This is a genomic window from Streptomyces sp. NPDC023157, assembly GCF_055560575.1.
Genome location: NZ_JBVHIL010000002.1, coordinates 115,343 through 168,998 on the forward strand (window position 1 = coordinate 115,343; position 53,656 = coordinate 168,998).

The following is a 53,656-nucleotide window of genomic DNA, read 5'->3' on the forward strand; positions in this document are numbered from 1 at the left end:
AAACCCCCTCCTGCTCCACTGGTTCCTGCCCACCGGCGGGGACGGCCGCGATCCCGGCGGTGTCACCGCCGTCCAGGGCCGTACCGGATCCGCCACCCGGCGGCCCGCGGACATCCCGTACCTGGCCCAGGTGGCCCGCGCCGCCGAGCAGGCCGGGTTCCACTCGCTGCTCACGCCCGTGGGGCTCGGTTGCGTGGATCCCTGGATCCTCACCGCCGCGCTCGCCCAGCACACCACCCGGATCGGGTTCCTGGTGGCGTTCCGCGCCGGATTCGCCAGTGCGACGCTGCTCGCCCAGCAGGCCGACGCCTTCCGCCGGTTCGCGGGAGGCAGGCTCGCGCTCAACGTGGTGACCGGCGGCGATCCCGCCGAACAGCGGGCGTACGGTGACTGGTTGGAGCACGACGCGCGGTACGCCCGGACCGAGGAGGTGATGACGGTCCTGCGCACCCTCCTTGACGGCAAGACGGCCGACCACCACGGGGCCCACCTGCGGATCGAAGGGGCCCGGCTCACCGACCCGGAACTGCGCCACCCCGTACCCCTGTACTTCGGCGGGGCCTCCCCCGCCGCCGAGGAGGTCGCCGCGCGGCAGGCCGACGTACAACTGCTGTGGGGCGAGCCGCCCGCCGCCGTCGCCGCACGCGTCACCCGGCTGCGGGAGCGGGCCCGGGCGGCGGGCCGCACCGTCCGGTTCGGCCTGCGGCTGCACGTCATCAGCCGGGACACCGCCGCCGAGGCCTGGTCCGAGGCGGACCGGATCCTCGCCGGGTTCGACCCGGAGGCCGTACGGGCGAGCCAGGACCGGTTCGCCGGCATGGACTCCACCGGGCAGGCCCGGATGACGGCGCTGCACGGCGGAGTGGTGGACGCCGCCCGCCTCACGGTGGCGCCGAACCTGTGGGCGGGCATCGGCCTGGTCCGCGAGGGCGCCGGGACCGCGCTGGTCGGCTCGCACGACGAGGTGGCCGCCCGGCTCGCCGAGTACCGCGCCCTGGGCATCGACGAGTTCGTCCTCTCCGGCTACCCGCACCTCGAAGAGGCGTACCGGGTCGGCGAGGAAGTGGCCCCGCGGCTGCGCGCCCTGACCGGGGCGGAAGCCCCGTGACCGCTCCCACGACGACGGCGAAGCCGGCGGCGTCCGGCCCGGACCGCCTCCCGCAGCCCGCCCCCGAACCGGCCGGCACCGGGACCGGGGCCGCTTCCCCTCGGCGGGACCGCCTGCGCGAAGCCTTCCGGTGGGGCGGACTGCGGCTGGTCGCCCTCGCCGTGCTCCTCGCCGCCTGGCAGGCGGTGGTCTCGGCCGAGGTGTGGCCGCGGGTCCTGGTTCCCTCGCCCGGCGATGTGTGGCGGCAGTTCGTCCTGGCCTCCACGGTGCACGACGGGGTGCGCGGCTACGGCGGCCATCTGCTGATCGAGCATCTGGGCGTCAGCCTGGGCAGGATCGGCACCGGCTCCGCGTACGCCGCGCTGGCCGGGGTGCCGCTGGGACTGCTGATCGGTACGGTCCGGCCGCTGGCCGTCGTACTGGAGCCCGCGGTGACGTTCCTGCGGACGCTGCCGCCGCTGGCGTACCTCTCGCTGCTCGTCATCTGGTTCGGCATAGACGAGGCCCCCAAGATCTGGCTGCTGGTCATCGCGGCCCTGCCGCCGATCGCCGCGGCCACCGCGGCGGCCGTACGCACCGTGCCCGGCCAACTCGTGGAGGCCGCACGGGCGCTGGGGTCGGGGCCGACGGCGCTGCTGCTGTCCGTACGGCTGCCCTCCGCACTGCCCGAGATCCTGACCGGTGTCCGCATCGCCGTCGGCGTGGCCTACACCTCGGTCGTCGCGGCGGAGACCATCAACGGTGTACCCGGCATCGGCGGCATGATCCGCGACGCGCAGCGCTACAACCAGACCGCGCTGGTGATCGCGGGCATCCTCGCCATCGGCCTGTCGGGGATCGTGCTGGACGCGCTCCTGCGGCTCGTCGAGCGGATCGCCGTGCCGTGGCGCGGCCGCGCCTGATTCCCGGCCCGTTCCTTCTCGTTTCCCTTCCCCCTTCCTTCGTCGTCCGACCCCAGACCGGAGAGCGTCCATGCCCGCACGCCTGTCCCGCCGCACCCTCCTGCTCACCGCGGCCGTCGCCCTGACGGCCTCCGTCACCACCGCCTGCGGAGGTGACGGCGACACGGCAGGCGGATCCTCGGGGCGGACCACCGTACGGATCGCCTACCAGGCGATACCCAACGCCGACCTGGTCGTGAAGAACCAGCGGCTGCTGGAGCAGGCTCTTCCCGAAGTCGACGTGAAGTGGGTGAAGTTCGAGTCCGGTGGCGACGTCAACACGGCCGTCATCGCCGGGTCGGTCGACCTGGGTCTGGCCGGGTCGAGCCCCGTCACCAAGGGGCTCTCCGCGCCGCTGGACATCCCGTACAAGGTGGTGTGGATCCACGACCTGATCGGGGACAACGAGGCGCTGGTCGCCAAGCCCGGGATCGGTTCGGTGAAGGACCTGGTGGGCAAGAAGGTGGCCACTCCCTTCGGGTCGACGGCCCACTATTCACTGCTCGCCGCGCTGACGGCGGCGGGTGTCGAGCCGTCGTCCGTGCAGACCATCGACCTCCAGCCGCAGGACGCGCTCGCCGCGTGGAAGCGCGGGGACATCGACGCCGCCTACGTGTGGGCGCCGACGCTGGGCGAACTGGCGAAGGACGGCAAGGTGCTCGTCACCAGCCGTGAACTGGCCGAGCAGGGCAAGCCGACGGCCGACCTGGGCGTGGTGACGAACGCGTTCGCGGCCAAGCACCCGGAAGTGGTCACCGCCTGGATCAAGGCCCAGGACACGGCTGTCGCACAGGCGCGCACGGCACCGGACCAGGCCGCGAAGTCCATCGGGGCGGAGCTCGGGCTGCCGGCGGAGGAGGCGAAGCGGCAGCTGTCGGAACTGGTGCTGCTCAGCGCGAAGGAGCAGACCGGACCCGACTACCTGGGCAAGCCGGGCGCCCCCGGCAAGCTCGCGGCGAACCTGCACGACGCCGCCGTGTTCCTGAAGGGGCAGAAGGCGGTCGACTCCGTGCCGGACGAGGCGGTCTTCGGGCGGGCGCTCGCGGTGGAGGAGCTCGGCCGTGCCGCGAACTGACGAGCCTGACACGCGGACCGCGGTCGTCGAGCTGGCGGGCGTGTCGGTCCGGTACGGGTCGGCGAAGGCGCCGGTGACGGCGCTCGACGGCGTGGACGTACGGATCCGCGCCGGCGAGTTCGTCGTCCTGGTCGGGCCGTCCGGCTGCGGCAAGACGAGCCTGCTGCGCGTGGTGGCGGGCTTCGAGCGGCCCGCCACGGGCCATGCCCGGGTCCGGGGCGCGCTTCCCCGGCCGGGCGCGGGGGCGGGGGTGGTGTTCCAGCAGCCCCGGCTGTTCCCCTGGCGCACGGTGGGCGGGAACCTCGCCTTCGCGCTGGCCCGGCTGGGCGTGCCGCGCTCCGGCCGGCCCGGCCGGATCGCCGAGCTTCTGGAGCGGGTGGGACTGCCCGGGATGGCGGGCCGGCGGACGTGGGAGCTGTCGGGCGGTCAGCAGCAGCGGGTGGCGCTGGCCAGGGCACTGGCCGCGGAGCCCGAACTCCTGCTCATGGACGAACCGTTCGCCGCGCTCGACGCCCTGACCCGGGAGCGGCTCCAGGAGGAGGTGCGGGCCTTGGCCGGGCGGCTCGGCACGACGGTGCTGTTCGTGACGCACTCGGCGGAGGAGGCGGTGCTGCTGGGCTCCCGGGTGCTGGTCATGGCCGCGGGGCCCGGCCGGGTGGTGGCGGAGCTGCCGGTGGACCTGGACAGGGGGCCCGGCACGGACGTGGCCGCGCTGCGGGCCTCTCCCGAGTTCGCCCGGCTGCGCGGCCGTCTCACCGAGATCATGCGCGGCGGAGCCGTTCCCGGCCCGTGACGGCCGACCGCGACACCGGCCGCGACACCGGCGGAGGTCCGTGCGCCCCCGCCGTGTGTTGCCCGCATGCTGCGGGAACGTGAACTGCGTGAACAAGCTGTGGCCGGCTGCCACGTAAGGATCCGAATCGCGGGGGCAGCGGATAGCGTCGCGGTCAGAGCCGTTCCGGGGAGCAACCGCCACACGGAAGCAAGGGTCGGGCCGCACCATCGGCAGCCGCCCCGTCGGCCGTTCTCACCACACCGGCCGGCCCCTGGGTGCCGCGGCACCCGGTGCGGCCGCCGGCTCCTCGCTCCGCAGCCCCGTTCCCTCCCCCTCCAGTCACGAGGACCCCCTGATGCCGTTCTCCCTGCCCGCCGGCGGGCGCCTTGCCGTGCTCGCCCTCTCCCTCACCGTGGCGCTCGGCAGCGCCCCCGCCGCCGCCGACCCGGCTTCCCCGTTCGGCCCGCAGGCGCCGCAGAACCCGGCCACCGCGGCCAACGGCGCCGCGACCATGCACGGCGACAGTGCCTCGAGCGGTACCACGCCCCACCCGGGTCCCGGGACGTCCGGCGTCGACTACTCCCGCACGGCGCTGGCTTCGGCCTGCCCCACCGTGGTCGTGGGCAGCGACGGCTACGTGATCGCGCTCTGCACCACCATCTTCGGCCAAACCCCGACCGTGCACCTGCTCGACCCCGCCAGCGGGGCCGACCTCGCCTCCCTTGCCCTGCCCAAGGGCAGCCTCTTCGGCGGCGTGTACGCCTACCTCGACAACGGCGACCGGCTGGTCGTCGTCGACGGGAACAACAACCTCGTGCGCGTCGGCCACCGCCGCGCCGGCTCCGGATGGGCCCTCCAGATCGAGGAGTCCACCCCGCTCGGCGACGCCGTCCCCGCCGGGGACAACATCGTCGGTCTGACCCCCGACTGGGAGGGCAGGGTCTGGTTCGCCACCAGCGGCGGTGTGATCGGGACCGTGCACACCGGCACCGGGGCGGTGCGCAGCATCAGCACCGGCGAGGGCGTCCAGAACAGCATCTCCACCGTCCCCGGCCGGACCGCCGTCGCCACCGACCACGCGCTCTACCTCCTGTCGGCCGGGCCGGACGGCACCCCCGTGGTGGACTGGCGGGCGCCGTACGACCGGGGGCCGGCCCGCAAGCCCGGCCAGCTCAGCTGGGGCACCGGCACGACCCCGAGCTTCTTCGGGCCGGGCAACGGCACCGAGTACGTCACCATCGTCGACAACGCCGCCCCGCACGGGAACCTGCTCGTCTACCGGGCGGCCGGCGGACCGGACCCGATCTGCCGGATCCCCGTGCTCACCCAGTACGCCCGCAGCGGCACCGAGGACGCCGTCATCGCCTCCGGCCGCAGCGTCTTCGTCACCAACACCTACGGCTACCCCTACCCGGCCCTGCCCGAGGGCGCTCCGGCGAGCCAGCCCTCCTCCGCGAGCTTCGAGGGCGGTCTCAGCCGGATCGACGTCAACGCCGAGGGAACGGGGTGCTCGGTGGTGTGGAACAGCCCGGTGAAGTCCGCCGCTCTGCCCCGGCTCTCCCTGGCCGACGGGAAGATCTACACCGTCTCGGTGACCGGGCCGACGGGCAGCGCCGGGCTGAACACCTTCGCCCAGTACCACCACTCCGTCATCGATCCGGCCACCGGCGCCCAGCTCACCAGCTCCTTCCTGGGCATCGGGCTGGTCTACAACCCGCTCCAGATGCGGGGGACGGCCGCCCCGGACGGCACCCTCTACCAGGGCACCGAAACCGGAGTGGTCCGCATCTCCAAGCGCTGAGCCCACCGCAGCACGTGACCGGCACCCGGCTCGACGTGGTTCTGGGCCATGCGGGCGCCGACCTAGACCAGCACCGCACGCAACCGGGGGTACACAACGGCATGCCGGAGGGATATACACGGGGTAAGGACAGTGCCCCGCCTTCCAGGCAGCCCCCCGTGCGGAGACCAGATGCCCGAGTTACCGCCCAGCACCGGCTTCGCGAGACCGCGCCCGTCCCGTTTCGCGCTCGTGTTCCAACTTCTTCTCGCGCTCGGGCTGGTGGCGGCGAGCCGCTGGTTCCACAGCCGGGACTTGTTGGGCAGCGAATTGGCTCTTTGGTGGCTGAGCCTGTTGCTCGGGGTTTCGGTGTTCCTCGCCGTGTTCGGACGGGGCGTTACGCGTCGCGACGGTACGGGGAGCGGGAACGCCGCACTCACGCGTACGCGGTCCGGTTCGAATGGATGGGCGTGGCTGATGCTCACGGCGGTACTGGTGCCGGTCGCGGTGGTGGCGGATCGCCCGTGGAACGCACCTTGGTGGCCGGGCCGTCACGAGGCCTCCCGGCTGCCAGACCCCTGCCTCGCCGGAGCGGCTGCCGCCTCCCGTCTGACCCCCCACGCCCGCGGCGACGGCGACCAGCCCCCCCATGCGGGCTACGGCCCGGGAGCTCGCTGCGTGTGGCGGGATACGGAGAACGGCGCGACGCTCTGGGTCGAGTACGGCCTCGCGGAATGGAAGGGGTCCCTGGGAGGGAGCGCGACGGACGCCGCGCGGAAGCAGCAGGCTCTGAACGGCCGCGTTGTCGAAGAAGAAGGATCACGCACCGCACCGGTGGCCGGCCTGGGCGACGAAGCGAGCAGCGTATCGGTACCGGGCCGCGAGGCGGCTGTTCTGGTCCGCGTCGCCAATGTGACCGTGAGCGTGAGGTATCTGCTGCCGCCCACCACCGGCCCGGATCCGGCACGAGACGACGCCGCAGCCCGCTCCGCGGCCGAGCAGGCCGCTCGCGAGGCGGTCGGCCCCATACGTCTCGACTGACCACAGCCGGGGTGGGCCCCGGAGGGGCGCCCGGATCCGGGCGCCGATCTCTAGGCGCGCCTTCGGGCCGGGGGCGGGGTCGATGAGATGCGGGCGTCGTTCCCTCCGGGCAGAGTGGGGAAGGACCTGTTCGTACCGAGGTGGTCCCCTGTGGTCCCGCGTGCTGGAGACGGGACGGAGTGATGCGAGGATTGTCGTGACGTCGGAGTGATCGATGTTCCGCAGAAGGCCGACCGACAACAGCGAGGACCTTCTGGTCCGGCTCGGGTCGCTGACCGCCAGGGCTCGGGAGTTGGCCGAGACGCAGCGTTCCCGTGTGGAGCTCGCCGTGGCCCTGCAGCGCGGCATGCTGCCCTCGGACCTGCCCAGTTTTCCGGGCGCCCGGCTGGCCGTCCGCTATGAGCCAGCCAACCACGGGCTCAACGTGGGCGGTGACTGGTACGACGCCTTCTCCCTGCCCGGCGGGAAGATCGGCATGTCCATCGGTGACGTGCAGGGGCACAACATCGAGGCCGCCGCCTTCATGGGACAGGTCCGCGTGGCGCTGCGCGCGTTGGCCTCCGTCACCGGAGACCCGGGAGAGCTGCTCGGTCGTACCAACGACCTGCTGATCTCTCTGGGCGCCGACCTCTTCGCCACCTGCACCTTCCTGCGGCTCGACCCCGCTGCCGGCACCCTGGAGTGCGCCCGGGCCGGTCACATCCCCCACATCTGGGCCACCTCCGACGGCCGCTCCGGCATCGACGACAGCGAGGGCGGGCCTCCGCTCGGGGTGCTCCGCGACGTCGACTACCCGGCCACGCGCCACCGGCTCACGGCCGACGGTGTCTTCGTCCTCCTGACCGACGGGGTGGTGGAGGGGCCCTCGCTCCACGTCGACGAGGGCCTGGACCGGGTGACGCGGCTCGCCGGGATCACCGCCGTCGCCGGGCTGGACGTCGACGCGCTCGCCACCGCCGTCATGAAGCTGGCGGCCACGGTGGGGCACGAGGACGACGCGGCCGTCCTCGTCGTCGGCCATGACGGCGGTCCGGCCCGGCCGGCGGTCGAGGGGTGAAGGGGGTTCGCCCCGGGTCGGCCCGCCCCGGTTCGGGCCAGACCCCGGGCCGGTGCGGGCTCCACCAGCCGGTCCGGACTCGTGCCGTACGGCGGCGCCCGACACGCAGGGGTTCTTGCCCGGTCGTGGCGGCCCGGCCGGTGTCTGATGGCTGGCGTGTTGGTTATTCGGCAATTCCGGCCCTTTACCGAGGCGGCGCTGATTTCGCTGGCCGTGGCGGTCTGCTACTACGCGGCCGGACGGCTCGGCCTGCTGGGCCGCCTCGTCGTCGAAGGCGTGGTGGCCACCCCCATCTGGCCGCCCACCGGCGTCGCCGTCGCCGCCCTGCTGCTGTTCGGCGCGCGGGTCTGGCCCGGGATCGCCCTCGGCTCCTTCCTCGTCATCGCCTCCCTGACCACCCCAGGGCCCACCACAGTGGTCGCCGTGGCGGGCAACACCGTCGCGCCGCTCTGCGCCTTCCTGCTGCTCAGACGGGTCGGCTTCCGGCTTGACGTGACGCGGCTGCGGGACGGACTCTCGCTGGTCTTCCTCGGCGGGTTCGGCGCCATGCTGATCAGCGCGACCGCGGGGGTCGGACTGCAGGTGGTGACGGGCTCCCTGGACCGGAGCGAGTTCTGGGCCGTGTGGCTGGCCTGGTGGGCGGGCGACACGATGGGGGTGCTGCTCGTCGCTCCGCTCCTGCTCGTACTCGCGGGGCCGGCCGGACGGTTCCGGGCAAGGCGCTGGAAGGAGGCGGTCTTTCTGGGGCTGACGGCCCTGGTTCTCATCCCCGTGGCCGTGCTCAGCCCGATGAGCCTGCTCTTCCTCGTCTTCCCCCTGCTGGTCTGGGCAGCGCTCCGCTTCCAGCTCGCCGGCAGCGTGCTGTGCGCGCTCTTCGCGTCCGTATGCGCCACCTTCGCGGCGATCTCCGACCGGGGCGCGTTCTTCCACCTCTCGGACGTCGAGATCATGGTCAAGCTCCAGACGTTCAACGGCTCCGCCGCCCTGACCGCCCTGCTCCTCGCCTCCGTCATCACCGAGCAGCGTGCGACCCGCCGTTCGGTGCGCCGCGCCTGCGAGGAACTGGCGGAGGTCCTGGAGCACCTCGCGGCGGGCGAGCCCTCGCCGGGTCCGCCCGCCGGGCCCCCGCCCGAGCCCACCGAGAGCCGGGCGGCCCCACCCGGCGGACACGGGAATCCGTGACCCTCCACGTCCGCGACGGATGCGCTCGACGGTGGCCGCGGCGCTCACGGTCGGGGCGTGGGTCCGGGGGCGAGGGGTCCGCTGTCACCGCCGGACGTCTTGTTCCCGCCGGGAGAGAGGGCGGGGAAGCGGAAGGCCGGCCGGCGTCGACCGGCGGGTCAGGGCGACGCCGGTGAGGACGACCGCCATTCCCAGGGCGATCCGGAGGCTGAAGTCCTCGTGGAGGACGACGGCGCCGAGGGCCACGGAGACCACGGGCAGCAGGTAGCCGACGGTGGCCGTGGGGGTGGCGCCTTCGGCCGCGATGTTCCGGTAGGTGAGGTGGAAGGTGACGCCGGTGGCGACGACGCCGAGGATCACCGTGGCGATCAGCTGTCTCGGGGTGATCTCGATCGGTGTCAGGCCGCCCGCCGCCAGGGTCGGCGCGGTGAGGACGGTCGCGGCGGTGAGCTGCGCCGCGGACAGCGCGAGGGTCGGGATGCCCTTGCCGACCAGGTGACGGCTCATGAAGAGGAAACCGACCGCGTAACCGGCCGCCGCGCCGACGATGGCGAGGGCTCCCCAGCCGCCCGACCCGCCGGCCTGCCACGGCGCGAAGATGAGCACCACACCGGCGAATCCCAGCAGCAGGCCGACCACCCGTGCCGGCCGCAGACCGCCTTCGGTGCCGACGGCCGCGCCGAGGAGCAGGGACCACAGAGGGGTCGTGGCGTTCAGGACGCCGGCGACGCCGGAGTCGATGCTCTGCTGCCCGAAGCTGAAGAGGGCGAACGGCAGGGCGTTGCAGAAGAAGGCCGCGACGACGATCCGGCCCCAGACGGCCGGGCCGCGGGGCAGCCGCCGGCCGGAGAACAGGCAGAGGGCCAGCAGGGTGACCGCCCCGAGCAGGCACCGGCCGAACGTCACCTGCACCGGTGTCAGCGCCTCCAGGGCCACCTCGATCCAGAGGAAGGTCGAGCCCCAGAGCAGGGCGAGCACGCCGATGCGCACCCCTGTCCGGCTTCTGTCCATGACGCCGTTCACCGCTGCCTCCTGATCGGTCCCGGGGACATGAACGGTGCCGCACTCTTCTCGGAAGGACAAGAAAAAGGTTCTGCACTTCTTTTAAGCTGTGCTACATGATCGACGTGAGACGCATGCAGGTCCTGCGCGCCGTGATCACCAGCGGCTCGGTGACGGCGGCGGCCGCACATCTCGGCTACACCCCCTCCGCGATCAGCCAGCAGATCGCGGCCCTGGAGAAGGAGGCGGGGATCGCGCTGCTCGAACGGGTGGGCCGGGGAGTACGGCCCACAGAGGCCGGACTGCTGCTCACCCGGTACACGGCCCTCATCAGCAAGCACCTCGCCGAGGCCGAGACCGCGCTCACCGATCTGCGCGCCGGGCGCGCGGGCCGGCTGACCGTCCGCTACTTCGCCTCCGTCGGGCCGACCCTCCTGGCGCCCGCCCTGGCCCGCGTGCGCCGCGAGCACCCGGCGGTCGCGATCGACCCGCGGCTGGCGGACCCTGACGACGCGGTGGCGGAGGTGTCCAGGGGCGACGCCGACCTTGCCCTGGTCGTCCGGCCGCCGGTCGACGCGCCCCGGCGGGGCCTCCAGGTCGTGCACCTGCTCGACGACCCGTACCGCGCGGTACTGCCCGCCGGACATCCGCTCTCCCCCAAGCGCGTGCTCGACCTCACCGATCTCGCCGGTGAACCCTGGGTCCGAAGCGAGCCCCCCGGCCCCTGCCTCGCCCCGGTCACCGACGCCTGCGCCGCGGCAGGCTTCAGTCCTGACTTCGCGGCCACGTCGCAGGACTACGCCACCGCACAAGGCTTCGTCGCCGCCGGCCTCGGCGTCACTCTCGTCCCCCGGCTCGGACTGAGCGCCCGTCACCCAGGCGTCGCGATCCGCCGCGTCAGGCACCCCGAGCCGGTCAGGGCGATCCACGCCGTGATCCGGGCCGGTTCCCTGGAACAGCCCGTCCTGCGCACCCTCCTCGACGCCTTCCGCGAGTCGGCCGGGGTAGGACGAGCGACAGCGGAGGCCGAAGGACACGTAGCCCCGCGCGGTTCATTGCCGCCCCAGTAGGCCCGGTAGAGCCCGAGGGGTGCCCGCCGGCTCCGCGTCCTTCAGGTAGGCGAGGGCGTAGCTGTTCCGCACGACCCGGCCGTCCCCGGCCTTGACGACGCCTGGGATGCGCGCGCCGACGAACCCCCTGTCGGCGATCTCGACGTCGGTCGTGTCCTCGGTCGAGGGCCGGAGGCTCACGCTGACGCTCCGTTTCCGCAAGCCGATGGCGTACGGATCCATCGGAGCATCACCGCTTCAACGCCGCATATCGGGTGAGGTCGAACCACCGGGAAGAGCCTGCTGCGACCAGACCGTCTTGCCTCGGGCCGCGTGGCGCGTGCCCCAGCGGTCGCTCAGGCTCATCACGAGGTACAGACCGCGCCCGCCCTCGTCGGTGTCACGGGCGCGGCGCATGTGCGGCGAGGTGCTGCTGCCGTCGGTGACCTCGCACGTCAGGTACCGGTCGCGGATGAGCCGGAGCCGCACCGGCCCCTTTCCGTAGCGGATGGCGTTGGTGACCAGTTCGCTGACGATCAGCTCGGTCTCGAACGCCGCCTCCTCCAGCCCCCAGGCGGCCAGTTGCCGTTCGGTGAGGGCCCGGGCGGTGGAGACCACCGAGGGGTCGGCCGGCAGGTCCCAGTGGGCGACCTGGTCTTCGGACAGCCCGTGGGTGCCGGCCAGCAGCAGGACGGCGTCGTCCTCGGCGTGCTCGTCGGCCAGGGCGTGGGCGATCGCGTCGACTGTTTCGGACAGCGAGCGGTCCTGGTGTGCCAGTACGCGTCGCAGCGTCCGGGGAGCGTCGTCACGGCCCGCGAGCAGTCCGTCCGTGTACAGGCAGAGGACCGTGCCGTCGTCGAGGTCGACCGTGGTCGTCTCGTAGGCGCCGTGGGCGGTGCCGAGCGGGGCGCCGACACCGGCCTCCGCCTCGACGGGCTCCCCCGTCGGCGGGGCGAGCAGGGGGGTGGGGTGGCCCGCCGAGGCGAGGGAGAGCCGGCGCGTCGCCGGGTCGTAGACCGCGTACGCGCAGGTGGCGACCGCCGCGCCGGTGCCGTCGCCGTCGTTCCCGTCCCCCGCGCCGTCGGCACTCTCCCCGGCCAGCCGGGCGGCGATCTCGTCGAGATGCGTCAGCACCTCGTCCGGTTCCAGGTCGAGGTAGGCCAGCGTGCGCAGCGCGGTGCGGAGCCGGCCCATGGTGGCCGCGGCCTCGATGCCGTGTCCGACGACGTCTCCGACGACGAGGCCCACCCGGGCTCCGGACAGTTCGATCACGTCGAACCAGGCCCCGCCGGCCGTCACGGGCAGGTACAGGTGAGCCGTCTCGACCGTCGTCAGCCGCGGGGTCCGGCTCGGCAGCAGATGCCTCTGGAGGGCGGTGGCGGTCTTCCGCTCCCGGGTGTAGCTGGAGGCGTGGTCGATGCCCAACGCGGCCCGGGAGGCGACCTGCGCCGCGAGGTCGAGGTCCTGTCGCGTGTACGGCCCGGGCCGCTCGCAGCGGTAGAGCGTGAGCACACCGAGGACGCCCTCGGGTACGACGAGGGGGACGCTCATCAGTGAGCGCACCCCGGCGGCGGCGAGGGCCCGTGCGTGCTGGGACACCTCGGGGGGCCAGGCGCCGGTGTCGTCCAGCCGGGCCAGCAGGCGCGGCGTGCCGTCCTCGAGGGCCCGGGTGAACGGAGTGGCGAAGGTAAGCGTCTCCAGGACCGCGTCCCTCTCCCCGGCCCGGGCTCCTGGCCCGGCCAGGAAGGCCGCTCTGCGCAGGGGCGGGCCGGGGTCCGCCGGGCCGGGCCGACGCTGGTCGCCGCGGAGCACCACGTCCCGGATGTGCACGGTCGCCGCGTCGGCGAGGGCCGGCACGAGCACGTCCGCGAGTTCGCGGGCGGTGGTCATGGCGTCGAGCGTCGTGCCGACGCGACGGTGCGCCTCGTGGAGCAGGTCGAGGCGCGCGCGGGCCGCCTCGCGCTCGGTGACGTCCTCGACCGCCATGACCACCCCGGGTCGCCCGTCGGCGGCCTCGTCCACGCGGAACAGGGAGACGGAGACCGTCATGTCCTGCTCCGGCAGGCCGGTCGGCCTGCCCTTCACGAGGTGGCGGAGCACCGAGCGGCCCGTGCGCAGGGTCTCCCCGGCGAGAACGGCGAGCCCGGCCGTGTCGAAGCCCGTGCCGACCTCGCCGAACGTCCGTCCGACCACCTGATCGGCCGCGATGCCGCGCAGGCCCCGGGGCGTGGCGTTGTACCGGCGTACGCGCAGCCGCTCGTCGAAGAGGAAGAGGCCCAGCGGCGACTGCGTGAACAGGTCCTCCAGCACGGCCGAGTCCGAGCCCTCGGTACGGCCGTCGGTGTCGGCGTCACCCACCGGGGGTACCTCCTGTCCCTGCCGCGCTGAGGACGCACGGTCCTCCCTCAGGTCTACGTCGCCGCCGCCACGCCCGCGAGCCGGAGCCGCCCGAGCGGCTCCTCACCCGGCCGGCCGTCCACCGCGAGCAGGGGGGCGAGAGCCCCGGCCGGGTGACGGCCCGGGCTCTCGGTGGGGCGGCAGCAGCCCGCTGACAGGGTCCGCAGCCGCTCGACGTACCGACAACACCGGCATCCTCCCCTCGGCTGCGGCCTGTTGAGCATCTCTCCGGCTACCTCTGAGTACGCGTACTCACGGCACGGCAGCTCTCCGGTGACGAGAGTGGTGCCAGACCAAGCGAAAGGGAGACCACCGTGCACACGCCCCGAGGAATGAACCGATCCGCCGCCGCCCCGCACCCCGGAAAGACCCGTCTCATAGCTGCTGCCCTCGTGAGCGCGGCCGCGGTCGTGGCCCTCACCGGATGTGCCGGTATCGAGTACCGGGAGGACATCTGCGGCAGCGGCGAGTACCCCGTCCTGTCCGTGGGCGGGACCGGGTCCGCCTGCGTCTCGGACAAGCAGGAGCCCCCCGCGGGATTCGTGCGATACCCGGAGGGCAAGGTGCCGCAGCAGGTCGACGACCAGTGGGACGTGTACTGGAACACCCACACGCTCGACAAGGACGGCAAGATCATCGACGCCCCGGACGCGGGCTGACGTGGGAAAACCCGATCCGACCGGCACACCTGTCAGCCGCCGCGGCTGCAGTCACGGGGCCAGGTGATCCGGCCCTCCTGGGGTCCTGTCCGGTCTCGCACAGCGGCGGGCCCCGGTCCCCGGAGCGGCGCGTCCCGCCTTGCGCAGGCAGGTGGAAGGCTGGGAGGTATGGCTTTTCGAGCATGGTTGGACGCCCGGCGTTCCTCGGAGCCGGGTCACGCACCCGCGTTGCTTGTGATCCCGCTCGGGCTGATCGTCACGGCCTGTGTGGTGGACGTGCTGGCTCCGCCGCACATCCACCTCGGTCCGCTGCTCGTGGCAGCGCCCGCCATCACGGTGGCATTCGCGGGCGCGCGCATGACGGCGCTGATCGGGGCTCTCGCGGTAGCGGCCCAGGTGCTGATCGGCGTGCTCAGAGGGGTCTTGTACACCGCCAATATCCAAGCCCAGATCGCTGCGCTGATCGTCGTCTCGGCCGTTTGTGTCATCGTCTGCGTGGTGCGAGACCGGCACGAACGGCAGCTGCACCAGGTGCGGTCGGTGGCCGAGGCAGCACAAAGCGTCCTCCTGCGGCCGCTGCCCGCACGCTCCGGCCCGTTGCGGATCGCCGGCCTGTACATCCCTGCCGAGGAGGAAGCCGAACTGGGCGGCGATCTGTACGCGGCCGCGCGCACCGCCCACCACAGCACCCGGCTCCTCCTCGGCGATGTGCGCGGCAGCGGCCTCGGCGCCATCAGCAACACCGCCCTGCTGCTCGGTGCCTTCCGGGCAGCCGCCCATCGCCAGGCCACCCTGCCCCGCCTCGCCGTCCACCTGGACGCCGCGTTTCGCTGGGACGCCAGTCAGTGGCGATCACCGACCGAGCAGGAGGCCACCGAGGACTTCGCCACCGCCGTGCTGCTCGACATCCCCGACCACGACCCGGTCGTCCACCTCATCAGCTGCGGTCACCCACCGCCACTCATCCTCCGCGGAAGCCGGCTCATCCCACTCGTGGCCGAAGCGAGCCACCTTCCGATCGGCCTCGGCGGAACATTCGGCATCGCCGACTACACCGTCCAGACTTTCCCCTTCGAGGCCGGCGACCTGCTGCTCCTCTACACCGACGGCGTCATCGAGGCACGCGACACCGACGGCCGCTTCTACCCCTTCACCGAACGGGCGCCGCAGTGGACGACGGAAGACCCGGACGAGCTGCTGCGCCATCTCCGGGACGATCTGCTGGCCCACGTCCACGGGCACCTCGACGACGACGCGGCCGTCGTCGCCGTGCGTCGCCTGGCAGCTGTCCCTCCGCCGCCCGGACCCGCCCGGTAACGGAGGCGGGCCGCCTTCGCCCTGGCGACCGGCGTGGTCGGACATCGAGGGGCGCTCTCGACTGGACCGGCCACTGTCATGGCCTGATCCCTGCGACTGGAAACAGACTGTTACGGTTCGCGGACACACCGTAGAAACGGGCTGTCATTTACCGCTGATCGTTTTCCGATCCAAGGAGCCCACCGTGACCCGTTTCCGTACCACCATCATGGTTCTCGCCGCCGCCGCGACGGTCGCCCTTGCCGCCGCGCCCGCCCAGGCGGCCCCCGGTGACGTGACGACCACCTGCGCGAGCACCGCCACCCCGAACGGCTACGTCGACGTCAGCTGGGGTTACAGCGCCAGCTGCGGCACCCAGAACTTCGACCCGAACATCAAGCAGATCAAGCAGCTCACCGGCCTGCCCATAGGCACCGTCGTCCAGGCCTGCGGGTCCACGTACTACCCGGCCGGCTGGACCCAGACCAGCTCCTACTACTCCAGCTCCTGCGTCGCGTGGCCCAACTCCGGTTTCAACAACAACGCCTGGACCCTCAAGCGCGTCTCCTGATCACACCTTCCGAAAGCGGCCCCGCCTCGCGAGCGGATCGAGCGAGGCGGGCGCACAGGTGCTGTGTGGTGCCAGCAGGGTGCCGACCGAAAGATCTGAACCTGTACCGGGAATCAGGCCGCGACGAGCTCCTGCTCGCGGTCCGGCGTCTTGACCTTGGGCTTCTTGTTCGGCAGCGAGAGGCGGAAGACCTTGTGCCACGCGGAGAACACCTGCTTGGGCAGCGGCCCGGTGACGTACTCCAGCTCGTACTTTTCGAACAGTGCGCGCACCTTCACCGCGACCTCGGCGTACCGGTTGCTCGGCAGGTCCGGGAACAGGTGGTGCTCGATCTGGTGCGACAGGTTGCCGGTCATGAAGTGCATGGCCCTGCTGCCGCTGATGTTCGCCGAGCCCATCATCTGGCGCAGGTACCACTGGCCGCGAGTCTCGCCCTTGATCGACCGGCGCTCGAAGACCTGCACGCCCTCGGGGAAGTGCCCGCACATGATCACCGAGTGGGACCAGATGTTGCGGACCAGGTTCGCGGTGAACGTGGCGGCGAGCGTGGTGAGGAACGACGGGCCCGACAGCAGCGGGTGGATCACGTAGTCCTTGAGCACCTGCTTGCGGATCTTGCGGCCCACGGCCTTGGCCCGCGCGCGGAACTCCGGGTCCTTGCGGCGGCGCTTGTGCAGGTTCTTGCCGAGCTCCAGGTCGTACGCCGCGATGCCGTACTCGAAGAAGCAGGCGTTGATGAAGTTCCACAGCGGCTGGCCGAGGTGGAACGGGTGCCACCTCTGGTCCTCGTCGACGCGCATGATGCCGTAGCCGAGGTCGTTGTCCTTGCCGATCACGTTGGTGTACGTGTGGTGCAGCTCGTTGTGCGAGTGCTTCCACTGCTCGGACGGCGAGACGTGATCCCACTCCCAGGTGGTGGAGTGGATCTTCGGGTCCCGCATCCAGTCCCACTGGCCGTGCAGGATGTTGTGGCCGATCTCCATGTTGTCCATGATCTTCGCCACAGACAGCCCGGCGGTGCCGATCAGCCACGCCGGCGGGAAGATCGAGAACAGCAGCACGCCCCTGCTGACCAGCTCGAGCTTGCGCTGCGCCGAGATGACCTTGCGGATGTAGGCGGCGTCCTTCTCGCCACGGTTGGCAAGCACCTCATCGCGGATCGCGTCCAGCTCGCGGCCGAGCTCCTCGATCTGCTCCGCGGTCAGGTGGGCGGTGGGGTCGATGGCGGTCAAGGTGCTCCTACCGTTCGATGTCGCAGGGGCCCGCCGCGGCGGACACACAGGTCTGGATGAGGACGCCCGGCTCGGCCTCGGTGATCTCGCCGGTGCGCAGGTCGCGGACGGCGCCCGCCTTGAGCGGCGTGACGCAGCCGAAGCAGATGCCCATGCGGCACCCGGACGGCATGAGCACGCCGGCCTCCTCGCCTACGTCCAGCAACGGCGTGGCGCCGTCCGCGCCGACGGTCTTGCCGGTGGCGCTGAACGTGACCTCGCCGCCTTCACCGGCGACGACGATGCCGGGCCGGAAGCGTTCGGTGTGCAGGCGCTCCAGTACGCCGTGCTCGGTCCAGTGCTCCTCGGCGGCGTCGAGCAGGCCGGCGGGCCCGCAGGCCCAGGTCTCGCGCTCGGCCCAGTCGGGCACGAGTTCGTCGAGACGGGCGATGTCGAGCTTGCCGTCCGTGTCGGTGTGCACCTCGGTGAGCCGCAGCTTCTTGTCCGCGACCAGGTCGTGCAGTTCCCTGCGGAAGATCACGTCTTGTGGCCGCGGCGCGCAGTGGACCATGACGACGTCGTCGAACTCGGTGTCGCGCAGCATGCCCATCACGGGCGTGATGCCGCTGCCGGCCGTCAGGTAGAGCACCTTGGCGGGCCTGGCCTCCGGCAGCACGAAGTCACCGGACGGCTGGTCGAGCTGGATCAGCGTGCCCGGTTTCGCCCTGCGGACCAGGTGGTTGCTGACCTTGCCGTCCGGGATCGCCTTCACGGTGATCGTGACGCGGCCGTCCTGGCGGTTCGTCGGCGAGGTGAGGGAGTAGGCACGCCACAGGCGTACCCCGTCGACGTCGACGCCGATCCTCACGTACTGACCCGCTGTGTGGCCGCGCCAGCCCCGCCCCGGCCGGATCACGACAGTCGCGGCGTCATCCGTCTCAGGGAGCACGGCCTCGATGCGCCCCCGCAGGTCGGCGCCCGCACGCAGCGGGCTGACCAGGTCGAGGTAGTCCGACGGCAGCAGCGGCGTCGTGACCATCTCCAGCAGTTTCCAGGCCCTGCTGCGGAGGGCTGCACTCGTCATGACTCCAGCTTGCTGTGCCTCAGGGCGTAAAGTCCTGACCACAGGATGTAAATCTGGTCGGCTGAATTGTTCGCAGGGAATGAAATATGAGCCATCCAATCCGGAGGGTCACCGAAATGGCCCTGGATGAGACGACGGTCACCGCGCTTCGGGCCACGCTGAAAACCACCGCCGACGAGGTCGTCCAGGCGATCATCGACGAGGTCCCTCCCTACGCCAACGCCCTTTCCGGCCGCATGGGCGGCACCATCCGCCGAGCCGTTCGCACCGCCCTGGGGCACTACCTGGACCTCGCGAGCGGGAACGCCACGGGCGGCGACGGCGGCGACGCGGCCTACGAGCTGGGCCGCGGCGAGGTGCGCGACGGCCGTTCGATGGACGCCCTGCTCAGCGCCTACCGCGTCGGCGCCCGCGTGGCCTGGCGATGCCTGGCAGCGGGGGCCGTACCCGCAGGTCTGCCCGCCGCGGAGGTCGCCAAGTTCGCCGAGCTGACCTTCGCCTACATCGACGAGCTCTCCGCCGCGAGCGCCGCGGGCCACGCCGACGAACTGGCCGCCCGGGGCAGGGCCCACGAGCTCCACCTGGAACACCTGGCCCGCGACCTCCTCGCCGGCGCGAGCCCGGACGTGCTGCTGGCCTCTGTTCAACGGGCCGGGTGGCAGCCTCCGGTTTCGCTGACCGCGGTCCTGCTGCCCGCCGCCCAGGCCCGGCCCGCCTACCGGGCGCTCGACCCGAGCACCCTCGTCCTCGACGATCTGCCGGACACCACCGGTGTGCTGCTCGTCCCCGATGCCGACCGATCACATCTCTTGCGGCAGCTGACCGACCGCACCGCCGTGGTCGGCCCCGCCCGGCCATGGACTCGTGCGTCCGCCTCGTACGCACGAGCCGCACGCGCCCGCTCCCTCTCCTCCGATATCCGCGACACCGAGGACCACCTGCCCGAGCTGGTGCTGAGCGCCGACGTGGACGCGTTCGCAGACCTGCGTGCCCGAGCCCTCGCACCGTTGCGGACCCTGCCTGTCGCGACCGCACGGCGGCTGGAGGAGACGCTGCGGGAGTGGCTGCTGCACCAGGGCAGGCGGGACGAGGTGGCGGCGGCGTTGTTCGTCCATCCCCAGACAGTCCGATACCGGATGACGCAGCTGCGGGAGCTGTTTCCGGATCTCGCGTCGCCCCACCGGGTCCTCGAACTGACGCTGGCGGTCGGTCTTCGGGTCAGCTGACGCACGCTTCGGCCGTTGGCGATCCGGTCGGCAGACTGCGGGATCACGGCCCGCACTCCGCGTCGTCGCAGATGGCCCCGGATGGCTCGCGATGAATACGCCTCGTAGGCATCGACGTTGGCTGCCGGCCAGCACACGCTCCGAGGAAGCAGTCGGCGTACACGGTCAAGCGAGCGGCTTGCGGTAGCGGACGTACTCGTTCTGTCTCCGGAACCCCACGCTCTCGTAAAGATCGTAGGATCGGTGCGGATTTGCCGTGCCCGTGTACAGCCTGGCCGTCGTTGCACCCCGCTCGCGAAGGCTTCGCAGCCCTTCCAGCAGCAGGATCCGGCCGATCCCGAGGCGTCGCCGGTCCGTTCGGACGCTCAGCTCTTCCACCTCGCCCACGGCGGGGTCGTGGCCGCAGAGGGAGCAGAGGGCCACGCCGAGCATGTCCTGCCCCCTCCAGGCAGCCCTCCAGCATGCCGGGTCGGCGGTGTCGACAAAGTCCTGGAAGGTCCATTTCTGAGTGAAACCGGTGTCCGCATACGAATCGACGACCGTCCTCCAGGCCGCACGGTAGTGGCTGGTCCCGATCGGCCCCGTCCGTATCCCGGCCGGGAGTTCGCTGCCCGGCTCGGGCAACTGCCGCAGATCGCCCAGCTCCAGCTCGACCAGACTGAAGACACGTCGGTAGCCGGCTGCCAGCAGAAGCGCGGTGGCGTCCTGCTCGGAGACCATGGCGTTCGCACCGAGCACTGCGGTTCGCGCCGTGCCATGGTCTTCGACGAGCCGGCGGATCCGCTCTTCGGCCCAGCCCAGCATGGCGGATCCGATGCCCTGGTCGCGATGCTCGGGCATGAGGTAACCGCGGTGCAGGTAAAGCCACGTATCGTCACGCTCCTGCCACCACCGGATCGTCGAGTAGCCGACGACGCTCCCGTCGCGCACCACCAGGACCTGGTTCTTGGACGGCTCGTCCAGCTTGCCAGAGGTCTCGGCGATCTCGGCCGCTGTCGGGAGCCCTTCCACGACCGAATGGGCGTCGACCCCGTCCCGTTCGACACATCCCAGCCGCACCGCGGCCATGGGGCCGTGGTCCTCGACTCCCCGATACGGCCGGAACCCGAAGCCGGCTGGGAGGTCCTGTCCTGACGTGTCATCCGACATGTTCGGATGGTCTCGAACCTTGAGGCGGGTCCGCCACCCTGTTCCTGATGGGTCCGGGCGGACTCGACGAGCTTGCACACCATCGCAAGTGCGGCCGCTCGGGACCCGGCCCCTTGGTCACCTTGGTCCGCAGCCGGACGGTCGCGAAGGTCGACTCGATCGGGTGGGTTGTCCGCAGGTGGATCCAGTGCTCGGCGGGGAAGCCATAGAAGGCCAGGAGTTCGTCCTCGTCATCGGTGATCTTCCTGACGGCCTTGGGGACCTTCGCGCCGTACTGTCTGGCGAACGCGGCGATGGCTTTGGCCGCGTGCTCGCGGTCTTCGGCGTTACAGATGTCCTGGACGGCCTTCTTTACGGTTGCGCCGACCTCCATTGTCTTCGCGGTCCTTGCCTACATTCAACTCCCCAAGGCAGAAGCGGACTTCGTGGTGAACGTGACCGCCGCGACGGTCCTGCTCAGCGTGGTCCTGCACGGGGTGTCGGCGGAACCGATCGCCCGCTGGTTCGTCCGGCACCCGCAGCCCGAGGAGCGGGTGGGACCACCCGGTCCCGGCCGATGATGATCGGCTTAGCTCTCGCCCGATTGACTGACCGCCCGCTGCAGCCCAAGGCGGGGGCCCGAAACCCCACCCGTCACCTGTGCATCGAAGCGCGGCATGTCGGCCATGGGCGCATCCTTCGGGCTCCAGGCCGAACAAGGGTCCATGCGCCCTACATGCGACGCCGAGCGCTCAGTCTCGGGCTTCAGGCCTCGTCTCAAACACGTGTGTTCGATATCGAGGCGGTGTCGTTGACCTCCATGTCGTCATGGAAGTCAAGCACGCCAGTGATGGAGGACCGCAGTTGAGCGCAGCAGACACACACGAGTTCCAGCGGGACGGGACGGTTCCTCCCCCGCCGCCCGCGGAGATCCAGTACACCGGGGAGTACTCCGTGAACCCCCTCGGTGCGGCCTCCTTCCGCAAGCTCTGCGGTCAGGTCCCGAGGGTGCTCCACCGCATCATCGGCATGTCGTGGCGCATCGACCACCGGGCCGTCCTGCTCCTCCTGGCCTGCCCTGCGGTCACCGGTGCCGCGGCCGCGGTGCTGCTGGCGGCGACAGCCGGCGCGATGCGTCCGCTCCTCGGTGCGGGGAGCGTGGCCGACCGGTTGTACGAGGCGGTGCCGGCGCTGGTCGTAGCCGGCGTCGCCGCCGCGCTGACCCGGGTGGCGGGCGCCGTGGCCACGTACGCCGAGCGTCGCATCACCCCGCGGCTCACCACCGAGGCGGACACCGCTCTGGTCGCGGCGGTCTGCCGCGTCGAGGCGTCGGCGTACGCCGTGGACGGCTTCTCCGACCGCCAGGAAGCCGCGGAGATGGGCGTGGTCCGCACCCACGTGATGGTCAGCGACGCGCAGCGGTTCCTGTCGGCGCTGGTCAGAATGGTCACGGCCGCAGGCGCGCTCAGCGTGCTCAACCCGCTGCTGCTGCCACTGTTGGTGCTCGCCGTGCTCCCGGCAGGCGTCGGCGCGGTGCTCACCGCCCGTGTCGACTACGAGATCCACTACGCGAACATCGCCGACCGCAACGTGCGCGGCATGATGCGCTGGTGGTCGACGAACCCCAAGTACGGCGACGAGGTCCGTGCCAACTCGATGACCAACTACCTGCTGTTCTGGCACCGCTCCCTGTCCGACCGCTGCGACCGGCGGAACCTGGCCGCGGCCCCGCGCACGCTGCGGATCTCCCTCGTCTCCTCCGTGGCCGCCGGCGCCTTCCTGCTCGCGACGTGGGGTGCGCTGGCATGGCTCGCCGCCACCGGACAGATCGGTGTCGCACTCGCCGCGACGGCCGTCGTCGCCGTGCAGACCACGCTCGCCGCGCTCTCCCAGGTGATCCTCAACGGTGCCGCCCTCTTCCACACCAGCCTGTACCTGAACGACATGCAGACCTTCCTCGACGACGCCGAGGCTCGTGCCCCGCGACGCGGGACCAGCGCGGTCGACCATGACCCGGAAGAGATCCGCCTGGAGGAGGTCTCCTACCAGTACCCCGGCAGGGACACCCCGGCCGTCGACGGCGTGTCCCTCAACCTACGTCGCGGCGAGATCCTCGCGATCGTCGGCGTCAACGGCTCCGGCAAGTCGACCCTCACCCGCCTCATCACCGGCATCTACCTCGCCGACAAGGGCCGCGTCACCTGGAACGGCACCGACCTCGCCGACACCGACCCGGCCACCCTCTGGCGGCAAACCGGCCTCGTCCCCCAGATCTTCGCCCAATGGCCCCTGCGCGTCCGCGAGAACGTGACCCTCGGCCAGCCCCGCACCCACGACGACGCCCCCGTGTGGGACGCCGTCGACGCCGTCGGCATGCGCGAGGCCGTCGAAGACCTGCCCGCCGGCCTCGACACCCTCCTCGCGCGTGAGATCTTCGGCGGCGCGGAACTCTCCGGCGGGCAGTGGCAGCGCCTCGCCTGCTCCCGAGCCCTCTACCGCCGGCCCGGCCTGCTGATCCTGGACGAGCCGACCTCCCAGATGGACCCGCGCGGCGAGCACCAGATCTTCGAGCAGATCAAGGCCATCGCCGCCGATCGCATCACCATCGTCATCACCCACCGCCTGGAGAACACCAAGATCGCCGACCACGTCGTGGTCATGGAACACGGCCGCATCACCGAACAGGGCCGCTACGACGACCTCGTCCACGCCTGCGGCACCTTCGCCGAACTCCTCGCGCTCTCCCAGGACCGCTGACCGTCGCCTGGCTCTGCTTCGTACGGCGGGCCGAGGTCGCGAACGTTGCCACCGACGAGGTCAGGGCCCCACCCCGGGGCGAACCGGGGTGGGGCCCTTCCTGTGTGTGCTGCTCGTTCCGGCTACTCCTGGACGGTGCGGCGGCGCCGCATCCACCACACCAGGGCCGCGCCGGTGGCGGCGATCGCCGCGGCGATGCCGGAGATCAGGCCGGTCGGGGTGTCCGATCCGGTGTCGGCGAGGCCGCCGTCCGGGTCCGGCCGGTTCGCCGGGGGCGTCGCGCCCCCACTGCCGCCGGTGTCACCGTTGCCGGGCTTGGTCGGGTCCGGGCCCGGCGACGTGGGCGGATCGGTCGGGTCGGTCGGCGTCGGCTTCGGGTCGGGCTTGCCGTCATCCGTGAGGGCGGCGCCGTTGCCGCCCAGGAACGCGGTGTCGCTGTCGCGGGCGGAGGTCTCGGTGCGTACGGAGTCCTTCGTCGCGCGGGGCAGTTCACGGTGCTGGGCGGTGAACTCGACGCCGGTGATGTTCCGCTTGGGGGCCTTCGCGAAGTCGATGCCGCCGACGAAGAACGTGTAGATACGGCCGTCACCGAGGGGCCATTCGTAGGTGAAGTCGCCCTTGGTGAAGGACTTCACCATCTCCCGCCACACGGTCCGCTTGTCCCAGTGGGCGTTCTCACCGCGCAGCGGCCACCGCTTCAGGTTGTTGCTGTTGATGATGGACCGGAAGTCGGTGGCCTTCTTCGCGTCCTGCTGGCGGATCCATTCGGCCGCGACGCGGGACTTGTAGACGCGGCGCAGGTCGGCGTACTTGGCGTCGGTGTTGATCTGCTTCTCGACGTGCGGGACGAGATACTGGGTGATCAGCCGGTGGCTGCGCTCCTTCTCCTCCTTGCTGAGCTTCTTCGAGCAGTCCTCTCCCGGTACGGGGGTGGAGAAGTCCATCGCCGCGTGGTTGACCTCCAGCGGGGCGTCGAGGATGTAGATCCCGCCGTCCTGCTCGCGGACCTTCGCACGGCCGGGAACGATCCAGTTGCGTCCCGAGCCCCAGCACGGCACCCCGTCGACCTTGGGCGCGGCGTCCATGAACTCCTTGCCCGGGGACTTCTTGGGGTCCATGGCGCGGGAGAAGTCCCGCTTCATCTCCATGTCGGCCACGAGGAGGACACGGCCGGCGTCGGTTTCACCGAACGCCTTGTCCATGATGGTGTCGGGCTGGTCGGGGTTGAGGTTCACCCACTGCCGGTCCGGGGTGAGCGCCAGCCACGTGAAGAGGGCATCGGAAGCGAGTTCCAGCTTCGCCTGTCCACCCCAGCCCGGGTTGTCGTCCTCATCGGGCATGAGGTCGGCCTTCATGGAGTAGTCCAGCGCCTTGCCCTTGACCGGGTTGCCGACGTACTGGAGCTCCAGAGTGGAGAAGTCCACCCCGCCCGGTCCCCGGCCGAGCGCGGACCGGGTGTTGTCCGCCACGTACTGGTTCTGCAACTGCCGGGCCTGGGCCGGGTTCTGTCCCGAACCATAGGCCATCGAGGCGCCCGGGCCCTGGGTGCCGCGGTTCGGCAGCGGGTTGAACACGTTGTACGTCTTGGTGTACTTCGTCTGCGGCCACAGGCCCTTCGCGGTCGCCCGGCGCTCCGCGATCCGGATCGGGTTGTTCCCCGTCCCCCGCTCCGACCGCAGCTTGTCGTTCTCGGCCTTGTAGTCGCGGAGGGTGGCCCCGTTCGGCCTCTCCGACGTGAACATCGTCAGGCGGTGCCGGGTGAAGTCGTACTTCGCGTCCTTGTGCCGCAGGATGATCCTGTCGGCCCGGAGCTGCGCCGGCTTGCGCTTCCCGTCGGACTTGAACTCCCCGAGGTCACCGGTGCGCTGGTTGTAGGAGTCGTACCGCCGGGAGGCGATCTTCTTGCCGTCCTTGTCGAAGATCTCGATCGTGACCTCGCACAGCCAGTCAGGGCCGACCATGTTGAAGTCCTGAACCGCCTTGACCTCGAACACACCCCCCTTCTGCTTGCTGACCTGCGCGCTGATCAGGTTGACCTTCCAGCTGCCGAACGGCTTGGGGTTGTTCGACTCGTTCCGATGCCGCTTGTAGCGGGAGTAGATCGCTTTGCGCATGTCCTCCGGGTCCTTGGAGGCCGCATACGCCGCGTCCCACTTGTCGATGTCCGCGCGGCTGCCGGTGACCTGCCCCAGTTCGGCCGCGGTGGGCGCGGGAACGTTCTCGAATCCCTTGAACGCGTTGTTGTAGTAGTACTCCTCGTCGGGCCCGGACTTCGTCCAGTGCTGCTCACCCGTCGGCGCACCGGAGTTGTTCGGCGTGCGCGGGAAGGTCTTCTTCAGGTGCATCTGATCGCACCGCTTGCCGCCGGTGATCTTCGCGTAGTCCCCGGGCGCGGCCGACGCCACGGACGGCAGGCCGACCAGCAGCACCGCCGCCGAGGAAACGACCGCCAGCGCGGCAGATAGGCGCCTCTTCAGGCGCTGTCGTATAGGTGTGCTCACGTAGTGTCCCTGGTCGTGGGGGCCACGGGACTCAAGACTGCGAGGGCAGGCCGGACAAGGGGCCCCCGTATCGTGCCCACTCCTGCCGACCCACCACACTAGGGTCCGTCAACACCCCACGTACAAGGGGTTGTTGACGCGTCGTGTGATGACTCCGCGAAGATCCTGCGCGGGTGACGGCGCGGTTCGGTAGGTTCTGGCCATGACCACACCCCCCTCCGACTACGACTCCACCCGCCACCCCGACCTCCTGGGCTGGCTCACCGAACGCGAGGCCGCCTTCGAGAGCTGGGCTCGGGAGGCCGGCGGCGTCGACAGGTTCGACTTCTCCGACGCCTCCCTCGACGTCTTGGAGGACCTGGTCAAGGAGACATTCACCGAGTCGGACGAGATCACCGCACAGCGCCGCTCCCCCTTCGTCCAGGGTGCCGTGTGGTACATCGGCGAGACCCTGCGCCGGCGGCGCGAGGGCTGGGTGTGGAGATTCGAACCGGACGTCACCTTCGGTCTGCTCCCGGCGTTCTACCCGGCGGTCCCGGACCCTGCGTACCTGGACACCCCGTGCGTCGGCGCACCCGACGCCAAGCCCGGCGAACACTGGTACCCCCTGAACACGCTGCGCCGACTCCTCGCCACCGAGGACGAGTTCGACAACCCGGTCGACGAACGGCTCGTCGGCATGATCGAAGGCTGGTACGACGAAGACGACGAAGACGACGAAGACGAGGAGGACGAGGAGGACGAGGAGCACGACGACTGACTGGCGCCCGCAGTGCGGGCGCCAGGCCATGCCGGATGGGTCGATACCCGCTTGTGCCCGAACTCAGCAGATCCGTGGCAGCTGCTCTCCGAGCGGCATGTCCACGACGCGGGTACCGCCCAGTCCGGTACGAGCCACCACCATGCCCGGGTGGGTCTCGACCGCCTCGCCGATCACCGCCGCTTCGGCGCCCATGGGGTGGGCGCGCATCGCGGCCAGTACCGCGTCGGCGTGGTCACGCGGGACGAAGGCCACGAGCTTGCCCTCGTTCGCCACGTACATGGGGTCGAGTCCGAGCACCGCGCAGGCGTTGCCGACCGCTTCGGGGACCGGGACGGCGCGCTCCTGGATGACGACGCCCGTGCCCGACGCCGCCGCGATCTCGTTCAGCGAGGCGCCGAGGCCTCCGCGCGTGGGGTCGCGCAGTACGTGCAGGTCCCGCGTGACGGCGAGCATCGCCTCGACGAGGCCGCCGAGCGGTGCGCAGTCGCTGGTGATCTCGACACCGAATTCGAGGCCCTCCCGCACGCTCATGATCGCCACGCCGTGCATGCCGATCGGGCCGCTGACGATCACCACGTCTCCGGGCACCACCCGTTGCGGGCGCAGGTCGACTCCGTCGGGGATCAGCCCGATCCCCGAGGTGTTGATGTAGACGCCGTCGCCGTGACCGGCCTCCACGACCTTGGTGTCACCGGTGACGACCTGAACGCCGGCCACGCGTGCCGCCGCACCGAGGGCCTGCGCGACGCGGGCGACCACGTCGGTCTCGACGCCTTCCTCCAGGATGAACCCGCAGGAGAGGTGGCTCGCCCGGGCTCCGCTCATGGCGAGGTCGTTCACGGTGCCGTTGACGGCGAGGTCGCCGATGCTGCCGCCGGGGAAGAACAGGGGGCGCACCACGAAGGAGTCCGTGGAGAACGCCAGGCGGGCGCCGCCGATCCGGATCTCGGCCGCGTCGGCGGTGTGTGCGAGGGCCGGTCCGCCGTAGGCGGGCGCGAAGACGTGCTCGATCAGCTCGGCGGACAGTACTCCTCCGCCGCCGTGGCCCATGACGATGCGTGGCCGGTCGCGCAGGGGCGCAGGGCAGGTCCAGGCGAGCATGTCGGGTGCCGGCTGTGCGGCGTCGGCCGCCGGGGTGGTGCTGACGGTGTCAGGCAAGGGGGCTGACCTCCAGAGGAGCGGTGACCGGGGACGGGGTGCCGGAGGCCGGCGCGGGGGGCCTCTGTCCTGGGGTTCCCGCGTCGAGCCGCCGGTAGAGGTAGTAGGCGGCGCAGGCGCCCTCGCTGGACACCATGGTGGCGCCGAGCGGGGAGCGGGGCGTGCAGGTGGTGCCGAACGCCTCGCATTCGTTCGGCTTCAGCAGGCCCTGGAGGACTTCGCCGCTGCGGCACTCGGCGGGTTCGCGGGTGTCGATCCCCTCGACGGAGAAGCGGTGCTCGGCGTCGTGGTCGCGGTAGCGCTCGGACAGGCGCCAGCCGCTGTCCGGGATGACGCCGATGCCGCGCCAGGCCCGGTCGGTGATCTCGAAGACATCGCTCAGCATCGCCTGTGCCGCCGGATTGCCCTCGGACGTCACGGCGCGCTGATAGGCGTTCTCTACCCTGTGCTCGCCCCGCTCCAGCTGGAGCACGGTCCTGCGTACGCCTTCCAGGATGTCCAGCGGCTCGAATCCGGTCACCACGATCGGCACCCGGTGGCGTCGCGCGAGCTCCGGGTACTCGGCCGTGCCCATCACGCTGCAGACGTGGCCGGCGGCGAGGAAGCCCTGGACGCGGCAGTCGGGGGACCGCATGATCGCGTCGATCGCCGGGGGGACGCGGACGTGGGACACGAGCAGGCTGAAGTTACGGATGTTCCGCTTGCGTGCCTGATGGACCGTCATGGCGTTGGGCGGCGCCGTGGTCTCGAAGCCGATGCCGAAGAAGACCACCTCCCGGTCCGGGTTCTGCTCGGCGATCCGCAGCGCGTCCAGCGGGGAGTAGACCACCCTGACGTCTCCGCCTTGCCCGCGGACCTGGAACAGGTCGCGACCCGTGCCGGGGACGCGGAGCATGTCGCCGAAGGAGCAGAAGATCACCCCTGGCCGGGAAGCGATCTCCAGGGCCTTGTCGATCATCTCCAGCGGGGTGACGCAGACCGGACAGCCCGGGCCGTGGATCAGCTCGATCTCGGGCGGCAGGAGCTGGTCGATGCCGTGCCGGATGATGCTGTGGGTCTGGCCGCCGCAGACTTCCATCAGGGCCCAGGGGCGCGTCACCGTCGCGCGGATCCCGTCGAGCAGCCGGCCTGCCAGCTCCGGGTTCTGGAACTCGTCGATGTACTTCACGGCCGCACCTCTCCGTGGACCTCGTCCTGCGTCTGCCACTCGATTCCCGCGGCCTCGGCCTCGGCGGCCTCCCACGGGTCCCCGAACTCCTCCTGGAGCAGGCCGAGGGTCTCGAACAGTTCCAGGGTCCGCTTGGCCGACTCCTCGTCGAGCTTCTGGAGGGCGAAGCCCACGTGCACGATGGCGTACTCACCGGGCTTCAGGTCCGGCAGGTACTCCAGGCACACCTCCTTGACCACGCCGCCAAAGTCGACCGTGGCCATCCGGGTGCCGTCCCGGTCCTCGACGTCCAGCACTTTTCCGGGTACCGCCAGGCACATGGGTGTCTCCTCACTCTCGCTCGCGTCGTGACGTGCCGGGGGCCGCCCCGCCCGTCATCCGGGCGGCCACGACGAGCTGGCCGAGAGCCAGACCGCCGTCGTTCGGCGGGATCCGGCGGTGGCGCAGGACGGTGAAGCCGTCCTTCCGCAGTCCTTCGGCGCAGGCCGAGGAGAGCACCGTGTTGGCGAACACTCCCCCGGTCAGGGCGACGGTCTCCACGCCGGTCTCGCCGCGGGCAGCGGCGCAGACCACCCGCACCAGCCGGGCCACGGCGCGGTGGAACCGCGCCGCGACGACGGCCGCGGGGGTCCCGTCCAGCACGTCGGCGACCACCGCCGTCAGAAGGGGTGCGGGGTCGGCGGTGAGCGGGGCGCCGGTCCGCGGCGGGCCGAGCCGGAAGGCGTAGCGTCCGTCCTCGGCCACGGCGGGTGCGCGCAGGGCCGCGGCCTCCAGCTCGATCGCGGCCTGCGCCTCGTATCCCGCGTGCTGGCAGACCCCCGCGAGGGAGGAGACGGCGTCGAAGAGGCGCCCCATGCTGGACGTGGGCACGCAGTTCAGCTCTCGCTCCAACTGCCTTTCCAATAGCGGAAGTTCTTCGGGTGGGCAGGCTCGCGTGCAGGGCAGGGCGCGGTCGGCGGCGAGGCCCGCGGCCCGCAGGTGGGACAGGGCCATGCGGTAGGGCCGTCGTACGGCCGCGTCACCGCCGGGCAGGGGTACGTAAGCCAGGTGGGCGAACCGCTCGAACCCGGCGTAGTCCGCGAGCAGGAACTCACCGCCCCACACGGCGCCGTCGAGACCGTAGCCGGTGCCGTCGAAGGCCACCCCGATCACGGGGCGCGTGCCGTCGAGACCGTTCTCGGCCATCGCCGCCGCGACGTGCGCGTGGTGGTGTTGTACGGGGACGACGGGCCGTCCCGCCGCGTGTTCGCCGGCCCAGCGGGTCGACCGGTAGGCGGGGTGTCGGTCGGCGGCGAGCAGTCCGGGCCGTACGCCCGTGACGGACTCCAGGTGCCGCTCGGCGGAGGTGAGGGCGAGCTGGGTGGCGAGGTCGTCCATGTCGCCGATGTGGGCGGAGAGCCAGGCCTGGCGTCCGTCGCCCAGGCAGAAGGCGTTCTTCAGGTCCCCTCCGACGGCGAGGGCGGGGGCGACCTCGACGGGCAGCGCGACCGGCAGCGGCGCACAGCCCCGGGAACGGCGCAGCGTCAGCTGTTCGCCGTCGCAGACGCGGACGACGGAGTCGTCGCAGGGCACGTGGATGGGCCGGTCGTGCAGCAGCCAGGCGTCCGCCAGACCGGCGAGCCTGGTCAGTGCCTCCGCGTCGTCCGTGACGATGGGCTCGCCCGCGAGATTGCCGCTGGTCATCACCAACAGCCGGGGCCCTGCCCGGTCCGCCCCGCCGAGGCCGAGGCCGAGGAGGAGATGGTGCACCGGGGTGTACGGGAGCATGAAGCCGAAGTCAGGGCTGCCCGGCGCCACCGCCCGCGCCGGCGCGGCCCCGTGCCGCGGCCGGGCGTCGTCGCGGCGGCGCAGCAGGACGACGGGCCGGACGCCGCCGATGAGCAGTTCACGTTCGAGCGGGCCGAGGTGCACGAGCGGCTCGATGTCGACGAGGTCCGCGGCCATCATCGCGAACGGTTTGTCACCGCGCGCCTTGCGGCGGCGCAGTTCGGCCACCGCGTCGGGGTTCGTCGCGTCGCAGGCCAGGTGGTAGCCGCCGAGTCCTTTGACGGCGAGGATCGCGCCGGAGGAGAGCATCCCGCGCGCGGCGGCGACCGGGTCGGCACCGGGATCGACCCGGTCGGGGTCGAGTGCCGGACCGGAGCCGACCGCCGGACCGGTACCGAATGAGTCGGGACCGGTGCCGAAGGAGGCCGGACCGGTGCCGAAGTGAGCGGGACCGGTGCCGAAGTGAGCGGGACCGCCCGGCGCCGTGACCAGCCGCAGTCGGGGCCCGCAGCGGGGGCAGGCGATGGGCTGCGCGTGGAAGCGCCGGTCGGCCGGGTCCGCGTACTCCCGGGCGCAGTCCGGGCACATCGGGAAGCCGCCCATGGTGGTGTCGGCCCGGTCGTAGGGCAGTCCCGTGACGATCGTGAACCGGGGGCCGCAGTTGGTGCACGTGATGAAGGGATGCAGGTACCGCCGGTCGGCCGGATCCGCGAGCTCCGCGAGGCAGTCGTCGCAGGTGGCGGTGTCCGGCGGGACGAGGGTGCGGACGGCGCCGCCCTGGTGCGAGGGCACGATCGTGAATCCGCTGCCGCCGCTCGCGGTCACCTCGGCCGTCTCGACCGATTCCACCCGGGCCAGGGGCGGGGCGTCGGGCGTGAGGCGGGCGCAGAAGGACGCGACGTCCGCGGGGTCCCCCTCGACCTCCGCGACGACGCCGTCCGGCGTGTTGGTGACGTGGCCGGACAGGCGCAGTCCGGTGGCGAGGGCGTAGACGAAGGGCCGGAAGCCCACGCCCTGCACGACACCGCGGACGACCACGCGGCTGCGCCGTGGGGCCGTGGCGGGGGCGGGTCCGGGCCGCGCCGTGGTCACGCGTCGGCCCGGGCCATCGCCGGGGTGTGGACGCGGTTCCCCTCGGCCGTCGCGAGGGCCCGGTCGAGCAGCGCGCCGGCTCCCTGGCCGTCGCGCACCGAGCTGAGGACGACCTCGACACCGGGGTTGACCTGCTGCACGTTGGCGCGGAAGGCCGTCTCGTCGAAATCCGCGGCCTCGGCCATGTCGGTCTTGGTGACGATCACCAGTTGGGCGAGGCCGAACGCGGTGGGGTACTTGAGCGGCTTGTCCTCCCCCTCGGTGACCGAGGCGAGCACGACACGGAGGGATTCCCCCAGGTCGTAGCCGGCGGGGCAGACGAGGTTGCCGACGTTCTCGACGAACAGCAGCCGGACGGACTCGGGCAGCCAGTCGTGCAGGTGCCGGGCGACCATGTCGGCCTCCAGGTGGCAGAGGCCGTCGGTGAGCACCTGCTTGACGGGAACGCCCGAGCGGGCCAGTCGGCGGGCGTCGTTCTCGGTGGCCAGGTCGGCGGTGAGCGCGGCGGTGCTGACGCCCCGTTCGCCGGCGAGGCGCAGTTCGCGCTCCAGCAGGGCGGTCTTCCCGCTGCCGGGGCTGGACAGCAGGTTGATCACGGTGGTGCCGCGGGCGCTCAGCTCGGTGCGCAGGATGTGTGCCGCGGCATCGTTCTTGGCGAGGACGGCGCGCTGGAGATCGACGGCTCGGCACATGCTCAGCTCTCCTCGGTGATCGGTCGGCGTTGTCGTTCGTGCGCGGTTTCGGGGGCGGCCCAGCGGACCTCCCGGATCTGGAGTTCACGGCCGGAGACCAGTTCGTCGGCCGCGGCGCCGCAGCCGGGACAGAGCAGCCGGGGCGGCATTCCGACCGCCCAGTCCTCGGCGCACGGCGCGCAGCGCGCGGTGCCCGGGACGGTACGGGTGATCAGCTCGGCGCCCTCGACGACGGTTCCGGCGCAGGCGAGTTCGAAGCAGAAGGCGAGGGCGTCGGCGACGACGCCGGCGAGCTCGCCCACGTCCAGCTCGATGCTGCTGACGCCGACGGCCCCGTGGGACTTCGCCGCGGCCTCGACCTGGTCGACGACGGCGACCGCGAGGGACATCTCGTGCATCGGTCTCCGTCCTGGGCGCGGGGGTCTCGGGCGCCATTAGAGAACGGGGGGCGGCGGGAGTGGTCCCGGCGCGCCGGGACCGGACGGCGGTGTCGTCCGTACGGTGCAGCCGCCGCACGACCGGACCCGCGGGTGCGTCACATCCTGCTGATGCGCAGATAGCGCCGGAGGTCGGGGAGGACTCCGACGACGACGGCCACGACGGCCAGGGCGGCGGTGGCGGCGACTACGGTGCCGAGGACGTTCCTGTGCATGGTGCTCTCCGTTTCGGTCTTCATACGACGGCTTCCTGGCGGACCAGTTCGGTCACCATGCGCACCGCCTCGGGCACGGCCGCGGCGACCTGGGGGCTGAGCCCGATGCCCTCGTCGAGGCAGGCCGGTTCGCAGCCGACGACGAGGATCCGCCGTGGCGGCGCGGCCCCGGTTCCCGCGCACAGGGTGTCGAGCAGGGCGAGGACGGCGTCGGGCGTCATCCGGTGCCCGTCGAGCGGCGCGGGCTCCGTGCCGCGGGCGCGGTCGCCGGCCGCCGAGGCGTCGATCAGGTAGAGCGTCCCCGGTTCACCGCCGCGGGCGGTGACGTCGACGAGGACGAGGGTGTCCCAGCCGTCGAGGAGTTCGTAGGCGAGGTGGACGCCCCGGACCCCGACGTCGGCCAGTTCGACGGAGGCGGGGAGTTCCTCGCGGGTGAGCCGCCGCAGGGTCTCCACGCCGAAGCCGTCGTCGCCGAGGAAGATGTTGCCGACCCCGGCCACGAGGGTGCGGGCCGTGCCGGCCGCCCGGGCCTCGGGCGCGGGGCCGTTCACACGTCCTCCAGGGCTTCGACCTCGTCGGGCTGGAAGTAGAGGAACCGGCCCTGTTCGCGGCGGATGTCGGCGCCCGGGTCGTCCTCCACGGTCACCGCGATGTGGACTCCGCCGTCGACGTCGTGGAGGACCGCCTCGACCAGCGCGCGGCGCCCGTCGACGAACAGGTCCTGGGCGTCCGTGCGGCGCAGCCGGGGGCGCAGGACGACCCTGCTGCCCGCGCGGACCGCGCGTCCTTCCACGAGGACGTGGTCGCTGCCCGGGTCGACACCGGTGTCGCCGCCCGGGTCCCACCAGGGCGTGTCCGGTTCGAGGATGTTTCCGGCCGGCTTCGGGGGCCCGGTGACGTTCTGGAGGCTCCGTACCGCTCCGTGCAGTCGCTCCAGGACTTCGGGGGGCATGGTGTCCGCCAGCTCGATGACGGCCGCGGCGCGGGCGTCGGTCCCTCTGGCCTCGCGCTTCTCCTCGTCGGTGAGGGCGGCCGTGCGCAGGGCGAGGATCTCGTCGATCTCGGTCGCGTCGTAGAGGGCGCCCGGGCTCTCGGGCGCGATGGCCGGGTGGTCCTCCAGGATGATCGGCGAGGAGAGCATCAGGTCGTCGCGGCCGGGTTCGCCGGCCAGGACGGGCCAGGTGTGCAGGTTGCGGCAGGCGGCGACGGCGCCCCTGGCCCATTCCGGCGGGTCGGTCATCGACAGGAACGAGCCGCCGTCGATTCGGAGCAGCGTGTGGGTGGCGACGAGGGAGTGCGGCAGCGCCGCGTGGCGGTCGGTGTCCCGCTCGGCGGTCCAGTCGCTGGTGTTCTCCACCGTGACCGAGAGGCGCTCGACGCGGTACGGGCCGTCGAGTTCGGCCGTCGAGATCCGCAGGGTGCCGCTGATCTCCTCGCGTCGGCGTACGAGTCGGCCGAGGACGCGTCCGTCGGCGTCGGTGACGTCCTCCGTCTCCTCGGCGGCGGGGCGGGTGAAGGGCAGGGCGGTGCCGTCGCCCCGCAGCTCGGCGACGGGGACGACGAGGGTGACGCGCTCCTCGACGCCTTCGTCCCAGGCCACCAGGACCCGGTCGGGCAGCCGGAGTTCACCGGTCGGTGCGTAGGTGCCGTCCTCGCGCAGTTCCTCGACGGTACGCCGCTGGGCTCGCAGGAACCGGACCTCGACGGCGAGTTCGGCGCCGGTCCTGGGCTCCATGAGGCACTGGGTGAGCTGGAGGTCGTGCTCCTCTGCGGCGGCGGTCCAGGACGGCGGCACCAGGACCCCGAATTGCCAGCGGAGCCGGTTCTTCGCGGCGGACGCACGGTACGGGTAGAGGACGTACCCCTCGAAGAGGACGGCGTCGGCGACGTGCCGGGCGACGGCGAACCGCGCCTCGGTGCCGGGGGTGAAGGCTGCGGTGGTGGTCATCGTGTCGGCTCACCCGCCGCTTCGAGCAGGGATTCGACGGTGGCCTCCCACGACGGGAGGGCCCGGCGCGAGCGGTAGGCGAGCAGGGCGTCCATGGCGTCGCCCGGCAGCCGGATCCATCCGCAGCCGGGGAAGTGCTGGTCGATCATCTCGCGCCACACCTTCACGGGCATGCGGTGGGAGACCTCCTTGTCCCAGGGAACGGGCTCGACGTGGAAGCCGCCGGCGCCGGTGAAGGCGGTGCCGGAGAAGAGCAGGAGCAACGGGACGTCGCCGTCGGAGAGCGCACGGAAGTAGCGGGACGCCGCGATGTCGGTGTCGTAGGTGCACGGCACGACGAGGTCGGTCTCGATCTCGCCGGTGAAGCCGGGCACCATGACGGAGGCCTGGGCGAACTGGACCGGGTTGAGGCTGCTGCCCCACCGGGAGCGTTCGCCGAAGAGATCGCCCAGGGCCGCGGCCTCGTGGGCGTCGTAACCGCGCCGGGCGGGTTCGACGCGGATCTGGCAGCGCAGGGCCATGGCGTGGATCCGGGTGCCGCCGGTGGCGGTGATCCGCAGCCGGAACACGAGCGTGGGTCCGGCCGCGTAGGCGTCGGCGCGGACATCGGTGCAGCTGAAGGAGAACTCGGTCACGGCCGGCTCCCCTGCGGTTCGCGGGCCAGGGCGCGGACGTGGGTGAAGAGGTCGTCGAGGTCCGCCCGCGCCTCCGCGCCTCCGTCGAAGCCCTGCCAGTGCAGTCGCATGCGGCCCACCAGTTCGTAGCAGAGGTCGATCGGCACGAGGAAGCACTCGGTGCGGCCCTCGTGGCGGCGCAGCAGCAGGGCCTCGACGTCGGGTTCGAGGTGGGCGGCGAGCCGAGTGGCGTCGAGGACGGACCGCCAGGCCTCTTCGTCCGGTTCGCTCTCGGTGGCGCCGGCGGGGCTCGGGTAGAGCGCCACCGGCCGGTCGAGGGCGGAGTTGCGGAAGAAGAACGCGACCGAGACCGGGATCCGCAGGGACTCCCAGGCCCGGTCGTCGATCCGGTGGTCCGGGTCGCTCAGGAAGCGGCCGGGGACCGCCCGGAACCGCCCCGGGGAGGCGGCGGAGCGGTCCATGAGCTGCGCGCACGGGCCGCAGGAGCAGACCAGGGCCCGCTTGTCCGTGTCGACGAGATGCGGGTGACGTTCCTCGGCCGCGAGGGGGGCGCCGCACAGTTCGCAGCGCTCCTCGCGGGGCGGGCGGGGAGTGGTGAACCGGCGCAGGCCGGTGGGCGGCGGGCGCCGCACGGCGCTGTTCGGCGGCCCGTTCACCGGGCGGCCGATGAGCGGCCGTCCGCGCCCGCGGGCGACGGACGGGTGCCGATCTGGAGCAGCGCCGGTTCACGCGGGGCGCGGCTGTCCAGCTCCACGCCGGTCACCTCGGGGGCGAAGCAGGCGAGGGCGTCCACGGCCGCCTGCCGGACGGACTCCTGGGTGCCGGAGCAGCCGCAGCCGGTCGAGGCGGTGGGCCGCAGCCGCAGCACGCCCGTCGCCGGGTCGAATCCGGCGTTCTCGACGGGCTGCGGCAGGGCGGCCAGGGCGCGGTCGATACGGGTCGGCGCGTCCTCGGGGTGCAGTCCGTGCAGGTTGAGGAGGCTCGCCACGAGTTCGTCCGCGAGCAGCGGGCCCAGCGGGTCGGCGGACGTACGGGCGGCGGGGCGCCCCAGGAGTTCGACGACGCGGGCGATGCCGCTGCCGTAGAACTCCATGAGGACGCGTACGACTTCCTCCGCGGCCGCGGAGGCCTCGGCGTCGCCGTTCTCGGCCAGCCGGTCCAGGACCTCCTCGACCCGCCGCCCAGCCTGTTCGGCGGTGGTCGCGCTCATCCGGCCAGACCGCTCAGGCCGGTGGGCACGTGCATCTGCTTCACGGTCCTGCCGTTGCCCGTGTACATGTGGACGCCGCAGGGCAGGCAGGGGTCGAAGCTGCGCACGGCGCGCATGATGTCGATGCCCTTGAAGTTCTCGGGCGTGTTCTCCTCGAAGATCGGGGTGTTCTGCACCGCGTCCTCGTACGGGCCGGGGGTTCCGAACGTGTCCCGGGTGGAAGCGTTCCACGGCGTCGGCGGATAGGGGTGGTAGTTGGCGATCTTGCCGTCCCTGATGACCATGTGGTGCGAGAGGACACCCCGTACGGCCTCGGTGAAGCCGACGCCGATGGACTCGTCCGGCACCTCGAACTTCTCCCATGTCTGCGTGCGTCCGGCGCGGACCTCCTCCAGGCCCTTCTCGGCGCAGTGCAGGGCGACGGCGGCCGCGTACGCCTGGAAGTAGGTCCGGGCGCGGTTGCGCTCCAGGGCGTTGCTCCACTTCGGGATGTTCCACTCGAAGGTGGTCTCCGGCTTGGTCATCGTCCGGGGGAGGTTGATGACGACGCTGTGCCCGGTGGCCTTGATGTAGCCGATGTCGACGAGGCCGGAGAGCGCGGTGGACCACAGGCGCGCGAGGGGGCCGCCGCCGGTGTCCAGTGCCAGGTGGTCCTTGCCGTCGAACCAGCGCGGGGACATGACCCAGCTGTACTTGTCGTCGAAGTTCCGCTTCTGCGGGGCCGGGATGGTGTGCTGGTTCCACGGGTGGCGCGGGTCGACCGGGTTGCCCAGCGGATCGTGGGTGACGAACTGCTCCTGGCCCTGCCAGTCCTCGTAGTACGAGCTGCCGAGCAGGATGCGGATGCCGAGGTTGATCTCGGTGAGGTCGTTGGTCACCAGCTTGCCGTCGACGACGACACCGGGGGTGACGAACATCCGCCGGCCCCAGTCGGTCATGTTGGCGTAGGTGAAGTCGCAGTGCTCGGGGTCGTTGAGCGCGCCCCAGCAGCCGAGCAGCACACGGCGGCGGCCGACCTCCTCGTAGCCGGGCAGCGCCTCGTAGAAGAAGTCGAAGAGGTCGTCGTGGAGCGGGACGACCCGCTTCATGAACTCCACGTAGCGCATGAGGCGGCTCATGTAGTCGGTGAACAGCTGCACGGACGCGACCGTGCCGACACCGCCGGGGTAGAGGGTGGAGGGGTGGACGTGCCGCCCCTCCATGAGACAGAACATCTCCCGGGTGTAGCGGCTGACCTGGAGCGCCTCCCGGTAGAACTCGCCTTCGAGGGGGTTGAGGGAGCGCATGATGTCCGCGATGGTGCGGTAGCCGTGCTCGGCGGCGTGCGGTGCCTCGGTGCGCTCGGCCAGCTCCAGGACGCCGGGGTTGGTCTCGCGGACCATCTTCTCGCAGTAGTCGACCCCGACCAGGTTCTCCTGGAAGATGTTGTGGTCGAACATGTACTCCGCGGACTCGCCGAGGTTGATGATCCACTCACCGAGGTGCGGGGGCTTCACGCCGTACGCCATGTTCTGCGCGTACACCGAGCAGGTCGCGTGGTTGTCACCACAGATGCCGCAGATGCGGCTGGTGATGAAGTGCGCGTCGCGGGGGTCCTTGCCCCGCATGAAGACGCTGTAGCCGCGGAACACGGAGGACGTGCTGTAGCACTCCGCGACGCGCTTCTGCTTGAAATCGATCTTCGTGTGGATGCCGAGACTGCCCACGATCCGGGTGATGGGGTCCCAGGCCATCTCCACAAGGCCGGAGCCGTCACCCGTCGTCTTCGCCGGAGATGCCATGGTCGCTGTGGTGCCCTTCGTCAAACTCTTCGACTACGCGAACAGTGGGGTGGTCGGGGGGTCCTGCGGGGGTGGCGCGGTGGGGTCGCGGTCACCAGGGCGGCCGGTAGCCGGTGGTGATGCGATCGCCGGTGTGCCGCCACTTCGGCTCCTTGTCCACGGTCCTGGCCGTGATGGTCCGCAGACGGCGGATGACGGAGCCGTACACGCCGCTGGCGGTGCTGGAGACCTTGGCGCCGGGAGGTTCGTCCATGAACGGCATGAACTTGTCCGGGAATCCGGGCATCGTGCACGCGATGCAGATGCCGCCGACGTTCGGGCAGCCGCCGACACCGTTGATCCAGCCGCGCTTGGGGACGTTGCACTTGACGACGGGGCCCCAGCAGCCCAGCTTGACCAGGCACTTGGGCGAGTCGTACGTCGAGGCGAACTGGCCCTGTTCGTAGTAGCCGGCCCGGTCGCAGCCCTCGTGCACGGTCGCCCCGAACAGCCAGCTCGGACGGAGCTTGTCGTCCAGCGGAATCATGGGCGCGGAACCGGCCGCCTGATAGAGCAGGTAGGTCAGCGTCTCCGCGAAGTTGTCCGGCTGGATGGGGCAGCCGGGCACGCACACGATGGGGATGCCGGCATGCGACGTCCAGTCCCAGCCGAGATAGTCCGGGAGGCCCATCGCGCCGGTCGGGTTACCGGCCATGGCGTGGATGCCGCCGTACGTGGCGCAGGTGCCGATCGCGACCACCGCGAGGGCCTTGGGTGCCAGCCGGTCGATCCACTCGCTGGTGGTGATGGGCTGACCGGTCTCCGGGTCGTCGCCGAAGCCGCTCCAGTAGCCCTCCTGCTTGATGGCCTCGTTCGGGATCGAACCCTCGACGACCAGCACGAACGGGTCGATCTCGCCCCGCTCCCCCTTGAAGAACCACTCGATGAAGGTGTCGGCGCCGCCCACCGGACCGCACTCGAAGTCGATCAGCGGCCAGTGGACCGCGATCCTGGGCAGCCCTGGCAGCCCCCCGAGGGCGATCTCCTCGATGCTGGGCTGCATGGCGGCGGTCAGGGCCACCGAGTCGCCGTCACAGCTCAGACCCGCGTTGATCCAGAGAATGTGGATCGGCTTCTCTTCGCTGCCGACTGCGGCACCCTGGTCCTCGACCGGGGCCGGCTCTACTGCGCTCATGGGTCGCCTCCTGAGGAGGGATTGGGGCGAAGGCCTCATATCGGGCCTAGGTCTTGCTTAACAGTCGGCCGATCCGCCCGCCCCCGCACCTGGGCCGTTCGGGAGCGGTGCTCCGGGGGCCTCCTTCCGGACGAAGGCCCGGCGCCGTGCGTGGTAGCTCGCGGCGGGATCGTCGAAGGTCGACCGCATCCGGGCGAGCTCCCGCTCGCGGTGGGCCGCAAGGGGAGCGACGGCCTCCCGGCGCTCGTGCTCCGCCTTCTTCGCCGCGATCCGCGGCTGAAGACCGCCACGGGACGCCAGGTCGAGAGCCGATCGGGTGATCTCGGCGGCGAACTCCCCGGGTCCGCAGTCGACGACCCGGTCGACCAGCCCCATGTCGAGCGCTGCCGCCGCGGACACCGGCCGGGCCTCCTCGGTGAGGCGCGCGGCCAGGGCCTCGCCCACCCTCCCGGGCAGGATGCGGGTCCAGTACTCCGATCCGTACAGACCCATGCGCCGGTAGTGCGGATTGAGCACCGACCCCGAACGGCACCAGACCTCGTCGGCGGCGAGGGCCAGCATCACCCCGCCGGCGGCGGCGTTGCCGCCGACCGCGCTCACGACGAGCCGGTCGGTCGTGGTGAGAACCGCCTCGACCAGGTCGTTCATCGCATTGATGTTGGCCCAGGACTCGGCGGCGGGGTCGGCGGCGGCCTCGATGACGTTCAGGTGGATGCCGTTGGAGAAGAAGTCGCGCTGCCCGCCGAGCACCAGGACGGAGGTGGGACGCCCGCGGGCGGTCTCGTACGCGTCCAGCAGGCGGCGGCACTGGTCGGTGCTCATCGCCCCGCCGGGGAACGCGAAGGACAGCACACCGACCGGTCCCCGCTCGCGGTACCGGATGTCGGACCAGGTCCGCCGACCGGGCGCCGGGTCGGCGGGTGCCGGCAGTTCGGGAAGTTCCGGCAGCCGGGCCCCGAGGGCCAGGGTGGCGGGGAGCTTGCAGGCACGCGGCCTGCCGGGGCCGGTGCGGGCACGGAGCTCGGGGATCCACACCGCGCCGTCCACGGTGGCGCGGCAGACCGCGCCCGCCCGGGTGGCCAGCAGCGCACCGGGCCGCCCGCGCAGACCGTCCTCCGCGTGGCCGCCGTGCAGGAACCACTCGGCGCCGAGCAGCCGGTCCGGTACACCGGGCTGCGAGTCGGCGGCCCGCAGGGTACGCAGGACGGTCTCGGTGGTGTCCTCGCCCCACGAGATCCGGCGCTCCTCCTGGCGGAGGGCGGGACGGGCGCGGATCTCGCCGGTCTGCGGACGCGGTGTCGCCCCGGCGGCGACCCTCTCGACGGCGAGGAGCACGGCGGCCACGGCGGCGTCGGACAGCTCGTTGCGGTACAGATCGCTCTTGCCGACCTCCGGGACGCGGAAGGTCGCGGACGCCCAGACGTCACCCGCGTCCATCTCGTCGTCGGCCTGGAGGACGGTGACGCCCCACTCCTCGGCCCCGTCGTGGATCGCGTGGTCCAGGGAGGACGGGCCGCGGTCGCCCACGGGCCCCGGGTGCACGATCAGGCAACGGTGCACCGTCCACACGTCGCGGGGCACGACGGCCTTCAGCATGGGGGCCACGACCAGCTCGGGCGCGTGGCGCGCCACGGCCTCGCGCACGGCGGCCCCGTCGGGGGTGACCTCCACGGGAACGGTGTGCCCGCGGTCGCGCAGCTCGACCAGGACGCGCTGGGTGAGGCTGTTGAAACTGCTGGCGACGAGCAGGATGCGCATGGGCGGCCTTTCCGGGTTGCGGTGGCCGGCGCGCCCCGGGAGCCGCGGCCCGCCAACCGTCTGCGATCATCGGGCAGCGCGAGGCGGGCAGCGGGGTGGCGGAGCCCACACCTCACCCGTTCGAGGTGGGGTCCGACCGATTGGCGGGCTGGTCGCGCCGCGTGTGGCCCAGGAGACGAGCCATGGGTCCCGTGAGAAAATCAGAGTCCTACAAGGTATGCGGACGCATGCCCCTCGCACGGACAGGCAGGTCGGCTCATGGCCGAGAAACCGAAGTCCTCCAAGCCCTCGCGCGGCGAGCCGAGCCACGATGGTATGGCCGGGCAGCACGGCTGGTCCCCCGATGTGAACGAGACGCGACAGCAGGACAATCCGAGCGCCTCGCGTTCCTTCCACCCCGAGAAGCACGCGCCCCCGCCCGGCAAGGGACGGAAGGCCGCCAAGGAGGAGGAAGGAAACGTCCCCGGCGACACCGTGCACAGCGACACCACCAGAGGTGAGAAGCGAGGCCACTCGTCGGAGAAGGGCATGCACGACACCGGCCGAAGGGGCCGGACACAGCGCCCCAGCGGCACGAAGGACGACTCGGGGTTCACCGGCGTGAACCCGGACGACGACTCCTCCGGCCCCCGCCCGGGCTGACGCGACACCGAGAACGAAGGCCCACCCCACCGTAACGGGGCGCCCCTTGACGTCGGGTTCCGTCTGTATCGTCTTCCGTCTGTGTCGTCGTCGCCCCACGGGTAGCGCTTGTGCTCCCGTCCGCCCCGGGCCGCGTACTCCCTGGGGCCGCGCCGTGTCACGTCCGGGGGTGGTCCGCGCGCTGTTCCTCGCGGCCGATGCCGGTGGCCTGCTGTTTGGCGGACCCGCCGTGCTCGTCGTCCACGGAGTCCCGCTCCCGCTGCTGCTCCGCCTCGTCGGCTTCGGCGGCGCGGGAGCGGGCGCGCGGCCCGCCCCTGCCGTGGCGGCGAGGTGTCCGTCGCGCGTTCATGCTCATCCGCCTCCTTCGGCGGTGGGGATGTGGCTAACGGTGCGGGCCGCCACCGGGCGGCCCGCTCTCCGCTCCCCCGGCGGCGACCGTCGCGAAGGGGCTGGTGGGCAGGTGGGCGAGGAGGTCGGCCGGGTCGGCGTACACGGCGGCGGCGCCCGCCTCCGTGAGGTCGGCACGCGGGATGCCGCCGCACAGCAGCCCGGCGCACACCACGCGGGCGCGGCGTGCGGCCTTCATGTCCCAGACACTGTCGCCGACGAACACGGCCCGGTCGGCGGGCACGCCGACGAGGGAGAGGGCGTGTTCGACCGGGTCGGGGGCGGGTTTGCCCTCGTCGACGTCATCGGCGGTGGCTGTGTCCGTGAGGGCGTCGTCGGCGTCGACGGCCCCGCGCAGAGCTGTCAGTTCCCGGTCCTTGGCCGAGGTGACGAGAACGACCTTCCAGCCGTCGCCGGCCAGCGCACGCAGCAGCTCCCCGGCCCGGTCGAAGGCTTCCAGGCGTTCGAAGTAGGTGCCGTAGAGGGTGTCGTGGGCGGCGCTGAGGCGCTCGTCCTCGGACCGGTCGCGGGCCGGGCCGAGCAGGTGGTCGATGAGGCGCTCCCCCGGCAGTCCGATGGCACGGTGCACGGCGTGCGTCGGCACCCGGTGGCCGCCCTGCCGCAGCGCCTCCCACCAGGCGACGACGTGCAGGGGGTTGGTGTCGACGAGGGTTCCGTCGATGTCGAAGAGTGCGGCGCGGTCCATGTCCGGGCTCCTACAGGTCGCGCAGGGCGGGCAGCAGGGTCGTCTCCGCCCAGCGGAGGAAGGGCCTCTGGTGGGCTCCGCCGATCTGGACGAGGGCGAGGTCGGTGAAGCCGGCCTCGGCGAACGGGCGGGCCGCGTCCAGGACGGCGTCCACGTCGTCCCCGCAGGGGATGCTCTTCGCCACGTCCTCCGGCCGGGTGTACGCGGAGGCCTGCGCGAAGCTCGCCGGCAGCGGCAGTTCGGCGTTGAGGCGCCAGCCGCCCAGGGCCCACCGGAACTGCTCGTGGGCGCGGGACGTGGCCGCGTCCCGGTCGGTGTCGTAGCAGACGGGCAGCTGTCCCATCCGGGGCTTCCCCGCACCGCCCGCCGCGTCGAAGGCGTCGAGGAGTTCGCGTTTCGGCTCCGTGGTGATCACCAGGTCGGCGCGGCGTCCGGCGAGCGCGCAGGAGCGTGGTCCCGACACCGCGATACCGACGGGCGGCGGGGTGTCGGGGACGTCCCAGAGCCGGGCGTCGTCGACCTGGAAGTGGCGTCCGTGCCAGGTCACGTACTCGCCGGTGAACAGGGCGCCGATGATCTCGGCCGCCTCGTCCAGCATGGCCAGGCGTACCCGTGCGGAGGGCCAGCCCCGGCCGACGACGTGCTCGTTGAGGTTCTCGCCCGAGCCGAGGCCCAGGCGGAACCGCCCCTCGGAGAGGAGCTGGAGCGTCGCGGCCTTCTGCGCGACCACCACGGGGTGGTAGCGGAAGGTCGGGCAGGTCACGTACGTCATGAGCGGGATACGGGAGGTGGCCTGCGCCGCCGCTCCCAGGACGCTCCACGCGTACGGGGCGTGCCCTTGTGACGGCAGCCAGGGGAAGGAGTGGTCCGAGATCACGGAGAAGTCGAACCCGACCCGCTCCGCCTCGACCACGTGTCCGACCAGCTCACGAGGGCCGGCCTGCTCGGTCATCATCGTGTAGCCGATGTGCATCATGCCCCGCGACTTACCGGTACGGGCCGGCTGAAACGGCCACTTCTCCAGCACGGAGACGACATGCGTGACGCCGTGTGCACGTTGCGGGTCGTGCGAGCCGGGCGGTCACCGGTTCGCGGCCTCAGTCCGCTCGCGGCAGCAGCGGGCCGAGGGGCCCGAGGTCGAGGTTGAGGTCGTCGAGGGTGTAGCCGTGTTCGGCGCACAGGTCGGACAGCGCTTCGTGGAGCGCCATCAGCGTGGCGCCCAGCTCCTCCTCCTGTTCGTCGGTGAGGTCGCCCGCGTCGACGCGCCGCAGCGCCTGCCTCTCGATGAGCTGGCGCAGGAGCTCCACCAGCGTGAGGACCAGTTTCAGAAGGTCCTCCTCCATCGACTCGCGATCGGCACGGATCCGACGTGCCGGGCGCGGGGGTTCGCCGCCTCGGGCGGGTGGGGCCTGGACGAGGCGGAAGGCGTCGCTCAGGGGGGCGCCGATACCGTGCAGGGGGCCGGGAGCGCCCTGCCGGCTCGGCGAGGCGGCGTCCGGCCGCACGGCCGGGGACGAGTGCCGGGATTCGTCCTGCTCGCTGCGCGCCGCGCTCTCCTTCGTCACGCCGGCCCCTGCCCAATCGTCCTGAACGGGTCCGACTCGGCATCGACGGACACGATCAGGGCACGGAGCGAGATACGCACGAGGTCGATGTCGGCGATGGACAGGACGATGTCGCCGGACAGCACCACGCCCCCGCTGAGCAGCCGGTCGAGGAGGTCGACCAGGGCGACCTGGCGGCCGGGCAGGGACTCGCTCCGCCGTGGGACGGTCATGGTGCTCGCCCGTTCCCGCCGGCGGAAGGCCCGGGTGCGGGGGAGGTCGCCGGCGGCGGCATGGCGAAGGAGTACGGCGCCCACGGGCCGGTGACCTCGATGCGTACGCCCGCCGCGTCGTCGACGGTGCCGGCGAGCGCCTTCCGGAACTCCTCGGCCTGGTCGGCGGCGACGAGGTAGGCGTCGTTGAGGACGTTCTCCTCCGGGCCGCTCGCCAGCTCACCTCGCTGAGCGGGGTGACGCACGCGGTACCTGGTGAAGCGGGCGGCCAGGTCCTCGACGCGCTGGGCGACGCGCTCCGCCCGCTGGTAGCGGGTCTCCCTCTCGCTGTGCTGGGCCCGGCGGCTTCGGAGGTACGCCTTCCCGGGACTGAGCGGTGCGGCGTCGGTGGTCCCTGGGGGCTCCCCGCCGCCCGCCGGTGCCTGGCCGGGAGTGACGTACAGCTTGACGCCCCACTCGCTCCGGCCACGCAGCAGCGAGAGCCGCTCGGCGAAGACGCTCCGCTGGGCGGCGAGGGCTTGGCGGGCACGGTCGTCGTTCTGGTACACGGTGGCCATACGCAGCGGGAGGACGGTGTCGTGGGCGGCGATGGTCTGGACGACCTCGTGATGGGCGCGGGCGACGCCCTCCAGCCATTCCAGGTCCTCGAACCGGCGCTTCAGCGTCGGCTCGTCGAACTCCTGCCCTGACACACGGCCTGCGACGAACGCGACGATGTCGGGATGGTCGGGAGCCGTGCCGGCGTCTGCCTTCGCTTCGTTCTCGCCGAGGAGGTACACGGGCGCGCCGGAGATGCCGTGGAGACCGGACAGGACCTCGCGCAACGCACTCGTGTCCCGAGCCACGGCGTACACGTACGTAAGGCCTTCGTCGTCGTTCATGGCTCACGCTTCCGCGACCCTCGGCGGCGAGGCTCCGGTCCGCCCGCGGGCTCCGCGCTCGTCTCTTCCTCCGCTTCCTCTTCCGCGCCCTCCTCTTCCGGGGCCTCACTGCCCGCGTCCCCGGTCCAGAATGCGGCGGTGTCGCGCGGTGCACGACCGGTGTCGAGCGAGTCGCGCCGCAAGGCGTCCAACTCCGCGCGGAGCCGCCGGTTCTCCTCCGCCAGCGGACCGCCCGTGTGCTTCGAGGAGAGCGACGGGTCGTGCTCCCACCAGTCGATGCCCATCTCCTTCGCCTTGTCCACGGAGGCGACCAGGATCCGCAGTTTTATCGTCAGCAGTTCGATGTCCAGCAGATTGATGCGGATGTCCCCGGCGATCACGATCCCCTTGTCGAGAACACGCTCAAGGATGTCCGCGAGATTGGCGGACGAACTCGGCGGCCCGTACGGCAGAGGAGCCGCACGGGACGGAACGGACCCGAACCGGTCGGGCAGGGGCTCAGACACGCCGTCCTCGATTCCGCGTCATGACATCCGCTGCCGGTAGGCGGTGATCTCCGTCAGCCGGTCGAGGAGCTCGTCCTCTCGCTGGTCGAAGCCCTCCTGGTCGATTTCGCCCCGCACCAACCGGCCCTCCAGCTCGGCGAGCTCGCGCCAGATGGGAGCGGGGTCGTAGTACTCCTCCTCCGCCTTCTCCGCGACGCGCTCGGCGACCCAGACGACACCGCGCACGGGGGCGAGCGGGAGGGTGAGCAGCTGCGTGAAAAGTCCCATCCCGTCGCTCTCCATTCCGCTGCGATCCTGCGTGACCTGCGTCATCACGGAGCCGTCACTGTACGAAGCTGTACGGTGGCAGAGGGCCGGTCAGCCGGCACTCGACCCCGCCGTCGATCTCGCGGGCGAGGTTCGACTCAGCCGTGAGGAAGTCCTCCTCGTGCTCGTGGGAGATCAGCAACGAGAGGTTGAGGAAGTCGTTCCCGGACGCGGGCCGGACCGTGTGCTCGCGGGCGAACGGGACGAGCGAGTCGGCCAGCCCGGCCGCCAGGGCATCCTGCCTCTTCTCCACCTCTGCCGCGACCAGCTGCCCCAGCGCCATCGGCAACTGGGGGTCTTGATCACCGGCCAGGATCCGCTCGTTGAGCTCTCGGGCCTTGGGGGTGTCGAGCAGGATGTCCCTCAGCAGCTGTTCCTCGTCCTGGGAGGCCCGTAGGTGGTACTCGGCGCATCCGGCGAGCCGTTCGAGAGTCGCGAGGAAGGCGTCCGCGTCCTTGTGCAGCACGTCCGCGACCGACGAGTCGTCGGTGGCGATGTATCCGAACTGGAGGGGCAGGACCGCGCCGCCCCGCATGAGACGTTCCTGCACCTCTTGGTGGGCCAGCAGGTCCCGGCGCTTGGGCCGGATCTCCTCGGAGACGTCGCTGACCACGGCCGACAGCCGGCCGGCGGCGACGGCGCGCACCCGGGAGGCCTCGGAGCCGACACCGGAGAGTCCCTCCAGGTCGAGCGGGTGGCTCCGCCCGGTGATCGCGTAGACGTACAGGGCCATCGGTCACTCCTTCTCTCGGCGCGCCGCCCGTCGGGCCGGCCGCCGCCTGGGAGCGGGCTCCTCCTCCGCTTCCTCCTCCGGCTCCTCGCGGCTGCGCGAGGATCCGCTCAGGGTCTCGGCGACCGCGTCGACCGCCCCGCTGAGCGCGCCCTTGGACTTGCCGTGGGCACCGCCCTCCACCATGTTTCCCACGACCTCGGGGAGCTGGGCCGGAGCCTTCCGACCGGCTTCGAGGTCGAGACGGTTGCACGCTTCGGCGAAGCGCAGGTACGTGTCCACGCTGGCCACGACGATCCGGGCGTCGATCTTGAGGATCTCGATCCCCACGAGTGAGACGCGGACGAAGACATCGATCACCAGACCGCGGTCGAGTATGAGCTCCAGGACGTCGTAGAGACTGCCCGTGGAACCACCGCCCCTGCTGACGGGCCCGCCGCTCTGCGGCACCATGGTCATGGCGCCTCCCTTCACGGCCGACCGGTCTCAGATCGGCCGATCGATCATTCCGCGGTTGTACCGACGCGTCCGCTCGAAGGAGATCAACGCGCCTTCCTCGTCCAACATGACCGTGTAACTTGCCAGCACACTCGTCGTGTCGGGGATGCGCTCGAGCTCTACCACCTCTACCCGCGCCTCCCACCCCGACTCCGTGGGTTTCAGCGAGGAGACTGACTCCGGTGTTCTACCCAGCAACTTCGCGAGGTGGGCGGTGGCCGACCCCATCGCCGAGGCCGCGTCGACGCTCTTCGCGCGGCTCGGAGCCGATCGCCTACGAGCGGCAGGGCGCTCTTGACGACCCTCGTCGGAGGCGCGTGAGGCAGCCCGTCGCGGCCGAGCCGGATCTGAGGCCATGGGTCACTTCCAGAGAACTTACCGGCAGTAGAAGCTAGAATTCCATCTTATAGGGCGAAATGTCATTCACGGGAGCGCTGACTCCCTACCGCCCGAGCGGGCGGCCTTTACGGGCGACGGTGCGGATGCGCGGCCTGGGTGGGGGCCCGGTGCCGAGGGGATGGAGGCCGCTGGCGCCCGGTGAAGGGACAGGTCATGGAGGACACGACCAAGATAGCCTTGGCCGCCGCACTGGCCGGGGGTTACGTACTGGGCCGTACGAAGAAGGCTCGCCTCGCCTTCACGGTGGCGACATATCTGGCGGGGCGCCGCTTCGGGCTCGAGCCGAAGCAACTCGTGACGCAGGGACTGACCAAGCTCAAGGACATGCCGCAATTCGCCGACCTGAGCGACCAGTTGCGGGGTGAGGCCTTGGACGCCGGCCGCAAGGCCCTCAAGGCGGCGGCCGACCGCAAGCTCGCCGACTTCGCCGACTCGCTTCACGAGCGCACGCTGGTGCTCACCAGCGGCGACGAAGACGAAGGGCGTGACGAGGAAGAGGACGAGCGGTACGAGGACGACAGGTACGAGGACGAGGAAGAAGGCGAGGACGAGGACGAGGAGTTGGAGGGGCGGGGCGAGGAGGACGAGGACGAGGAGGAATGGGAGGAGGAGGAACCTCCAGAGGAGGAAGAACCTGAGGAAGAGCTTGAGGAAGAGCCCGAGGAAGTAGAGGCCGAGGAAGAAGAGCCTGAGCCCGAGCCCGAGCCCGAGAAGCCGCGGCCCCGCCGGACACGTACGTCGTCCCGGGCACGCAAGACATCCTCAGAGCGCGGCGCGGCGAGGCCGGCCGCCCCGGCAGGGGCGAAGGCGGCCAAGAAGGCGACGCCCGCCCGGAAGACGGCTCCCGCGAGGAAGACGGCCCCCGCCAAGAAGGCAGCCCCCGCGAAGAAGACGGCCCCCGCCAAGAAGGCAGCCCCCGCGAAGAAGACGGCCCCCGCCAAGAAGGCGGCACCCGCGAGAAAGACGGCCCCCGCCAAGAAGGCAGCCCCCGCGAAGAAGACGGCTCCCGCCAAGAAGGCGGCCCCCGCGAGGAAGACCGCTCCCGCCAAGAAGACCTCCAGGTCCGGGCCGGCGAAGAAGACGGCAGCGCGCAAGACGACGGCCGCCAAGAAGTCGCCCGCGAAGAAGGCCGCGGCGAAGAAGACCACGGCGAGCAAGAGCCCGGCACGCAAGTCGGCAGCGAAGAAGACGGCAGCGCGCAAGCCGTCGGCGCGGAGGTAGGCCATGGCAACGGAAGACCGTAGCCAAAAGAAGGACTCCGGCTCCGGAATGGACCGACTGCTCGACGAACTGGGCGGATTCCTCTCGGCCCAGGCGGGTCAACTGGCCGACAAGGCGACGGACAAGGTCGGCGACCTCACCGATCAGCTGACCGACGTGGCGGAGAACGGCGGCAAACTCACGGACATCGGCGGCCGCATGCTCAAGGGTGACTCACCGGCCAAGGCGATGGTGGGCAGCACCTTGGGTGGCCTGAAGGACAAGGTCACCGATGCCGCGTCGAACCTGTTCGGCGGCTCGGGCAAGGGCAAGCGCAAGAGCGGCAGCCGGAAGATGACGAGCATCGTCGAGACGATCGACGTGGGCGCTCCACTCCGCCGGGTCTACGACCACTGGACCCAGTACGAGGACTTCAGCGGGTTCGCCAAGGGCGTGCGACACGTCTCACAGGCCGACGACGTGACCAGTGACTGGAAGGTCAAGGTAGGACCCTCGACCCGTAGTTGGAAGGCGACCGTCCAGGAGCAGGTTCCCGACGACCACATCGTCTGGACCTCGGAAGGGGCCAAGGGCTCGACACGAGGATGCGTCAGCTTCCATGAACTGGGGCCGTCCCTCACCCGGATCCTCCTCACCGTCGAGTACTACCCTTCGGGCCTGTTCGAGAAGACGGGCAATCTCTGGCGCGCCCAGGGCCGCCGTCTTCGGCTGGACGCAAAGCACTTCCGCCGATTCGTCACTCTCACCGACGACGAGCCGGAAGGGTGGCGCGGAGAGATCCGCGACGGCGAAGTGGTCCGCACGCACGAAGAGGCCCTGGAGGAGGAGGAAGCGGAGAGGGAAGAGGACGAATCCGAAGAGGAGGACGGTGAGTACGAAGAGGAGCAGGAGCCTGAGGAGGGGTACGCGGACGAGGACGGCTCCGAGGATGACGGCTACGACGAAGAGGAAGCCGAGCCTGAGGACGAGTACGAGGAGGGCGGGGAGGCCGAAGAGGGCTACGAGGACGAGGACGAGGACGAAGAGGCGGCTGACGACTACGAGACCGCCGGCCGTCGTCACCGTAGGCGCTGACGACGCACATGACGGAGGAGCGGCCACGTACGGGTCGCTCCTCCGTCATGTGCGTCGAAACCGACGGCGTGGGGCCGGGCCTCGGCCGGGTCGGAGTCAGTGCTTCAGCGTGTCCTTGGCCTTCTGGGCCGTCTGCTTCGCGTCACCCTTCATCTGCTCGGCCCGGCCTTTGAGCTCAAGGCTCTCGTTCCCGGTTGCCTTGCCCGTGGTCTCCTTGACCTTGCCCTTGGCGGTGTGCGCCATGTTCTTGGCCTTCTTGCCTCCGGCCATGTCCCTCACCTTCCTGCGACGGCGATGTACGCCCGTCGTTCGGCGGGCGTTCCCCGCTCCCTCTTGTCCGTACCTGAACCCACTTTCACGCGCCCGTTTCGCGGGCACCGCGTCTCGGGATCAGCGCTTGAAGACGTCCTTGCCCTTCTCCTTGGTCTCGCGAGCCTTGCCACGTGCCTCCAGAGCAGCGCCCTTAGCCGCGGTCTTCTCGTCGCCCCTGGCGTGAGCGGCCTTCCTCAGGGCTTTGCCGGCGAGCTGTTCTGCCTTGGCCTTGGCCTTCTCCTTGGCGCTCATGTCGGTCCCTTCGTCGCTGCTCTCCTTCGCGCCTACCCCCGTCTCGCGATCGGATGCGGGTGCACCGCGATCGACGAGCCGCGGCGGCGGTGGAGGGCTGGACTGCGGGCGTGGGGCGGGTCGTCTACCAGTAGTGACGGCGTCCGCCGACCGCGTGACCGATTCCCCCGAGGATCCAGAGGATGGCTCCGATGACGACCAGGATGATCCCGATGGTCCACAGGATGGAGATGCCGGCCACCAACCCGATGACGAGCAGAATGACGCCGAGAATGATCATGATGACCTCCGGCTTCGCGGGTGCCTCGATGTCAGAGTAGGCGTGCCCCTGGGGCAGCCAGAAGCGCACTTCTCTCGGCGGGCTGCGCGTACGTGAACGTGAGCCTGCCACCAGGCCTCTACCCGCTTGCTGTCCCGTCAGTCATCGCGTGCAAGCGGCGATTCTGTGACGAAGGAGCACGCTCCGTTGGGGGCTGCCGCCTCACCGGACGCGACGTTTGCCCGGCCGCCGCGGGCAGCGGTGGTCCTGCTGCCCGGCACAGGCGGTGCGGCGGCCGAGGACGCGGAGGTGGACCAGCAGGACGCCGCCGGCCGGGCCCATGTCGGGCGGGCCGGCCCGGCTACCGGCGGCGAGTCAGGCGGCAGAGCCGCGGATCAGCCCGGCGTCACCGCGCCCTCGGGCGCTCCGAACCACCGCGCCAACGCCTCCCCCAGCCCGGCCGTCGACGTCGGCGCCTGCGCCCCCGCGTCGGCCGCCCAGGCCGTGAAGCCGTCCGGACGGACGAGGACCGCCGCCAGTTCGGGGCGGGACGGGCAGGCGGCCGTCAGGATGTCGACGCGGCCGGCATAGCCCGCAGCGAGAGCCCGGAGCCCCGGGTCGTCGGCGAGGTCGAGCAGGAGCGCCCGGCCGCCGTGAAGGTGGTCCGCCAGGCGGCCGCCGTCGGTGAGTTCGAGGTCCGGGGTGCTGCGGCCGGTCAGCGGGTGCTCGCCCGGCAGCTCGTACCGCACCCCGCCACCGTTGAGCCGCGAGGTGAGGTACGTGGTGCCCGCGACCGTCCCCGCCAGGTCGCTGACGATCCCGCGCAGGGCCCGGGACTGCGGGTCCGGGCGCATGGCCGCGACCTGGGACCGGGTCCAGTCCAGGACCCACGCACCGACCGGGTGCCGCTCGGAGGTGTACGTGTCCAGCAGCTCTTCCGGCGCCCGGCCGCCGACCACCGCGGCGAGCTTCCAGCCGAGGTTCATCGCGTCCCCGATGCCCAGGCTCAGCCCCTGGCTCCCGAACGCGGAGTGCACGTGCGCCGCGTCGCCCGCCAGCAGCACCCTGCCCTTGCGGTACTCGGTGACCTGGCGGGCGTGGTCGGTGAAGCGGGTCGCGGTCCGCACCTCGGTGATCGTGACGTCCACGCCGGACACACGGCGCAGCCGGGCCTGCAGGTCCTCGGTGGTGACCGGCGCGTCCCGGTCGGCCGGCGGGCCGTCGAACTCCACGGTGACGATGCGGCCCGGCATCGGCCCGTGGGCGTACACCCCGGTGTCCGTGGCGGCCCAGCCGACCTCCAGGTCCTCGGCGCCGGTCATCTCCACGACCGCCTGGTGACAGGTGACCTCCGGGTCCGTACCGGGAAACGCGAACCCCGCCAGCTTGCGGACCGTGCTGCGGCCGCCGTCGCAGCCCACGAGCCAGCCGGCGCGTATGACCCCGTGGCTGGTCCGCACGGTGACGGCCCCGTCGTCCGCGTCGAAGCCGGTCAACTCCACTCCCCGGCGCACGTCGACGCCGAGCTCGTCCGCCCGCCCGGCGAGCAGCCGCTCGATGTCCTGCTGCGCCACGAAGGCGATCTCGGAGGCCGGTCCGGCGTCGCCGAGGCCCGGCTCCGTACGGTCGACCAGGTCGGCACGCAGCATGATCCCGGCGAAGTGCCCGACGACCCCGAGCCCTTGGCCCGTTGCCCCGCCTCCGTCACCGCCGCTCCGCTCGCGCAGGAACGCCTGGAAGCGGTCCATCGCCTGCCGCTGCACCTCAGCCAGCGCGGGCAGCATGCCCCGGCGGTAGAGCGCCTCGGCGCTGGGCGTGGTGATCGCCCCGCCCTTGATCACCGGGTTCACTTCGGTGAGGCGCTCCAGAACGGCCACCCGCGCGCCCCCGAGCCGGAGCTCGCAGGCCAGCATCAGTCCGACCGGGCCGCCTCCGGCCACCACTACGTCATAGTCCATGGCGCCCACTATGACCGAGGGCCGAGAGGGCCCCTTCACCGCCCTGACCAGCCACAACAGGCGCTCCGATGTCAAGGGGCGGGTCGCGCGCTCGGTGTCGTGGGGAGGCG

56 protein-coding genes and 2 pseudogenes (1 of these 58 only partly in view) are annotated in these 53,656 nt (G+C 71.4%); 19 read left to right on the forward strand and 39 right to left on the reverse strand.

What is annotated here, in order from left to right; translation table 11 throughout:
- The 8 genes from ACZ3ZE_RS06260 to ACZ3ZE_RS06295 all read left to right on the forward strand — a co-directional run.
- On the forward strand, positions 1 to 1,108 hold the 3' portion of the coding sequence (locus tag ACZ3ZE_RS06260; protein ID WP_467257657.1) for an LLM class flavin-dependent oxidoreductase. The gene continues 8 nt to the left of window position 1, outside the view; the window shows 1,108 of its 1,116 coding nt (coding positions 9-1,116); the start codon falls outside the window, past its left edge; it ends in the stop codon at positions 1,106 to 1,108.
- Positions 1,105 to 2,010: an ABC transporter permease gene (locus ACZ3ZE_RS06265; RefSeq protein WP_467257659.1), complete on the forward strand. Its 906-nt coding sequence runs from the start codon at positions 1,105 to 1,107 to the stop codon at positions 2,008 to 2,010. Before ACZ3ZE_RS06260 ends, ACZ3ZE_RS06265 begins: the two co-directional genes overlap by 4 nt.
- Positions 2,011 to 2,080: 70 nt before the next feature.
- Positions 2,081 to 3,124: a taurine ABC transporter substrate-binding protein gene (locus ACZ3ZE_RS06270; protein WP_467257662.1), complete on the forward strand. Its 1,044-nt coding sequence runs from the start codon at positions 2,081 to 2,083 to the stop codon at positions 3,122 to 3,124.
- Positions 3,111 to 3,917, forward strand: coding sequence for an ABC transporter ATP-binding protein (locus ACZ3ZE_RS06275; RefSeq protein WP_442304546.1), 807 nt, complete (start codon positions 3,111 to 3,113; stop codon positions 3,915 to 3,917). Before ACZ3ZE_RS06270 ends, ACZ3ZE_RS06275 begins: the two co-directional genes overlap by 14 nt.
- Positions 3,918 to 4,254: 337 nt before the next feature.
- Positions 4,255 to 5,700: a hypothetical protein gene (locus tag ACZ3ZE_RS06280; protein WP_361171038.1), complete on the forward strand. Its 1,446-nt coding sequence runs from the start codon at positions 4,255 to 4,257 to the stop codon at positions 5,698 to 5,700.
- A gap of 171 nt (positions 5,701 to 5,871) precedes the next feature.
- A complete protein-coding gene (locus tag ACZ3ZE_RS06285) occupies positions 5,872 to 6,720 on the forward strand; it encodes a hypothetical protein (RefSeq protein ID WP_467257665.1) in 849 nt (282 codons plus the stop codon).
- A gap of 214 nt (positions 6,721 to 6,934) precedes the next feature.
- Positions 6,935 to 7,777 carry a PP2C family protein-serine/threonine phosphatase gene (locus tag ACZ3ZE_RS06290; RefSeq protein ID WP_361171032.1) on the forward strand — a complete coding sequence of 281 codons (843 nt, stop codon included), beginning with the start codon at positions 6,935 to 6,937 and terminating at the stop codon, positions 7,775 to 7,777.
- Between the two features lie 147 nt (positions 7,778 to 7,924).
- Positions 7,925 to 8,959, forward strand: a complete 1,035-nt coding sequence (locus ACZ3ZE_RS06295; protein ID WP_467257668.1) for an MASE1 domain-containing protein — start codon at positions 7,925 to 7,927, stop codon at positions 8,957 to 8,959.
- 84 nt (positions 8,960 to 9,043) lie between these two features.
- Here the strand turns inward: ACZ3ZE_RS06295 and ACZ3ZE_RS06300 are convergent, their stop codons facing one another.
- Positions 9,044 to 9,970 (reverse strand): DMT family transporter, encoded by a 927-nt coding sequence (locus ACZ3ZE_RS06300; protein ID WP_361171026.1) that lies wholly within the window; start codon positions 9,968 to 9,970, stop codon positions 9,044 to 9,046.
- A 107-nt stretch (positions 9,971 to 10,077) separates the two neighbouring features.
- On the opposite strand from ACZ3ZE_RS06300, the gene ACZ3ZE_RS06305 reads away from it, so the two are divergent.
- Positions 10,078 to 11,031, forward strand: a complete 954-nt coding sequence (locus ACZ3ZE_RS06305; RefSeq protein ID WP_467257670.1) for a LysR family transcriptional regulator — start codon at positions 10,078 to 10,080, stop codon at positions 11,029 to 11,031.
- Here ACZ3ZE_RS06305 and ACZ3ZE_RS06310 read toward each other — a convergent pair.
- Positions 11,014 to 11,211 (reverse strand): hypothetical protein, encoded by a 198-nt coding sequence (locus tag ACZ3ZE_RS06310; RefSeq protein ID WP_467257673.1) that lies wholly within the window; start codon positions 11,209 to 11,211, stop codon positions 11,014 to 11,016. The genes ACZ3ZE_RS06305 and ACZ3ZE_RS06310 overlap by 18 nt on opposite strands.
- Before the next feature lie 57 nt (positions 11,212 to 11,268).
- Positions 11,269 to 13,368 carry an ATP-binding SpoIIE family protein phosphatase gene (locus tag ACZ3ZE_RS06315; RefSeq protein WP_467257675.1) on the reverse strand — a complete coding sequence of 700 codons (2,100 nt, stop codon included), beginning with the start codon at positions 13,366 to 13,368 and terminating at the stop codon, positions 11,269 to 11,271.
- Between the two features lie 371 nt (positions 13,369 to 13,739).
- On the opposite strand from ACZ3ZE_RS06315, the gene ACZ3ZE_RS06320 reads away from it, so the two are divergent.
- From ACZ3ZE_RS06320 to ACZ3ZE_RS06330, 3 genes are all read left to right on the forward strand, one after another.
- On the forward strand, positions 13,740 to 14,066 hold the full coding sequence (locus ACZ3ZE_RS06320; RefSeq protein WP_361625742.1) for an SCO0607 family lipoprotein: 327 nt from the start codon (positions 13,740 to 13,742) through the stop codon (positions 14,064 to 14,066).
- A gap of 168 nt (positions 14,067 to 14,234) precedes the next feature.
- Complete coding sequence (locus tag ACZ3ZE_RS06325) at positions 14,235 to 15,383, forward strand: PP2C family protein-serine/threonine phosphatase (RefSeq protein WP_467257678.1); 1,149 nt, start codon at positions 14,235 to 14,237, stop codon at positions 15,381 to 15,383.
- 184 nt (positions 15,384 to 15,567) lie between these two features.
- The gene (locus tag ACZ3ZE_RS06330) at positions 15,568 to 15,933 is read left to right on the forward strand and encodes a hypothetical protein (RefSeq protein WP_361171009.1); all 366 of its coding nucleotides are present in this window, start codon (positions 15,568 to 15,570) and stop codon (positions 15,931 to 15,933) included.
- 113 nt (positions 15,934 to 16,046) lie between these two features.
- Here ACZ3ZE_RS06330 and ACZ3ZE_RS06335 read toward each other — a convergent pair whose 3' ends face one another.
- On the reverse strand, positions 16,047 to 17,165 hold the full coding sequence (locus tag ACZ3ZE_RS06335) for a fatty acid desaturase family protein (RefSeq protein WP_361171006.1): 1,119 nt from the start codon (positions 17,163 to 17,165) through the stop codon (positions 16,047 to 16,049).
- A 7-nt stretch (positions 17,166 to 17,172) separates the two neighbouring features.
- Positions 17,173 to 18,228 (reverse strand): ferredoxin reductase, encoded by a 1,056-nt coding sequence (locus ACZ3ZE_RS06340; RefSeq protein ID WP_361625709.1) that lies wholly within the window; start codon positions 18,226 to 18,228, stop codon positions 17,173 to 17,175.
- Between the two features lie 86 nt (positions 18,229 to 18,314).
- Here ACZ3ZE_RS06340 and ACZ3ZE_RS06345 point away from each other — a divergent pair, with 86 nt between their 5' ends.
- A complete protein-coding gene (locus ACZ3ZE_RS06345) occupies positions 18,315 to 19,454 on the forward strand; it encodes a helix-turn-helix domain-containing protein (RefSeq protein ID WP_361171000.1) in 1,140 nt (379 codons plus the stop codon).
- Positions 19,455 to 19,468: 14 nt separating this feature from the next.
- Here ACZ3ZE_RS06345 and ACZ3ZE_RS06350 read toward each other — a convergent pair.
- From ACZ3ZE_RS06350 to ACZ3ZE_RS06360, 3 genes and pseudogenes are all read right to left on the reverse strand, one after another.
- Positions 19,469 to 19,564 (reverse strand): annotated as a pseudogene (locus tag ACZ3ZE_RS06350) (IS5/IS1182 family transposase); the annotation flags it as partial.
- A gap of 55 nt (positions 19,565 to 19,619) precedes the next feature.
- A complete protein-coding gene (locus ACZ3ZE_RS06355) occupies positions 19,620 to 20,603 on the reverse strand; it encodes a GNAT family N-acetyltransferase (RefSeq protein ID WP_467257681.1) in 984 nt (327 codons plus the stop codon).
- 26 nt (positions 20,604 to 20,629) lie between these two features.
- Positions 20,630 to 20,952, reverse strand: a pseudogene (locus tag ACZ3ZE_RS06360) (transposase); the annotation flags it as partial.
- On the opposite strand from ACZ3ZE_RS06360, the gene ACZ3ZE_RS06365 reads away from it, so the two are divergent.
- Positions 20,840 to 21,163: a hypothetical protein gene (locus ACZ3ZE_RS06365; RefSeq protein WP_361625715.1), complete on the forward strand. Its 324-nt coding sequence runs from the start codon at positions 20,840 to 20,842 to the stop codon at positions 21,161 to 21,163. The pseudogene ACZ3ZE_RS06360 and the gene ACZ3ZE_RS06365 sit on opposite strands and share 113 nt — an antisense overlap.
- 283 nt (positions 21,164 to 21,446) lie before the next feature.
- The gene (locus ACZ3ZE_RS06370) at positions 21,447 to 23,339 is read left to right on the forward strand and encodes an ATP-binding cassette domain-containing protein (RefSeq protein WP_467257683.1); all 1,893 of its coding nucleotides are present in this window, start codon (positions 21,447 to 21,449) and stop codon (positions 23,337 to 23,339) included.
- 122 nt (positions 23,340 to 23,461) lie between these two features.
- Here ACZ3ZE_RS06370 and ACZ3ZE_RS06375 read toward each other — a convergent pair whose 3' ends face one another.
- Positions 23,462 to 25,840, reverse strand: coding sequence for a hypothetical protein (locus tag ACZ3ZE_RS06375; RefSeq protein ID WP_467257686.1), 2,379 nt, complete (start codon positions 25,838 to 25,840; stop codon positions 23,462 to 23,464).
- A gap of 202 nt (positions 25,841 to 26,042) precedes the next feature.
- Here ACZ3ZE_RS06375 and ACZ3ZE_RS06380 point away from each other — a divergent pair, with 202 nt between their 5' ends.
- Positions 26,043 to 26,600, forward strand: a complete 558-nt coding sequence (locus ACZ3ZE_RS06380) for a hypothetical protein (RefSeq protein WP_467257688.1) — start codon at positions 26,043 to 26,045, stop codon at positions 26,598 to 26,600.
- A 63-nt stretch (positions 26,601 to 26,663) separates the two neighbouring features.
- Here ACZ3ZE_RS06380 and hypE read toward each other — a convergent pair whose 3' ends face one another.
- From hypE to ACZ3ZE_RS06455, 15 genes are all read right to left on the reverse strand, one after another.
- Positions 26,664 to 27,704 (reverse strand): hydrogenase expression/formation protein HypE, encoded by a 1,041-nt coding sequence (gene hypE / locus ACZ3ZE_RS06385; RefSeq protein WP_467258535.1) that lies wholly within the window; start codon positions 27,702 to 27,704, stop codon positions 26,664 to 26,666.
- A gap of 49 nt (positions 27,705 to 27,753) precedes the next feature.
- On the reverse strand, positions 27,754 to 28,929 hold the full coding sequence (hypD, locus tag ACZ3ZE_RS06390) for a hydrogenase formation protein HypD (RefSeq protein ID WP_361631212.1): 1,176 nt from the start codon (positions 28,927 to 28,929) through the stop codon (positions 27,754 to 27,756).
- Positions 28,926 to 29,249 carry a HypC/HybG/HupF family hydrogenase formation chaperone gene (locus ACZ3ZE_RS06395; RefSeq protein WP_467257691.1) on the reverse strand — a complete coding sequence of 108 codons (324 nt, stop codon included), beginning with the start codon at positions 29,247 to 29,249 and terminating at the stop codon, positions 28,926 to 28,928. The genes hypD and ACZ3ZE_RS06395 overlap by 4 nt, the downstream gene beginning before the upstream one ends.
- Before the next feature lie 10 nt (positions 29,250 to 29,259).
- Positions 29,260 to 31,788 (reverse strand): carbamoyltransferase HypF, encoded by a 2,529-nt coding sequence (hypF, locus tag ACZ3ZE_RS06400; RefSeq protein WP_467257693.1) that lies wholly within the window; start codon positions 31,786 to 31,788, stop codon positions 29,260 to 29,262.
- A complete protein-coding gene (hypB, locus tag ACZ3ZE_RS06405) occupies positions 31,785 to 32,480 on the reverse strand; it encodes a hydrogenase nickel incorporation protein HypB (protein WP_361170976.1) in 696 nt (231 codons plus the stop codon). The genes hypF and hypB overlap by 4 nt, the downstream gene beginning before the upstream one ends.
- A 2-nt stretch (positions 32,481 to 32,482) precedes the next feature.
- Complete coding sequence (locus tag ACZ3ZE_RS06410) at positions 32,483 to 32,878, reverse strand: hydrogenase maturation nickel metallochaperone HypA/HybF (protein WP_361170973.1); 396 nt, start codon at positions 32,876 to 32,878, stop codon at positions 32,483 to 32,485.
- Between the two features lie 137 nt (positions 32,879 to 33,015).
- Positions 33,016 to 33,156 carry a DUF6893 family small protein gene (locus tag ACZ3ZE_RS06415; protein ID WP_361170970.1) on the reverse strand — a complete coding sequence of 47 codons (141 nt, stop codon included), beginning with the start codon at positions 33,154 to 33,156 and terminating at the stop codon, positions 33,016 to 33,018.
- Complete coding sequence (locus ACZ3ZE_RS06420) at positions 33,153 to 33,683, reverse strand: hydrogenase maturation protease (RefSeq protein WP_361170967.1); 531 nt, start codon at positions 33,681 to 33,683, stop codon at positions 33,153 to 33,155. The genes ACZ3ZE_RS06415 and ACZ3ZE_RS06420 overlap by 4 nt, the downstream gene beginning before the upstream one ends.
- The gene (locus ACZ3ZE_RS06425; protein ID WP_363291292.1) at positions 33,680 to 35,080 is read right to left on the reverse strand and encodes a hypothetical protein; all 1,401 of its coding nucleotides are present in this window, start codon (positions 35,078 to 35,080) and stop codon (positions 33,680 to 33,682) included. Before ACZ3ZE_RS06425 ends, ACZ3ZE_RS06420 begins: the two co-directional genes overlap by 4 nt.
- A complete protein-coding gene (locus ACZ3ZE_RS06430) occupies positions 35,077 to 35,715 on the reverse strand; it encodes a DUF6084 family protein (protein WP_361627999.1) in 639 nt (212 codons plus the stop codon). The genes ACZ3ZE_RS06425 and ACZ3ZE_RS06430 overlap by 4 nt, the downstream gene beginning before the upstream one ends.
- On the reverse strand, positions 35,712 to 36,371 hold the full coding sequence (locus ACZ3ZE_RS06435; protein WP_363291290.1) for a DUF5947 family protein: 660 nt from the start codon (positions 36,369 to 36,371) through the stop codon (positions 35,712 to 35,714). Before ACZ3ZE_RS06435 ends, ACZ3ZE_RS06430 begins: the two co-directional genes overlap by 4 nt.
- Complete coding sequence (locus tag ACZ3ZE_RS06440; protein WP_361170955.1) at positions 36,368 to 36,925, reverse strand: hypothetical protein; 558 nt, start codon at positions 36,923 to 36,925, stop codon at positions 36,368 to 36,370. The genes ACZ3ZE_RS06435 and ACZ3ZE_RS06440 overlap by 4 nt, the downstream gene beginning before the upstream one ends.
- Positions 36,922 to 38,706 carry a nickel-dependent hydrogenase large subunit gene (locus ACZ3ZE_RS06445; RefSeq protein WP_361170952.1) on the reverse strand — a complete coding sequence of 595 codons (1,785 nt, stop codon included), beginning with the start codon at positions 38,704 to 38,706 and terminating at the stop codon, positions 36,922 to 36,924. Before ACZ3ZE_RS06445 ends, ACZ3ZE_RS06440 begins: the two co-directional genes overlap by 4 nt.
- 91 nt (positions 38,707 to 38,797) lie before the next feature.
- Positions 38,798 to 39,880: an NADH-quinone oxidoreductase subunit B family protein gene (locus ACZ3ZE_RS06450; protein ID WP_361628005.1), complete on the reverse strand. Its 1,083-nt coding sequence runs from the start codon at positions 39,878 to 39,880 to the stop codon at positions 38,798 to 38,800.
- 57 nt (positions 39,881 to 39,937) lie between these two features.
- Positions 39,938 to 41,638 (reverse strand): enoyl-CoA hydratase-related protein, encoded by a 1,701-nt coding sequence (locus ACZ3ZE_RS06455; RefSeq protein WP_467257695.1) that lies wholly within the window; start codon positions 41,636 to 41,638, stop codon positions 39,938 to 39,940.
- 258 nt (positions 41,639 to 41,896) lie between these two features.
- On the opposite strand from ACZ3ZE_RS06455, the gene ACZ3ZE_RS06460 reads away from it, so the two are divergent.
- Positions 41,897 to 42,280: a hypothetical protein gene (locus ACZ3ZE_RS06460; protein ID WP_361170943.1), complete on the forward strand. Its 384-nt coding sequence runs from the start codon at positions 41,897 to 41,899 to the stop codon at positions 42,278 to 42,280.
- A 157-nt stretch (positions 42,281 to 42,437) separates the two neighbouring features.
- Here the strand turns inward: ACZ3ZE_RS06460 and ACZ3ZE_RS06465 are convergent, their stop codons facing one another.
- The 11 genes from ACZ3ZE_RS06465 to ACZ3ZE_RS06515 form a co-directional block, all read right to left on the reverse strand.
- Positions 42,438 to 42,629 (reverse strand): hypothetical protein, encoded by a 192-nt coding sequence (locus tag ACZ3ZE_RS06465; RefSeq protein ID WP_361170940.1) that lies wholly within the window; start codon positions 42,627 to 42,629, stop codon positions 42,438 to 42,440.
- Between the two features lie 33 nt (positions 42,630 to 42,662).
- Positions 42,663 to 43,373, reverse strand: a complete 711-nt coding sequence (locus ACZ3ZE_RS06470; RefSeq protein ID WP_467257698.1) for an HAD family hydrolase — start codon at positions 43,371 to 43,373, stop codon at positions 42,663 to 42,665.
- 10 nt (positions 43,374 to 43,383) lie between these two features.
- On the reverse strand, positions 43,384 to 44,349 hold the full coding sequence (locus ACZ3ZE_RS06475; protein WP_361170934.1) for an LLM class F420-dependent oxidoreductase: 966 nt from the start codon (positions 44,347 to 44,349) through the stop codon (positions 43,384 to 43,386).
- A gap of 121 nt (positions 44,350 to 44,470) precedes the next feature.
- Positions 44,471 to 44,938 carry a gas vesicle protein K gene (locus ACZ3ZE_RS06480; RefSeq protein ID WP_467257701.1) on the reverse strand — a complete coding sequence of 156 codons (468 nt, stop codon included), beginning with the start codon at positions 44,936 to 44,938 and terminating at the stop codon, positions 44,471 to 44,473.
- A complete protein-coding gene (locus ACZ3ZE_RS06485; protein ID WP_361628011.1) occupies positions 44,935 to 45,150 on the reverse strand; it encodes a gas vesicle protein in 216 nt (71 codons plus the stop codon). The genes ACZ3ZE_RS06480 and ACZ3ZE_RS06485 overlap by 4 nt, the downstream gene beginning before the upstream one ends.
- Positions 45,147 to 46,031, reverse strand: coding sequence for a GvpL/GvpF family gas vesicle protein (locus ACZ3ZE_RS06490; protein WP_361628014.1), 885 nt, complete (start codon positions 46,029 to 46,031; stop codon positions 45,147 to 45,149). Before ACZ3ZE_RS06490 ends, ACZ3ZE_RS06485 begins: the two co-directional genes overlap by 4 nt.
- Entirely contained in the window at positions 46,028 to 46,537 is a 510-nt protein-coding gene (locus tag ACZ3ZE_RS06495) for a gas vesicle protein (RefSeq protein ID WP_442304310.1), read from the reverse strand. Before ACZ3ZE_RS06495 ends, ACZ3ZE_RS06490 begins: the two co-directional genes overlap by 4 nt.
- 18 nt (positions 46,538 to 46,555) lie before the next feature.
- Positions 46,556 to 46,804, reverse strand: coding sequence for a gas vesicle protein GvpG (locus ACZ3ZE_RS06500; protein ID WP_361170926.1), 249 nt, complete (start codon positions 46,802 to 46,804; stop codon positions 46,556 to 46,558).
- A gap of 55 nt (positions 46,805 to 46,859) precedes the next feature.
- Positions 46,860 to 47,576 carry a GvpL/GvpF family gas vesicle protein gene (locus tag ACZ3ZE_RS06505; RefSeq protein ID WP_361170923.1) on the reverse strand — a complete coding sequence of 239 codons (717 nt, stop codon included), beginning with the start codon at positions 47,574 to 47,576 and terminating at the stop codon, positions 46,860 to 46,862.
- Between the two features lie 3 nt (positions 47,577 to 47,579).
- A complete protein-coding gene (locus ACZ3ZE_RS06510; RefSeq protein ID WP_361170920.1) occupies positions 47,580 to 48,032 on the reverse strand; it encodes a gas vesicle structural protein GvpA in 453 nt (150 codons plus the stop codon).
- A gap of 27 nt (positions 48,033 to 48,059) precedes the next feature.
- The gene (locus ACZ3ZE_RS06515; protein WP_361170918.1) at positions 48,060 to 48,428 is read right to left on the reverse strand and encodes a gas vesicle protein GvpO; all 369 of its coding nucleotides are present in this window, start codon (positions 48,426 to 48,428) and stop codon (positions 48,060 to 48,062) included.
- Between the two features lie 195 nt (positions 48,429 to 48,623).
- On the opposite strand from ACZ3ZE_RS06515, the gene ACZ3ZE_RS06520 reads away from it, so the two are divergent.
- Positions 48,624 to 49,691, forward strand: a complete 1,068-nt coding sequence (locus ACZ3ZE_RS06520) for a histone protein (RefSeq protein ID WP_467257704.1) — start codon at positions 48,624 to 48,626, stop codon at positions 49,689 to 49,691.
- Between the two features lie 3 nt (positions 49,692 to 49,694).
- Positions 49,695 to 50,765, forward strand: coding sequence for an SRPBCC family protein (locus ACZ3ZE_RS06525; protein ID WP_467257707.1), 1,071 nt, complete (start codon positions 49,695 to 49,697; stop codon positions 50,763 to 50,765).
- 96 nt (positions 50,766 to 50,861) lie between these two features.
- On the opposite strand, the gene ACZ3ZE_RS06530 is transcribed toward ACZ3ZE_RS06525, so the two are convergent.
- The 4 genes from ACZ3ZE_RS06530 to ACZ3ZE_RS06545 form a co-directional block, all read right to left on the reverse strand.
- Positions 50,862 to 51,035: a CsbD family protein gene (locus ACZ3ZE_RS06530; protein ID WP_361170909.1), complete on the reverse strand. Its 174-nt coding sequence runs from the start codon at positions 51,033 to 51,035 to the stop codon at positions 50,862 to 50,864.
- Positions 51,036 to 51,155: 120 nt separating this feature from the next.
- Complete coding sequence (locus ACZ3ZE_RS06535) at positions 51,156 to 51,329, reverse strand: hypothetical protein (RefSeq protein WP_361170906.1); 174 nt, start codon at positions 51,327 to 51,329, stop codon at positions 51,156 to 51,158.
- Positions 51,330 to 51,453: 124 nt separating this feature from the next.
- Positions 51,454 to 51,609, reverse strand: a complete 156-nt coding sequence (locus ACZ3ZE_RS06540; protein ID WP_361171236.1) for a DUF6131 family protein — start codon at positions 51,607 to 51,609, stop codon at positions 51,454 to 51,456.
- A gap of 374 nt (positions 51,610 to 51,983) precedes the next feature.
- Positions 51,984 to 53,546: an FAD-dependent monooxygenase gene (locus ACZ3ZE_RS06545; RefSeq protein WP_467257710.1), complete on the reverse strand. Its 1,563-nt coding sequence runs from the start codon at positions 53,544 to 53,546 to the stop codon at positions 51,984 to 51,986.
- Positions 53,547 to 53,656: the final 110 nt, after the last annotated feature.

Bases quoted from the DNA above. Each gene is read 5' to 3' on its own strand.
- ACZ3ZE_RS06425 (WP_363291292.1), bottom strand. From the start codon at position 35,080: ATGACCACCACCGCAGCCTTCACCCCCGGCACCGAGGCGCGGTTCGCC.
- ACZ3ZE_RS06320 (WP_361625742.1), top strand. From the start codon at position 13,740: ATGAACCGATCCGCCGCCGCCCCGCACCCCGGAAAGACCCGTCTCATA.
- ACZ3ZE_RS06345 (WP_361171000.1), top strand. From the start codon at position 18,315: ATGAGCCATCCAATCCGGAGGGTCACCGAAATGGCCCTGGATGAGACG.
- ACZ3ZE_RS06285 (WP_467257665.1), top strand. From the start codon at position 5,872: ATGCCCGAGTTACCGCCCAGCACCGGCTTCGCGAGACCGCGCCCGTCC.
- hypE (WP_467258535.1), bottom strand. From the start codon at position 27,704: ATGCTCGCCTGGACCTGCCCTGCGCCCCTGCGCGACCGGCCACGCATC.
- ACZ3ZE_RS06280 (WP_361171038.1), top strand. From the start codon at position 4,255: ATGCCGTTCTCCCTGCCCGCCGGCGGGCGCCTTGCCGTGCTCGCCCTC.
- ACZ3ZE_RS06545 (WP_467257710.1), bottom strand. From the start codon at position 53,546: ATGGACTATGACGTAGTGGTGGCCGGAGGCGGCCCGGTCGGACTGATG.
- ACZ3ZE_RS06415 (WP_361170970.1), bottom strand. From the start codon at position 33,156: ATGAAGACCGAAACGGAGAGCACCATGCACAGGAACGTCCTCGGCACC.
- ACZ3ZE_RS06395 (WP_467257691.1), bottom strand. From the start codon at position 29,249: ATGTGCCTGGCGGTACCCGGAAAAGTGCTGGACGTCGAGGACCGGGAC.
- ACZ3ZE_RS06355 (WP_467257681.1), bottom strand. From the start codon at position 20,603: ATGTCGGATGACACGTCAGGACAGGACCTCCCAGCCGGCTTCGGGTTC.
- ACZ3ZE_RS06510 (WP_361170920.1), bottom strand. From the start codon at position 48,032: ATGACCATGGTGCCGCAGAGCGGCGGGCCCGTCAGCAGGGGCGGTGGT.
- ACZ3ZE_RS06520 (WP_467257704.1), top strand. From the start codon at position 48,624: ATGGAGGACACGACCAAGATAGCCTTGGCCGCCGCACTGGCCGGGGGT.
- ACZ3ZE_RS06445 (WP_361170952.1), bottom strand. From the start codon at position 38,706: ATGGCATCTCCGGCGAAGACGACGGGTGACGGCTCCGGCCTTGTGGAG.
- ACZ3ZE_RS06290 (WP_361171032.1), top strand. From the start codon at position 6,935: ATGTTCCGCAGAAGGCCGACCGACAACAGCGAGGACCTTCTGGTCCGG.
- ACZ3ZE_RS06490 (WP_361628014.1), bottom strand. From the start codon at position 46,031: ATGAACGACGACGAAGGCCTTACGTACGTGTACGCCGTGGCTCGGGAC.
- ACZ3ZE_RS06535 (WP_361170906.1), bottom strand. From the start codon at position 51,329: ATGAGCGCCAAGGAGAAGGCCAAGGCCAAGGCAGAACAGCTCGCCGGC.
- ACZ3ZE_RS06270 (WP_467257662.1), top strand. From the start codon at position 2,081: ATGCCCGCACGCCTGTCCCGCCGCACCCTCCTGCTCACCGCGGCCGTC.
- ACZ3ZE_RS06530 (WP_361170909.1), bottom strand. From the start codon at position 51,035: ATGGCCGGAGGCAAGAAGGCCAAGAACATGGCGCACACCGCCAAGGGC.
- ACZ3ZE_RS06450 (WP_361628005.1), bottom strand. From the start codon at position 39,880: ATGAGCGCAGTAGAGCCGGCCCCGGTCGAGGACCAGGGTGCCGCAGTC.
- ACZ3ZE_RS06540 (WP_361171236.1), bottom strand. From the start codon at position 51,609: ATGATCATTCTCGGCGTCATTCTGCTCGTCATCGGGTTGGTGGCCGGC.
- ACZ3ZE_RS06305 (WP_467257670.1), top strand. From the start codon at position 10,078: ATGATCGACGTGAGACGCATGCAGGTCCTGCGCGCCGTGATCACCAGC.
- ACZ3ZE_RS06300 (WP_361171026.1), bottom strand. From the start codon at position 9,970: ATGGACAGAAGCCGGACAGGGGTGCGCATCGGCGTGCTCGCCCTGCTC.
- ACZ3ZE_RS06465 (WP_361170940.1), bottom strand. From the start codon at position 42,629: ATGAACGCGCGACGGACACCTCGCCGCCACGGCAGGGGCGGGCCGCGC.
- ACZ3ZE_RS06485 (WP_361628011.1), bottom strand. From the start codon at position 45,150: ATGACCGTCCCACGGCGGAGCGAGTCCCTGCCCGGCCGCCAGGTCGCC.
- ACZ3ZE_RS06505 (WP_361170923.1), bottom strand. From the start codon at position 47,576: ATGGCCCTGTACGTCTACGCGATCACCGGGCGGAGCCACCCGCTCGAC.
- ACZ3ZE_RS06525 (WP_467257707.1), top strand. From the start codon at position 49,695: ATGGCAACGGAAGACCGTAGCCAAAAGAAGGACTCCGGCTCCGGAATG.
- ACZ3ZE_RS06340 (WP_361625709.1), bottom strand. From the start codon at position 18,228: ATGACGAGTGCAGCCCTCCGCAGCAGGGCCTGGAAACTGCTGGAGATG.
- ACZ3ZE_RS06475 (WP_361170934.1), bottom strand. From the start codon at position 44,349: ATGATGCACATCGGCTACACGATGATGACCGAGCAGGCCGGCCCTCGT.
- hypB (WP_361170976.1), bottom strand. From the start codon at position 32,480: ATGTGCCGAGCCGTCGATCTCCAGCGCGCCGTCCTCGCCAAGAACGAT.
- ACZ3ZE_RS06515 (WP_361170918.1), bottom strand. From the start codon at position 48,428: ATGGCCTCAGATCCGGCTCGGCCGCGACGGGCTGCCTCACGCGCCTCC.
- ACZ3ZE_RS06500 (WP_361170926.1), bottom strand. From the start codon at position 46,804: ATGGGACTTTTCACGCAGCTGCTCACCCTCCCGCTCGCCCCCGTGCGC.
- ACZ3ZE_RS06440 (WP_361170955.1), bottom strand. From the start codon at position 36,925: ATGAGCGCGACCACCGCCGAACAGGCTGGGCGGCGGGTCGAGGAGGTC.
- ACZ3ZE_RS06380 (WP_467257688.1), top strand. From the start codon at position 26,043: ATGACCACACCCCCCTCCGACTACGACTCCACCCGCCACCCCGACCTC.
- ACZ3ZE_RS06410 (WP_361170973.1), bottom strand. From the start codon at position 32,878: ATGCACGAGATGTCCCTCGCGGTCGCCGTCGTCGACCAGGTCGAGGCC.
- ACZ3ZE_RS06460 (WP_361170943.1), top strand. From the start codon at position 41,897: ATGGCCGAGAAACCGAAGTCCTCCAAGCCCTCGCGCGGCGAGCCGAGC.
- ACZ3ZE_RS06325 (WP_467257678.1), top strand. From the start codon at position 14,235: ATGGCTTTTCGAGCATGGTTGGACGCCCGGCGTTCCTCGGAGCCGGGT.
- ACZ3ZE_RS06295 (WP_467257668.1), top strand. From the start codon at position 7,925: ATGGCTGGCGTGTTGGTTATTCGGCAATTCCGGCCCTTTACCGAGGCG.
- ACZ3ZE_RS06470 (WP_467257698.1), bottom strand. From the start codon at position 43,373: ATGGACCGCGCCGCACTCTTCGACATCGACGGAACCCTCGTCGACACC.
- ACZ3ZE_RS06455 (WP_467257695.1), bottom strand. From the start codon at position 41,638: ATGCGCATCCTGCTCGTCGCCAGCAGTTTCAACAGCCTCACCCAGCGC.